Source organism: Clostridium kluyveri (assembly GCF_001902295.1).
GTDB classification, from domain to species: domain Bacteria; phylum Bacillota; class Clostridia; order Clostridiales; family Clostridiaceae; genus Clostridium_B; species Clostridium_B kluyveri_B.
The window spans coordinates 3,747,113-3,799,795 of sequence record NZ_CP018335.1; the positions used below are offsets into that span (position 1 = coordinate 3,747,113).

85 protein-coding genes (2 of these 85 only partly in view) are annotated in these 52,683 nt (G+C 32.3%); 14 read left to right on the forward strand and 71 right to left on the reverse strand.

Features of this window, described 5'->3' with window-relative positions; all coding sequences use genetic code 11:
* The 22 genes from BS101_RS18130 to BS101_RS18195 all read right to left on the reverse strand — a co-directional run.
* Positions 1–431 carry the beginning of an ATP-binding protein gene (locus BS101_RS18130; protein ID WP_073540095.1) on the reverse strand. Its footprint begins 439 nt before the window's first position, so 431 of the gene's 870 nt are visible here — the first part of the coding sequence; its start codon is at positions 429–431; its stop codon lies beyond the left edge, outside the window.
* Positions 361–1,179 (reverse strand): hypothetical protein, encoded by an 819-nt coding sequence (locus tag BS101_RS18135; RefSeq protein ID WP_073540096.1) that lies wholly within the window; start codon positions 1,177–1,179, stop codon positions 361–363. Before BS101_RS18135 ends, BS101_RS18130 begins: the two co-directional genes overlap by 71 nt.
* A 13-nt stretch (positions 1,180–1,192) precedes the next feature.
* Positions 1,193–1,387, reverse strand: coding sequence for a hypothetical protein (locus BS101_RS24445; protein ID WP_347472791.1), 195 nt, complete (start codon positions 1,385–1,387; stop codon positions 1,193–1,195).
* 26 nt (positions 1,388–1,413) lie between these two features.
* Entirely contained in the window at positions 1,414–1,539 is a 126-nt protein-coding gene (locus tag BS101_RS24450) for a hypothetical protein (protein WP_347472792.1), read from the reverse strand.
* 131 nt (positions 1,540–1,670) lie between these two features.
* Positions 1,671–1,916, reverse strand: a complete 246-nt coding sequence (locus BS101_RS24455) for an MBL fold metallo-hydrolase (RefSeq protein WP_347472793.1) — start codon at positions 1,914–1,916, stop codon at positions 1,671–1,673.
* Positions 1,916–2,476, reverse strand: a complete 561-nt coding sequence (locus BS101_RS24300) for a recombinase RecT (protein WP_278335247.1) — start codon at positions 2,474–2,476, stop codon at positions 1,916–1,918. Before BS101_RS24300 ends, BS101_RS24455 begins: the two co-directional genes overlap by 1 nt.
* Positions 2,460–2,846 (reverse strand): recombinase RecT, encoded by a 387-nt coding sequence (locus BS101_RS24305; protein ID WP_278335248.1) that lies wholly within the window; start codon positions 2,844–2,846, stop codon positions 2,460–2,462. Before BS101_RS24305 ends, BS101_RS24300 begins: the two co-directional genes overlap by 17 nt.
* A 26-nt stretch (positions 2,847–2,872) precedes the next feature.
* Positions 2,873–4,861: an AAA family ATPase gene (locus BS101_RS18150; protein WP_073540097.1), complete on the reverse strand. Its 1,989-nt coding sequence runs from the start codon at positions 4,859–4,861 to the stop codon at positions 2,873–2,875.
* A gap of 10 nt (positions 4,862–4,871) precedes the next feature.
* Positions 4,872–5,141, reverse strand: coding sequence for a hypothetical protein (locus BS101_RS18155; RefSeq protein WP_156875979.1), 270 nt, complete (start codon positions 5,139–5,141; stop codon positions 4,872–4,874).
* A 92-nt stretch (positions 5,142–5,233) separates the two neighbouring features.
* Complete coding sequence (locus BS101_RS18160) at positions 5,234–5,503, reverse strand: hypothetical protein (RefSeq protein ID WP_073537052.1); 270 nt, start codon at positions 5,501–5,503, stop codon at positions 5,234–5,236.
* A 3-nt stretch (positions 5,504–5,506) separates the two neighbouring features.
* Positions 5,507–5,656 carry a hypothetical protein gene (locus tag BS101_RS22955; protein ID WP_156875978.1) on the reverse strand — a complete coding sequence of 50 codons (150 nt, stop codon included), beginning with the start codon at positions 5,654–5,656 and terminating at the stop codon, positions 5,507–5,509.
* Positions 5,653–5,823, reverse strand: coding sequence for a hypothetical protein (locus BS101_RS22960; protein WP_156875977.1), 171 nt, complete (start codon positions 5,821–5,823; stop codon positions 5,653–5,655). Before BS101_RS22960 ends, BS101_RS22955 begins: the two co-directional genes overlap by 4 nt.
* Before the next feature lie 14 nt (positions 5,824–5,837).
* Complete coding sequence (locus BS101_RS22965) at positions 5,838–5,987, reverse strand: hypothetical protein (RefSeq protein WP_156876083.1); 150 nt, start codon at positions 5,985–5,987, stop codon at positions 5,838–5,840.
* A gap of 15 nt (positions 5,988–6,002) precedes the next feature.
* A complete protein-coding gene (locus BS101_RS18165) occupies positions 6,003–6,182 on the reverse strand; it encodes a hypothetical protein (RefSeq protein ID WP_073540098.1) in 180 nt (59 codons plus the stop codon).
* Positions 6,179–6,706, reverse strand: a complete 528-nt coding sequence (locus BS101_RS18170) for a hypothetical protein (protein WP_073540099.1) — start codon at positions 6,704–6,706, stop codon at positions 6,179–6,181. Before BS101_RS18170 ends, BS101_RS18165 begins: the two co-directional genes overlap by 4 nt.
* 27 nt (positions 6,707–6,733) lie before the next feature.
* Positions 6,734–6,943, reverse strand: a complete 210-nt coding sequence (locus tag BS101_RS22970) for a hypothetical protein (RefSeq protein ID WP_156876084.1) — start codon at positions 6,941–6,943, stop codon at positions 6,734–6,736.
* Positions 6,944–7,174, reverse strand: coding sequence for a Lar family restriction alleviation protein (locus BS101_RS22975; RefSeq protein ID WP_156876085.1), 231 nt, complete (start codon positions 7,172–7,174; stop codon positions 6,944–6,946).
* The gene (locus tag BS101_RS18180; RefSeq protein ID WP_073540100.1) at positions 7,158–7,388 is read right to left on the reverse strand and encodes a hypothetical protein; all 231 of its coding nucleotides are present in this window, start codon (positions 7,386–7,388) and stop codon (positions 7,158–7,160) included. The genes BS101_RS22975 and BS101_RS18180 overlap by 17 nt, the downstream gene beginning before the upstream one ends.
* Entirely contained in the window at positions 7,366–7,566 is a 201-nt protein-coding gene (locus BS101_RS18185) for a hypothetical protein (RefSeq protein WP_073540101.1), read from the reverse strand. Before BS101_RS18185 ends, BS101_RS18180 begins: the two co-directional genes overlap by 23 nt.
* Positions 7,563–7,733: a hypothetical protein gene (locus BS101_RS23480; RefSeq protein WP_198039511.1), complete on the reverse strand. Its 171-nt coding sequence runs from the start codon at positions 7,731–7,733 to the stop codon at positions 7,563–7,565. Before BS101_RS23480 ends, BS101_RS18185 begins: the two co-directional genes overlap by 4 nt.
* Before the next feature lie 11 nt (positions 7,734–7,744).
* Positions 7,745–8,260 (reverse strand): helix-turn-helix domain-containing protein, encoded by a 516-nt coding sequence (locus BS101_RS18190; RefSeq protein WP_073540102.1) that lies wholly within the window; start codon positions 8,258–8,260, stop codon positions 7,745–7,747.
* Between the two features lie 113 nt (positions 8,261–8,373).
* Complete coding sequence (locus BS101_RS18195) at positions 8,374–8,604, reverse strand: helix-turn-helix transcriptional regulator (RefSeq protein ID WP_073540103.1); 231 nt, start codon at positions 8,602–8,604, stop codon at positions 8,374–8,376.
* 165 nt (positions 8,605–8,769) lie between these two features.
* Here BS101_RS18195 and BS101_RS18200 point away from each other — a divergent pair, with 165 nt between their 5' ends.
* Both BS101_RS18200 and BS101_RS18205 read left to right on the forward strand, forming a co-directional pair.
* Positions 8,770–9,075, forward strand: coding sequence for a helix-turn-helix domain-containing protein (locus tag BS101_RS18200; protein ID WP_073540104.1), 306 nt, complete (start codon positions 8,770–8,772; stop codon positions 9,073–9,075).
* Positions 9,076–9,097: 22 nt separating this feature from the next.
* Entirely contained in the window at positions 9,098–9,376 is a 279-nt protein-coding gene (locus tag BS101_RS18205) for a hypothetical protein (RefSeq protein WP_073540105.1), read from the forward strand.
* A 17-nt stretch (positions 9,377–9,393) separates the two neighbouring features.
* On the opposite strand, the gene BS101_RS18210 is transcribed toward BS101_RS18205, so the two are convergent.
* A complete protein-coding gene (locus BS101_RS18210) occupies positions 9,394–9,669 on the reverse strand; it encodes a helix-turn-helix transcriptional regulator (protein ID WP_347472794.1) in 276 nt (91 codons plus the stop codon).
* 151 nt (positions 9,670–9,820) lie between these two features.
* Here BS101_RS18210 and BS101_RS18215 point away from each other — a divergent pair, with 151 nt between their 5' ends.
* From BS101_RS18215 to BS101_RS18225, 3 genes are read left to right on the forward strand one after another with little or no spacing between them, the layout of a single operon-like run.
* Complete coding sequence (locus BS101_RS18215; RefSeq protein WP_073540107.1) at positions 9,821–10,246, forward strand: helix-turn-helix domain-containing protein; 426 nt, start codon at positions 9,821–9,823, stop codon at positions 10,244–10,246.
* 8 nt (positions 10,247–10,254) lie between these two features.
* The gene (locus tag BS101_RS18220) at positions 10,255–10,710 is read left to right on the forward strand and encodes an ImmA/IrrE family metallo-endopeptidase (protein ID WP_073540108.1); all 456 of its coding nucleotides are present in this window, start codon (positions 10,255–10,257) and stop codon (positions 10,708–10,710) included.
* Between the two features lie 6 nt (positions 10,711–10,716).
* A complete protein-coding gene (locus BS101_RS18225; protein ID WP_073540109.1) occupies positions 10,717–11,787 on the forward strand; it encodes a type I restriction endonuclease in 1,071 nt (356 codons plus the stop codon).
* 95 nt (positions 11,788–11,882) lie between these two features.
* On the opposite strand, the gene BS101_RS18230 is transcribed toward BS101_RS18225, so the two are convergent.
* Together BS101_RS18230 and BS101_RS18235 are read right to left on the reverse strand one after the other, a co-directional pair.
* The gene (locus tag BS101_RS18230; protein ID WP_073540110.1) at positions 11,883–12,683 is read right to left on the reverse strand and encodes a YhfC family intramembrane metalloprotease; all 801 of its coding nucleotides are present in this window, start codon (positions 12,681–12,683) and stop codon (positions 11,883–11,885) included.
* A gap of 80 nt (positions 12,684–12,763) precedes the next feature.
* Positions 12,764–13,726 (reverse strand): thermonuclease family protein, encoded by a 963-nt coding sequence (locus BS101_RS18235; RefSeq protein ID WP_156876086.1) that lies wholly within the window; start codon positions 13,724–13,726, stop codon positions 12,764–12,766.
* A gap of 294 nt (positions 13,727–14,020) precedes the next feature.
* On the opposite strand from BS101_RS18235, the gene BS101_RS18240 reads away from it, so the two are divergent.
* The 3 genes from BS101_RS18240 to BS101_RS18250 all read left to right on the forward strand — a co-directional run bounded on the left by BS101_RS18240 (position 14,021) and on the right by BS101_RS18250 (position 15,915).
* The gene (locus BS101_RS18240) at positions 14,021–14,164 is read left to right on the forward strand and encodes a cyclic lactone autoinducer peptide (RefSeq protein ID WP_073540112.1); all 144 of its coding nucleotides are present in this window, start codon (positions 14,021–14,023) and stop codon (positions 14,162–14,164) included.
* 106 nt (positions 14,165–14,270) lie between these two features.
* Entirely contained in the window at positions 14,271–15,587 is a 1,317-nt protein-coding gene (locus BS101_RS18245; protein ID WP_073540113.1) for a sensor histidine kinase, read from the forward strand.
* A gap of 139 nt (positions 15,588–15,726) precedes the next feature.
* A complete protein-coding gene (locus BS101_RS18250) occupies positions 15,727–15,915 on the forward strand; it encodes a hypothetical protein (RefSeq protein WP_242951329.1) in 189 nt (62 codons plus the stop codon).
* A gap of 190 nt (positions 15,916–16,105) precedes the next feature.
* Here the strand turns inward: BS101_RS18250 and BS101_RS23485 are convergent, their stop codons facing one another.
* Positions 16,106–16,267: a hypothetical protein gene (locus tag BS101_RS23485; protein ID WP_198039512.1), complete on the reverse strand. Its 162-nt coding sequence runs from the start codon at positions 16,265–16,267 to the stop codon at positions 16,106–16,108.
* Between the two features lie 137 nt (positions 16,268–16,404).
* On the opposite strand from BS101_RS23485, the gene BS101_RS18260 reads away from it, so the two are divergent.
* Entirely contained in the window at positions 16,405–18,384 is a 1,980-nt protein-coding gene (locus tag BS101_RS18260; RefSeq protein ID WP_198039513.1) for a recombinase family protein, read from the forward strand.
* Positions 18,385–18,506: 122 nt separating this feature from the next.
* The gene (locus BS101_RS23490) at positions 18,507–18,701 is read left to right on the forward strand and encodes a hypothetical protein (protein WP_198039631.1); all 195 of its coding nucleotides are present in this window, start codon (positions 18,507–18,509) and stop codon (positions 18,699–18,701) included.
* Positions 18,702–18,836: 135 nt separating this feature from the next.
* Here BS101_RS23490 and BS101_RS22980 read toward each other — a convergent pair whose 3' ends face one another.
* Positions 18,837–19,013, reverse strand: coding sequence for a hypothetical protein (locus BS101_RS22980; RefSeq protein ID WP_156876087.1), 177 nt, complete (start codon positions 19,011–19,013; stop codon positions 18,837–18,839).
* Between the two features lie 26 nt (positions 19,014–19,039).
* Positions 19,040–20,104 (reverse strand): hypothetical protein, encoded by a 1,065-nt coding sequence (locus BS101_RS18270; RefSeq protein WP_073540115.1) that lies wholly within the window; start codon positions 20,102–20,104, stop codon positions 19,040–19,042.
* A 394-nt stretch (positions 20,105–20,498) separates the two neighbouring features.
* Between BS101_RS18270 and BS101_RS18275 the strand changes: the two genes are divergently transcribed.
* Both BS101_RS18275 and BS101_RS18280 read left to right on the forward strand, forming a co-directional pair.
* Positions 20,499–20,765, forward strand: a complete 267-nt coding sequence (locus BS101_RS18275; protein ID WP_073540116.1) for a hypothetical protein — start codon at positions 20,499–20,501, stop codon at positions 20,763–20,765.
* Between the two features lie 185 nt (positions 20,766–20,950).
* Positions 20,951–21,652 carry a YjgB family protein gene (locus BS101_RS18280; protein ID WP_073540117.1) on the forward strand — a complete coding sequence of 234 codons (702 nt, stop codon included), beginning with the start codon at positions 20,951–20,953 and terminating at the stop codon, positions 21,650–21,652.
* A 120-nt stretch (positions 21,653–21,772) separates the two neighbouring features.
* Here the strand turns inward: BS101_RS18280 and BS101_RS18285 are convergent, their stop codons facing one another.
* The 34 genes from BS101_RS18285 to BS101_RS18440 all read right to left on the reverse strand — a co-directional run bounded on the left by BS101_RS18285 (position 21,773) and on the right by BS101_RS18440 (position 47,936).
* On the reverse strand, positions 21,773–22,207 hold the full coding sequence (locus tag BS101_RS18285) for a hypothetical protein (protein WP_073540118.1): 435 nt from the start codon (positions 22,205–22,207) through the stop codon (positions 21,773–21,775).
* Positions 22,208–22,256: 49 nt separating this feature from the next.
* A complete protein-coding gene (locus BS101_RS18290; protein ID WP_073540119.1) occupies positions 22,257–23,078 on the reverse strand; it encodes a peptidoglycan recognition protein family protein in 822 nt (273 codons plus the stop codon).
* 12 nt (positions 23,079–23,090) lie between these two features.
* Positions 23,091–23,345 (reverse strand): hemolysin XhlA family protein, encoded by a 255-nt coding sequence (locus BS101_RS18295; RefSeq protein ID WP_073540120.1) that lies wholly within the window; start codon positions 23,343–23,345, stop codon positions 23,091–23,093.
* An 87-nt stretch (positions 23,346–23,432) separates the two neighbouring features.
* Positions 23,433–24,260, reverse strand: coding sequence for a hypothetical protein (locus tag BS101_RS18300; RefSeq protein ID WP_073540121.1), 828 nt, complete (start codon positions 24,258–24,260; stop codon positions 23,433–23,435).
* A 67-nt stretch (positions 24,261–24,327) separates the two neighbouring features.
* Entirely contained in the window at positions 24,328–24,501 is a 174-nt protein-coding gene (locus BS101_RS22985; RefSeq protein WP_156876088.1) for a hypothetical protein, read from the reverse strand.
* Between the two features lie 334 nt (positions 24,502–24,835).
* Positions 24,836–24,973, reverse strand: coding sequence for an XkdX family protein (locus BS101_RS18305; RefSeq protein WP_083585767.1), 138 nt, complete (start codon positions 24,971–24,973; stop codon positions 24,836–24,838).
* A gap of 1 nt (position 24,974) precedes the next feature.
* The gene (locus BS101_RS18310; RefSeq protein ID WP_073540122.1) at positions 24,975–25,337 is read right to left on the reverse strand and encodes a hypothetical protein; all 363 of its coding nucleotides are present in this window, start codon (positions 25,335–25,337) and stop codon (positions 24,975–24,977) included.
* 10 nt (positions 25,338–25,347) lie between these two features.
* Positions 25,348–28,773, reverse strand: a complete 3,426-nt coding sequence (locus tag BS101_RS24025; protein WP_073540123.1) for a hypothetical protein — start codon at positions 28,771–28,773, stop codon at positions 25,348–25,350.
* Between the two features lie 15 nt (positions 28,774–28,788).
* On the reverse strand, positions 28,789–29,334 hold the full coding sequence (locus BS101_RS18320) for a putative phage tail protein (RefSeq protein WP_073540124.1): 546 nt from the start codon (positions 29,332–29,334) through the stop codon (positions 28,789–28,791).
* Positions 29,327–30,412 (reverse strand): baseplate J/gp47 family protein, encoded by a 1,086-nt coding sequence (locus BS101_RS18325; RefSeq protein ID WP_073540125.1) that lies wholly within the window; start codon positions 30,410–30,412, stop codon positions 29,327–29,329. Before BS101_RS18325 ends, BS101_RS18320 begins: the two co-directional genes overlap by 8 nt.
* On the reverse strand, positions 30,405–30,845 hold the full coding sequence (locus BS101_RS18330) for a DUF2634 domain-containing protein (RefSeq protein WP_242951330.1): 441 nt from the start codon (positions 30,843–30,845) through the stop codon (positions 30,405–30,407). Before BS101_RS18330 ends, BS101_RS18325 begins: the two co-directional genes overlap by 8 nt.
* Positions 30,842–31,213 (reverse strand): DUF2577 domain-containing protein, encoded by a 372-nt coding sequence (locus BS101_RS18335; RefSeq protein WP_073540127.1) that lies wholly within the window; start codon positions 31,211–31,213, stop codon positions 30,842–30,844. Before BS101_RS18335 ends, BS101_RS18330 begins: the two co-directional genes overlap by 4 nt.
* Positions 31,210–32,220: an XkdQ/YqbQ family protein gene (locus BS101_RS18340; RefSeq protein ID WP_156876089.1), complete on the reverse strand. Its 1,011-nt coding sequence runs from the start codon at positions 32,218–32,220 to the stop codon at positions 31,210–31,212. The genes BS101_RS18335 and BS101_RS18340 overlap by 4 nt, the downstream gene beginning before the upstream one ends.
* The gene (locus tag BS101_RS18345; protein WP_242951331.1) at positions 32,217–32,633 is read right to left on the reverse strand and encodes a hypothetical protein; all 417 of its coding nucleotides are present in this window, start codon (positions 32,631–32,633) and stop codon (positions 32,217–32,219) included. Before BS101_RS18345 ends, BS101_RS18340 begins: the two co-directional genes overlap by 4 nt.
* A 13-nt stretch (positions 32,634–32,646) precedes the next feature.
* A complete protein-coding gene (locus BS101_RS18350) occupies positions 32,647–35,931 on the reverse strand; it encodes a transglycosylase SLT domain-containing protein (protein WP_073540129.1) in 3,285 nt (1,094 codons plus the stop codon).
* A 144-nt stretch (positions 35,932–36,075) separates the two neighbouring features.
* Positions 36,076–36,285 carry a hypothetical protein gene (locus tag BS101_RS18355; RefSeq protein ID WP_073540130.1) on the reverse strand — a complete coding sequence of 70 codons (210 nt, stop codon included), beginning with the start codon at positions 36,283–36,285 and terminating at the stop codon, positions 36,076–36,078.
* Between the two features lie 95 nt (positions 36,286–36,380).
* Positions 36,381–36,557 (reverse strand): hypothetical protein, encoded by a 177-nt coding sequence (locus BS101_RS22995; protein WP_156876090.1) that lies wholly within the window; start codon positions 36,555–36,557, stop codon positions 36,381–36,383.
* 5 nt (positions 36,558–36,562) lie between these two features.
* Positions 36,563–36,937 carry a phage tail assembly chaperone gene (locus tag BS101_RS18360; protein ID WP_073540131.1) on the reverse strand — a complete coding sequence of 125 codons (375 nt, stop codon included), beginning with the start codon at positions 36,935–36,937 and terminating at the stop codon, positions 36,563–36,565.
* 96 nt (positions 36,938–37,033) lie between these two features.
* Positions 37,034–37,495, reverse strand: a complete 462-nt coding sequence (locus BS101_RS18365) for a phage tail tube protein (protein ID WP_073540132.1) — start codon at positions 37,493–37,495, stop codon at positions 37,034–37,036.
* Positions 37,496–37,507: 12 nt separating this feature from the next.
* Positions 37,508–38,593, reverse strand: a complete 1,086-nt coding sequence (locus BS101_RS18370) for a phage tail sheath subtilisin-like domain-containing protein (protein WP_073540133.1) — start codon at positions 38,591–38,593, stop codon at positions 37,508–37,510.
* A gap of 7 nt (positions 38,594–38,600) precedes the next feature.
* Entirely contained in the window at positions 38,601–39,041 is a 441-nt protein-coding gene (locus BS101_RS18375; RefSeq protein ID WP_073540134.1) for a phage tail terminator family protein, read from the reverse strand.
* Positions 39,038–39,490, reverse strand: a complete 453-nt coding sequence (locus tag BS101_RS18380) for an HK97 gp10 family phage protein (protein WP_073540135.1) — start codon at positions 39,488–39,490, stop codon at positions 39,038–39,040. The genes BS101_RS18375 and BS101_RS18380 overlap by 4 nt, the downstream gene beginning before the upstream one ends.
* A complete protein-coding gene (locus tag BS101_RS18385) occupies positions 39,490–39,840 on the reverse strand; it encodes a hypothetical protein (RefSeq protein ID WP_073540136.1) in 351 nt (116 codons plus the stop codon). Before BS101_RS18385 ends, BS101_RS18380 begins: the two co-directional genes overlap by 1 nt.
* On the reverse strand, positions 39,837–40,163 hold the full coding sequence (locus BS101_RS18390; RefSeq protein WP_073540137.1) for a phage head-tail connector protein: 327 nt from the start codon (positions 40,161–40,163) through the stop codon (positions 39,837–39,839). Before BS101_RS18390 ends, BS101_RS18385 begins: the two co-directional genes overlap by 4 nt.
* An 11-nt stretch (positions 40,164–40,174) precedes the next feature.
* Positions 40,175–40,420 carry a hypothetical protein gene (locus tag BS101_RS18395; protein ID WP_073540138.1) on the reverse strand — a complete coding sequence of 82 codons (246 nt, stop codon included), beginning with the start codon at positions 40,418–40,420 and terminating at the stop codon, positions 40,175–40,177.
* A 10-nt stretch (positions 40,421–40,430) separates the two neighbouring features.
* Positions 40,431–41,363 carry a hypothetical protein gene (locus tag BS101_RS18400; RefSeq protein WP_073540139.1) on the reverse strand — a complete coding sequence of 311 codons (933 nt, stop codon included), beginning with the start codon at positions 41,361–41,363 and terminating at the stop codon, positions 40,431–40,433.
* A 26-nt stretch (positions 41,364–41,389) separates the two neighbouring features.
* Positions 41,390–42,007: a phage scaffolding protein gene (locus BS101_RS18405; protein WP_073540140.1), complete on the reverse strand. Its 618-nt coding sequence runs from the start codon at positions 42,005–42,007 to the stop codon at positions 41,390–41,392.
* A 107-nt stretch (positions 42,008–42,114) separates the two neighbouring features.
* Complete coding sequence (locus tag BS101_RS18410; RefSeq protein WP_242951332.1) at positions 42,115–42,444, reverse strand: helix-turn-helix domain-containing protein; 330 nt, start codon at positions 42,442–42,444, stop codon at positions 42,115–42,117.
* 22 nt (positions 42,445–42,466) lie between these two features.
* Positions 42,467–42,814, reverse strand: coding sequence for a hypothetical protein (locus BS101_RS18415; RefSeq protein ID WP_073540141.1), 348 nt, complete (start codon positions 42,812–42,814; stop codon positions 42,467–42,469).
* A 64-nt stretch (positions 42,815–42,878) separates the two neighbouring features.
* Complete coding sequence (locus BS101_RS18420; RefSeq protein ID WP_073540142.1) at positions 42,879–43,079, reverse strand: hypothetical protein; 201 nt, start codon at positions 43,077–43,079, stop codon at positions 42,879–42,881.
* Positions 43,076–44,638: a polymorphic toxin type 50 domain-containing protein gene (locus BS101_RS18425; protein WP_073540143.1), complete on the reverse strand. Its 1,563-nt coding sequence runs from the start codon at positions 44,636–44,638 to the stop codon at positions 43,076–43,078. Before BS101_RS18425 ends, BS101_RS18420 begins: the two co-directional genes overlap by 4 nt.
* Positions 44,631–46,004 carry a phage portal protein gene (locus BS101_RS18430; protein WP_083585768.1) on the reverse strand — a complete coding sequence of 458 codons (1,374 nt, stop codon included), beginning with the start codon at positions 46,002–46,004 and terminating at the stop codon, positions 44,631–44,633. The genes BS101_RS18425 and BS101_RS18430 overlap by 8 nt, the downstream gene beginning before the upstream one ends.
* A 14-nt stretch (positions 46,005–46,018) precedes the next feature.
* On the reverse strand, positions 46,019–47,422 hold the full coding sequence (terL, locus tag BS101_RS18435) for a phage terminase large subunit (protein ID WP_073541414.1): 1,404 nt from the start codon (positions 47,420–47,422) through the stop codon (positions 46,019–46,021).
* Positions 47,415–47,936: a transposase gene (locus BS101_RS18440; protein WP_073540144.1), complete on the reverse strand. Its 522-nt coding sequence runs from the start codon at positions 47,934–47,936 to the stop codon at positions 47,415–47,417. Before BS101_RS18440 ends, terL begins: the two co-directional genes overlap by 8 nt.
* Before the next feature lie 149 nt (positions 47,937–48,085).
* On the opposite strand from BS101_RS18440, the gene BS101_RS18445 reads away from it, so the two are divergent.
* Positions 48,086–48,421: a YmaF family protein gene (locus tag BS101_RS18445; RefSeq protein ID WP_073540084.1), complete on the forward strand. Its 336-nt coding sequence runs from the start codon at positions 48,086–48,088 to the stop codon at positions 48,419–48,421.
* 55 nt (positions 48,422–48,476) lie between these two features.
* Here the strand turns inward: BS101_RS18445 and BS101_RS23495 are convergent, their stop codons facing one another.
* Complete coding sequence (locus BS101_RS23495; protein WP_198039509.1) at positions 48,477–48,638, reverse strand: hypothetical protein; 162 nt, start codon at positions 48,636–48,638, stop codon at positions 48,477–48,479.
* A gap of 51 nt (positions 48,639–48,689) precedes the next feature.
* Between BS101_RS23495 and BS101_RS18450 the strand changes: the two genes are divergently transcribed.
* Positions 48,690–48,878, forward strand: a complete 189-nt coding sequence (locus BS101_RS18450) for a hypothetical protein (protein WP_073540085.1) — start codon at positions 48,690–48,692, stop codon at positions 48,876–48,878.
* Between the two features lie 120 nt (positions 48,879–48,998).
* On the opposite strand, the gene BS101_RS18455 is transcribed toward BS101_RS18450, so the two are convergent.
* The 8 genes from BS101_RS18455 to BS101_RS18485 all read right to left on the reverse strand — a co-directional run.
* A complete protein-coding gene (locus BS101_RS18455) occupies positions 48,999–49,445 on the reverse strand; it encodes a helix-turn-helix domain-containing protein (protein ID WP_242951326.1) in 447 nt (148 codons plus the stop codon).
* Between the two features lie 120 nt (positions 49,446–49,565).
* Positions 49,566–50,033 (reverse strand): transcriptional regulator, encoded by a 468-nt coding sequence (locus tag BS101_RS18460; RefSeq protein WP_073540086.1) that lies wholly within the window; start codon positions 50,031–50,033, stop codon positions 49,566–49,568.
* A 77-nt stretch (positions 50,034–50,110) separates the two neighbouring features.
* Entirely contained in the window at positions 50,111–50,707 is a 597-nt protein-coding gene (locus BS101_RS18465) for a hypothetical protein (RefSeq protein ID WP_073540087.1), read from the reverse strand.
* On the reverse strand, positions 50,692–50,934 hold the full coding sequence (locus BS101_RS18470) for a hypothetical protein (protein ID WP_073540088.1): 243 nt from the start codon (positions 50,932–50,934) through the stop codon (positions 50,692–50,694). Before BS101_RS18470 ends, BS101_RS18465 begins: the two co-directional genes overlap by 16 nt.
* 10 nt (positions 50,935–50,944) lie before the next feature.
* Positions 50,945–51,130: a hypothetical protein gene (locus tag BS101_RS18475; protein WP_073540089.1), complete on the reverse strand. Its 186-nt coding sequence runs from the start codon at positions 51,128–51,130 to the stop codon at positions 50,945–50,947.
* Positions 51,131–51,334, reverse strand: a complete 204-nt coding sequence (locus BS101_RS18480; RefSeq protein ID WP_073540090.1) for a hypothetical protein — start codon at positions 51,332–51,334, stop codon at positions 51,131–51,133.
* Positions 51,335–51,356: 22 nt separating this feature from the next.
* Positions 51,357–51,518, reverse strand: a complete 162-nt coding sequence (locus BS101_RS23000) for a hypothetical protein (RefSeq protein ID WP_156876080.1) — start codon at positions 51,516–51,518, stop codon at positions 51,357–51,359.
* 331 nt (positions 51,519–51,849) lie between these two features.
* Positions 51,850–52,683, reverse strand: partial view of a DNA cytosine methyltransferase gene (locus BS101_RS18485; RefSeq protein ID WP_347472797.1) — the 3' portion only. Its footprint extends 141 nt past the window's final position; the window shows 834 of its 975 coding nt (coding positions 142–975); its start codon lies beyond the right edge, outside the window; its stop codon occupies positions 51,850–51,852.

A 52,683-nucleotide genomic window follows, 5' to 3' on the forward strand; every position in this document is an offset into this window, starting at 1 on the left:
CCCGATAAAAATGTTTTTCCGTTACCTGGCTTTCCGTAAATAAGCAGGCCTACGTTTTCTTTCAAGGCTTTTTCTTTGAAACATTTCACATACTTTATTCCTAGTTCATACATGCTCTCATTGCCCAAAGTATGGTCCCAGCTTTCAAAGGTGAACTCCCTAAACTCCCTGGTCATTAAGCTGTTATTAAATATTCTCTCAAGCCTAATCTGCTTTTCTCTGGCTTGAGATATACGCTCGTTTTCTTCAAAGGCTTCTTTTTTACACTTACACATCCTTGGGACTATATAATTTCTCCCCATTAGCCTGACCACTTTTCCTGTAGGTTCACCACAAACAGGACAATTGTCTAGTTCTGTTTCAGAAGTGGAAACCAATCCCGGAGCTGTCGATCCCCTTTTCTGTATTTTCTTGTTTTGGGTCTCTATCATGACTTTTACCCCCATTCTTGATATTTTCACGTTTCCATAAATCTTTTATAATGCCTATGCAGTAGCAAAAAGAGTTTATTTTATCATTCTCAGTATCTGGCTTGAATCTATCAAAGGCTTGATCTATACCTCTTAGAACTGTATTGAGGGACAGCACCTCATTACAAATCTTCTGGGCGGCTTCTAGTTCACGAGGTTTTAAATTCAGATCCAGCTTTCCTGATTTTTGGCAAAAATATTTTAATGCTATTTCCCATGGCTCTTTTTCAGTAGTAGTAATATTATTATCTTTATTATCATTATTGTTTGTCTCTGTTTGTAATCCATTATCATTCTGTTTGTAATCTGTTTGTAATCCATTATCGTTCTGGTTATCGGCGGAACTCGTTGATATATCTTCATTTAAACCGTTCTGATTTTGGTACTCTTCATAATTCACTACTGTAATCATAGTTTTTCTTTTATCAGTTGATAATTTTATCATTTCTTCGGTAGCAAGGAGCTTTAAAAACCTTCTAGTTTTTTCTGTACCCCACCCCCATCTTTCCATTAATTTTTTTTGTGACGTTATAAAACTTCCTCTTTTTACATTTATTAATTCACTACCAAGTAAAGTTTTCTTATCCTTATGGTTGGCTGACAGGAGAAGGTCAATCCAAGCCTGGCCTTTAGAAAAAGGCTTCTCTTGCCATAACCAACTGTATTGAATTTTTCTGTGTACACTTATCCATCCTTTGCCTTCTCCCATAATCCAATACTCCTTAAAATAAATCTATCTTCAAACCTTTATCCGCAATATAGGTAGGCTTTCCTGTAAGCCTCTCTATCTCTTCTTGAAACTGTGCAGCATTACTATTGCTATCACTAAGATGTAAAAGCACAATATCTTTAACCTGACTTAAATCAGTGACCTTTAAAAATTCTTTTACATTATTCAGGCTGAAATGAGATTTCAAAAGCCTGTTTCTAAGTACGGGATGTATTAATCCTTTTCAAAGTTTTCATTTACAATATCCATACTGTAGTTGCACTCAATCATAATGTGATTAAGTCCTGTAAAGTTATACTGGCAGTAGTAACTATCTGTAACAAAGAGCAGCTTACCCATATCACTATGTTGTATAAGGAAACCTAAAGGCTCTACTGCATCATGTTCAGCTTCAAAAGGGAGTACAGTAAAATTTCCTATAGAAACCTGATTTTCAGATTTAATTACTTGTGCTCTATAATCCCCAGCATCTACTGCCTTAATGTTCCACTGCTGCTGTAAACATCTATTCCGTTACTGATAAGCTCCTTTATGGCCTTGGAATGATCTTTATGTTCATGTGTGACCAAGCATCCTGCCACATCAATTAAGTTGAAATTCAGTCCCTTTATGATAGTTTTATAGGGCAGTCCACACTCAAGTATCAAAGTTTCATCTCTATTCTGGAGTAGATAGCAGTTACCTGCCGATCCACTCCCTAAAACTGTAAATTTCATTAGAATCCTGGTCCTTCTATTTCAGTCTGTTCTGTTGAACTTGGAGTTTGCTTTTCTTCCACCTTCTCAGGCTCCACATCAATTATCTTCTGATTTTCTGTTTTTTCCTCAGAAGCCTTTATATCTATAGACTTCTTATTTGCCTTATCCTTTATCTCTTCCTTAACCTCATATTCAACATTACCTACCATGCTCTCCTCATCATAGGTCTTGTCCGTATTGTTAAAAGCTTCAATCAAAAGGTCACTGTCGTCAGAAGTATTTGCATACATCTTGCAAGCCCTGTTTATCACCGATTTCTTTGCCATTTCATCTGCAAAATTATTATGGGCTGTAGATTTTCCACTTTTATAGGCAATACCCTGTCCCCATGCTTTTTTAATCTGGTCGATATTCATTACCTCTGCATGAATGGGACCATTCTCTCCTATTACTACTGCAAAGGCACCCTTTATTTTATTTGTATCTATATTTTCAAACTTGGGATTGAATTTACTAATTTTCAAAGTTGCTGTATCCAGGTCATAGGTCTGCTCAAATTCATCACCTCGTAAATGCAATAAGCTTTAATATCTTAACACCTCTTAATCTCTTTGTTACTGCTACAGTTCCCATGTAACTACGCATTAATTGCAACTGGTTTCCGTAAACTACAAAATAGCATTGTTTTTTAGCTGGTGTCAGTCCCTGCAGGCACATATCATAAAGAGAACCTATAATTGAATTTTTGGTACATACCTCAAGCGCAGGTTTATGATCCTTACTTTGTACTTCTTGAAGTTGCAGCCATGCACTGTTTAAGGCATTGGCAACTGAATAATTAGGAGGAAATGCTATATCATTATTTTTTCTAAGCTCCCCTATTTTTTCCGTTATCTGATTTAAGGCATCTTCTTTGGCTAATGTTATTGCAGTACTTTTATTTTCCATTTTTATCACCTTCCCTTATTCTCAATTTAACTTGCAAGCTGCTTTTCTTCTGCAAGTTCACCATTTTCAATTCTTAAAGATTTATCTTTACTGCTTACAACTAGATTCACTACTTGACTCTCTACATCTATAAGTTTTGTGGTGCTTTCCCTGTTATCTATAAATATTGGTGCATTAATTCCGCAGTGCTGAGACAAGGTGTTTATAATATCTATACCGGCATTAATCCTTGCGCCTGAATTTAAGTTCGTAGAAAATGGAACTCCATCTACAAGGGGTTCACAGCCCTCTTCAATCCCTCCATTAACCAGTGTTTTAAAGAACCTAAACTTAACATATTTGAATTTGGAATTGATACTTGTTTCCATAAGTTCAACCTTGGTTTTTATGAATTCATCACACAAAAACTCTTGTTTCTCTAAATTAGCAATCTGCTGACTTAGCTCTTTTTCCTTGTTTAAAAGTTCCTCAATCCTGGCATTTGTTCTATCATTCATTTCCCTGTATCCCAGCTTGTAGTTGACCTCCTCAAGTTCTTTTTCTATACTTTCTTTTCTCTCTTTGAGTTCTCTTATCTGGGCATCTGATTCTACTGGTTTTGACAGTTCCGTTTCAAATTCTTCCACCTGCCTCAATATATCCTGGTATTCCTTATTACTATCAAGGTCTATATTAATTTTGAAATTGTCCATTTCAGATTGAAGTTTATCTTTTTCATTATTGAGCTTTTCCAGAGAATCCCTAGCATTTTTCAGGGCAGTTTCATTATTCAATACTCTCTCTTTATACTTTTCAAGTTCATTAGATTTTTCTAAACCTTGAGCTTTTATACTTTTCAAGATTTTGGACTTATTCTGTTTAAAGTTCCCCTCCATCTCTTGCCTGTGGCTTTCAATATCCTCCTCGTCAAAAGGACGGTGGCAGGTAGGACATATACGTGCATCTTCTGGAAGTTCAAAAACTTTTGCATCTTCCTCATACCACTTGTCCCTTAAATTCTTAACTTCTACTTCTAAGTTGCTGGCTATTTTAAGGTTGTTGTTTTTCTCCATTTCAAGGGATTTAATATCAAACTTGAGTTCAGCTATTTCCCCATTCAAGCTGCTTATATCCTGGGCTATTTTATCTCTTCCACTTTCGGCCTTTTCAACTTCCTCATGTTCAATATCTTTTAATTTGGATTTAAGTCCATAAAGTTTATCTTTCTTCATAAATAGTTCATCATCAAGTTTTGTCTTATCAAGGAGCTGCTCCTCCACACTTTTCATTCCTGCAACTATTCCACGTTTTCTAAACTCCAAGGCTTTAAAGTCAATATCTTCTTTTCTTATACTTTTTCTAAGTTCGTCAACTCTAGGAGGTATTGACTCCTTGTCCTTGATCAATTTCTTTCTTGATGCATTTATGCTTTTTTTAAGTTCATCTATATCCTTGTTTACAAGAAGTTCTTCCAGAGGTTTCAATTTTCCCTTTGAATCAATAACATTCTGATCTGTAATTTCACCTATCATTCCCATGAGTATATTTTTTCTTTCCTGCCATGTCATTTTAGTTGAGAAATGCATTGGATTTGTCAGGAGCTTAAATATATCCTCCTGGATGATTTCATTTATTTTCTTCTTATACTCTTTCTCTTTCTTGGGTACATCATCAATATAGTAAGAAGCAGTGGCACCCTGAAACTCTGATTCAGTTTTTCCCTTTGGTTTAACCCACTTTTCTTTCAAGAGTTTCCTTAACAACATGTTCACACCATTTATCTCAAGTACTGCTTCCACTTCCGTATCAACCCTATGAACTACTTTATTGTCCCCATCAAGTGGTTGTACATCAAATTTGCTTATGTCCTGGCTGTCTTTGTTAAACAAAAGCCATGTAAAGGCATCAAATATCGTAGTCTTTCCTGTGGCATTGTCACCGTAGATGTTGGTTATGTTTGAAAAATCTATTGTTAAGTCCTTGATACCTTTGAAATTCTTAAGAGTCAGTTTTTCTAAAACTATTGTTTTACTCATGTTCTACCTCCTAATCACAATAAGTCCTATTACAATGTGGACAACCTGTTATAAGTTCTTTACCGGCCTTTTCAGTGGATATCCCTGTTTTAAAATCAGCCTTTTCTAAATCAACTCTTATTCCATCACCAAATTCATCACGCTTCCAGCCAATTTGTTCGTAGATATTTTGATTACAACACCAGCATTTTCCTGAACTTGGTGCAAAATGTGGATAGTCTTTATCTTCACATAATTTTGCTTGAGCCTCTATAGATTCATTAATATCAAATTTTGCCATTTTAATTCCTCCCATATTTGATTTTTCCCCCATTCTGCGGTAGAATGGGGATAACGAAGTTTTAATTTTGTGCCCTTTGGCGAGGGCTTTTTTTATTTCTCTGGCATTTCAAAAATATAATACTCATAATTGTATTGTTCTTCTGGTTGATTAATAAACATTCTATTATGTTCTATCAATTCAACATGTTTTTGTATTGCATCCAATACCTTAACTGCTTTTTCTTCGCTCTCATACTTTCCAATACAAATACCCGATTTTGGGATTTGGCCTGGCAATTCACTAACGAAAATTCTAGTATCACAAATATCCAGCATCCCAACATTTACAAGTCTTTTCCTGTTCTGGCTTCTAATCCACATATTCTATCCCTCCATAAATATTTTTACTTCCTCATCCGTCAGTGCATCAATATCTTTAAAAGTCTCTCCAGATAACGGATCGTAAAGTTCCCCGTTGTTATCCAGTTCGCACTCTCTAAGTTTCTTTACTGTAAGTGCATCCATGTTACTCACCTTCTTTCCTTATAATCTGGACAGTCGATTGGGCTTCCTAATGCTGCTGATATATCCCCTTCCCAAAATTCACTTTCTATGTCACAGTAGCATAAGTCTGCTGGGTAATTTTTATAATAGTCATATTCCAGGTTGTCCTTTAAATGGTTACAGGTGTTACAATTCACTTTCTTTCCACCTCCTAACCCTTCTTAATCTCCAACTGCTTGTACACATCCTCCTGACACTTAACCTTTTCCACGCAAATTTCCGCAAGTTGAATACCTTCTCTTAAAAGTTCCCTAAGCTTCTTGTTTTCCTTTTGCAACTTCACAAACTTCTTATCTCGCATCTATTGGCCTCCCCTTCAAGCACTCATCAGCACTTTTAAACTTCTTTTCGCAATAGTAAACATCTGCTGTAAACTTGTCTTTTTACCGAACTTCATTCGGTTTTCCCTTATATCATCTGTAGTAATTTGCATTATTTCTCTAAACTCTGTGTCTGTTACTTTAACGCCAGCGTTCTGAAACAATTGTTTTATCATAACTGAACCTGCTTTCTTGCCCTACTTTTAGCAAATATTAAGTCTAGACTTTTTTGCCTCTTTTCCTTAGTCATTAACCCAATTTCACTTGGAGTCATTATTGGCTTAGTTGAAGCATCTTCTAAGTTCCATTTATATTTTGTCACTCTGTCATAAAATGCATGGTCAGATATTCCATTTGCCCGAGCTGTTTCAAGATATTTTTTTGGAAGCTTTCTATTCTTTGAATAAGCTCTTGATACTGTTATCCTTTTATCTTCAATAGGCTCTGTTGCAGCTTTATACATATCCCATCCTAATTTATTAACGCGTGTTCTTAAAGTGCTAATGCATACACCATTTCTTTTAGCAAGTTCTAAAATCTCTTTGGGATATTCTTTTCTAGTAAGTGGCGGTGTTGTCACAGCTTTTTCTTTATCCCACCCTCTGTACCTTATCCTTTTATCTAAAGTCTTTTTAGTTATGCCAATCTTAGCTGCCTCTTCATATTCTTCAGGAGTTATATAAAAATCATAGACTTGCATTCATTTTCCTCCTATCCTTCACCATATCTAATACCACTCGCAATTCTTAGTAATATGCAACCACATACCATCCTTTAAAGTTACTTTCAGATAATCCTTTACTCTTTGTATTTTCACTGGTGCGTGTTCCTTCGGATACTCCCATGCATCATAAAATCTTTTGCAGAACCTTTTGAAAAGCTCCTTGTCTGCATCATTTAATTTGCTAAATCCTTTTACCTCGGTAGCATCAAACATTTACTTTCCTCCTTCTTTTCTAACTGCTCGTCTGTTCCACAACTCCCATAAATATCCCTTTTCCTGTACCCAACCGGGGTCAATATTTGCTATACAGTTCAAACATACAACTTTCCAACGCAACCCAAATTCAGTTTTATACGAAATAAATACAATCTCTTTACTGCCACAAAACGGGCAAGGCTGAAGAGTGTGTTCTGGTGGTTTATATACTTCAACAATATCTTCCATTTATGTTTCGCCTCCTCCTTCTCCTGCATGGTCGTTCCATACTCTCCAATTCTTTCGAATATTCATCTAAGGGTAGACTCCCTAAATTATCAGTATAGTAATCAATGTTTTCATGCGGGTAACATAGTTCTTGAATAATGCTTTGAGCCAATTCTCTGCGTGTTACCTGTGTTCCTGCAAATACACCTATTTTAATTTTTCTTGGGTTGGTCATGCTCAATCTCACTCCATCCCCAGTCTAAATAGTCGCAAACCATGTCAAATACAGCTTTTGTAATTTCTTCCTCAGTTGCATTTTCACTTAATCCTAACTCCTTTAATGTGTATTCTTCATCATCTAGACTTGCTACAGAAGAACTTACACCTATCTTGATTTTTCTTGAGTTGGTCATTTTGTTACCTGCCTTTCTTTGCTTCCCTGCCTCCTATCAAATTCAGATATCAAGTATCCAAGCTCCTCATGCGTTAATTCCTCGGATACAGCATCTGCAAGAAGTATAGAAAACTTTTTAACAAGTTCTGTCCTGTCCTTCGGTAGTGATACAACTGCTGAATACATATAAGTACCTCCTATCTTTTGATGTATTTTCTACTAATGAGCTTTTCTTTCTGAACTTTAAACATTTCCTGAATGTTTAAATTAAATTCCTTACACATGACTGCTATATAGATTGCACTTGCGTTATATACATCTATGGTTTCTTGAATACTTTCAACTATGTTTTGAACATCTTCCATAATGCATGTTTTGGGATTCTTAGAAGTTTTAACTAAAGATATGGCCTGTACTGCTTCGTCAAGTTCTTCCATTGCTTTTTCTCTTACTGCTGCCCTATGTAAGTCAGCAGCTTCTCCATCTAGCCAATTAATATTAAATACATCTCCCGTTACTTCACTAACAGCTTGAAAATATATAAAGGGATTGTCCAACTCCTTACATATAATTCTTAAATTATCTTTTGTAAGATTTCTTCTGCCTGTTTCTATTGCTGAAATTGTCTTGTCTGATAAAAAACTTAATTGTCCTAATTCCTGCTGTGTCATTCCTTTCTCTTCCCTGGCTTCCTTTATCGCAGTTCCTATCATTCTTTATGTCACCTCCCTTCGCTGTGGAATCTTTGATAGATATTTTTTAAAATGTAGATTTTGGTATATTTATATCTACCTTGAAATTTGGTATATTTAATTAAATGAGTTGGCTATACTACTTCTTTTTGAGTTGGTTCTGTTTCATCCAACCCCAGCAACTTACTTACTGATACTTCTAAGGCTTGGGATATTTTTAGCAATATATTTGTGGATGGATTCTCCCTATCCCCAGTTTCCAATAATGCTATATATGCAGGGGTTACTTCTGCTTTTTCTGCCAGCTCTCTTTGCGATAAATTTTTTTGTGCTCTATATTTTTTAATATTATTTTTTAGGTTCATTTTTAAATGCACCTCCTAACTTTAATTACATTATACTTACTTTAAGTTAGCATGTCAATATAAATATTTACTAAAAGTTAGCATTTATATTAATTACATTGTTTAAAAGGATAAAAATTAATAAAATAAACTTAAGTGTGCTAACTATTAGAAAGCAGGTATATTATGAATGATGTAACTTTTGTCGCTAAAAGAATAACTGAATTAAGATTAAGTAAAAATATCTCTAGTAGAAAATTAAGCCTTGATTTAGGTTTATCAAACTCATATATAACTCAAATTGAAAATGGAAATAAATTACCATCTTTAGATAATCTATTTAAAATATGCAACTATTTTGGAATAAGTATTAGTGATTTCTTCAATTCATCTTCTATTACTCCTGAAATAAGAAATCTACTTGATACTATTCGTGACCTTACTCCAGAGCAATTAGAATTATTATCTAAGTTCATACAATCCCTAAAATAAATTCTGAAAGGATATGATATAAATGTCTTCTACCGAAAAACTATTGCAACAAATACTTGACTCTCAGAATAAGACCAATGAACGTCTTGATAAACTTGAAGCTCAAACATCTGAAAACACTCAAATACTCAAAGCTCTTGAGCATAATTCACAAGAACATAAAGCTTTACTTGATCAACTCAACCACAGGGTTGCATCAGTTGAGGGTAAAGTTGATGCCATATCAAAAGATTTAACTATGGTAGAAGCTGTTGCTGGCAAGAACATGACCGACATAGCTTTTCTTAAGGGTATTAGGTAGATGGATCTCCGCATCCATCACACGACCTCCTTTTGAGTTTCCTTTGTTATCTGTTTGGCAACTTTATCATCAAAAAAAATATTATTAAAGAAGATAAAAGCAGGATCTTTTTTAAAAATTTTGCTAATCTTATACATCTCACTCTCCGAAAAATCGGCATACCCATTTTCTTTCCTGTTATACGTAGACTCTGATATGCCAATTTTCCTAGCTATATCAGACTGCTTTAAATTATTTTCCACTCTTAACCCTTTTAATTTAAAGTTAGCCTTTCTCTTTTCCAATACTTTCACCTCATTTCTTTTTGTTATCCATATGGTAACTTTATTGTATTATACATTTGGCAACTTGTCAATAACTTTTAATAAGAAATATTTTATTTTTGGCAACTTAGATTTTATTTTTGGCAACTACATGCTATTATAATTTTAAAGAGGTGTTATTATGGCAACTTTTAATCAAAGAATGAAAGAACTTAGAGCAGAAAAAAATATAACATTAGAAGAATTAGCAAAAGTTTTAAATACAACTAAATCTACTTTATCGAGGTATGAAAATAATTTGAGAACTCCAAATGCAGATTTTATAAACCAATTGGCCAAATATTTTAACGTATCCTTAGATTATCTTCTGGGTAATACCGATAAAAAAGAACCAGAAATCAATATTCCAAAGGAATATACAGATAAATACAAAATTACTTCTCGTGATAAAAAGCAATATTTAGAACATATGAAAAAAGCAAATGAAGCTTTCTTTATGAATGATGAATTTGACGAAGAGGATAAAAAAGAAATATTAGATACAATGGCAGAAATATTTTGGAAGGCTAAAGCAATGAATAAAAGAAAACCTAAAGAAGGTAAGTAGGTGGTCTGATGATAAATATTCATGCAAGAGTTAAACACTTAATTCAAAAATACGGCACAAGAGATCCTGAAAAACTTGCAAGGGAATTAAAAATAACAATAATTAAAAGACCTTTTAAAAAAACTATGGGATTTTTTAAAAAAGACTTAGGTAAAAAATTTGTAATAGTAAACTCAAATCTAGATGAATTCATACAAAGATTAGTATTAGCACACGAATTAGGACACGCCTTACTACATTCTAGTAATCAAACCTCATACATACATGAATACACACTCTTCCCTAGAGGTAGAGTTGAAATAGAAGCTAATAAATTCGCAGCAGAACTTTTAATTGATGAAGCTGAAATTGACAAATGCTATTTAGAAAACATGTGCACAAGCCAAGTCGCATCATATTTTGGAGTCCCTAAAAAACTAGTTGAATATAAATTTGATAAATATATAATACACAGGGAAGGATAGATTTAAATGGAAATCAAAGAAAAAATACAAGCATTATCAGATAGAGCTGAAATGTTAGTAACTCAGATTAAAACAGAAGAGGCAACCAAGCAGTCATTAATATTACCATTTTTTCAAATGTTAGGATATGATGTATTCAATCCTCTTGAATTTTGTCCTGAATTTGACGCTGATTATGGTGTGAAAAAAGGGGAAAAAGTTGATTATGCAATTCTCATAAACGGAATTCCTACAATTCTTGTAGAGGCAAAAGACTGCAATGATAATCTTGATAAACATGGTTCTCAACTTTTTAGATATTATACCACATCATCAGCCAAATTCGGAATTTTAACTAATGGTATAAAATATAGATTTTACGCAGATTTAGATGAACCAAATAAAATGGATGAAAAACCATTCTTTGAAATTAATTTATTTGATTTAAAAGATAGCTCCATTGAATACTTAAAACGATTTTCTAAAGATGAACTTGATGTAGATGCAATCATTAATTCTGCATCTGATTTAAAATATACAAGCCTTATAAAGGATTTTCTAAAAAAACAAATAGAGAAACCATCCGAAGATTTTGCTAATTATATATTAGGAGAAATATATGAAGGCAGAAGAACATCTTCCATTATAGAAAAATTTATTCCCATAGTAAAAAAATCACTTAACCAATTTATTAATGAAACTATGAGTGATAAATTTAGGGAAACATTGAAAGGAACAGATTCAGAAGTTACTAATACATCAAAAGAAGAGATTGCTGTTACAGAGGATGTTGCTGAAGATAAGCACAAAATTCTCACTACAGTAGAAGAACTCGAAGCATACGCAATAATAAAATCGATTCTCCGAAACAACGTTGATTTATCACATATTACATACAAAGATACCGAATCATATTTTGGAATCTTATTTGATAATAATACAAGAAAATGGATTTGTAGATTATATATTAACGTAAAAAAAATACTGACATTACCTAATGAAGATAAAACTCATACAAAATATGAATTAAATTCTTTAGATGATTTATACTCATATTCAGATAAATTAATTGAGGTGTTAAATAGATATATTAATTAAAATTAGAGATTCAGATAAATAAAGGAGCCTTTTATATGGCTCCTTTAATCTTATAAATTATACAATATCCTTGTTCTTTAGTTATTCATGCCGTTTTAATACACCTTTTCAGAAGAAGTTTTGTCAAATGAAACCTTTGATTTAATGATGAAAATTAAAGATATAATAGCGACTACTAAAACTATACCCTCTATTAAAAATATACTTTTGATCTTTCCTGCTTGATACAAAGCAGCAGGAAAATCAATTATAGCATGGATTATTATAGCATATAAAAGATATATTTTCTTCCCTTTTTTAATTCCATATAACACCACAAGAGATAGAGCTATATGTAATGGCAGTACCAGCATTCTTTCTATACCTATAAACCCAAACATATAATATGGAGTGTTCTCTAAGCTATTTTTTATTGATGCTAACATACTAACAGGAATCTTAGCACTAAGAACTTTTTCAAAAGTACCAGAGTTTATTAAATTTGAATATACTATATTTTGTATACCTGCAACTCCACCTATTAATATAGCCTCTATTCCACCATGGCCTATACCATAGGCAATTCCATCTTTCCATTCTCTTTGATCTTTAAGTAAAAACTTAAAACCAATATATCTACCCACTTCTTCAAATATTCCTGCTGCAAGTCCTCCATAAATCATAAATAGCCATGGATTCTTTAATAATGCTACGGTGTTAGGGTTCTTTGTTAATACAAAATAATGTAATGCTTTTTCTAAAACCTGAGAAAATATTATAAATATTAATACTCCTATAAATACACATTTTATTGATATTTTATACTTTTTATAAAAGTAAGCTACTAACACTAAAGGTAACCCAACTGAAATAATTAGAGATATAATTAAGAACATAATTGATGTATTACTTACCATGAAATTCCTCCTTTCATATATAGAGATCTACTAATATTAATAAATTATACTCTATTTTTTACATTTTAAAAACTCATCCTTTATTGTGGTGGATTACATACTTTACAAGGTTCATAGCCTTCTGCTTTTGCTTCTGATAAGAATACAGCCGTAGAACTGTTTTTTATTGTTCTGCAACCAGCATTATGGTACTTGTGACCTGTGGGTGTTATATATACTGTTGTTCCCTGATTATCTGACGAAGCACTTTGCTGTACAGTGCTTTGCTGTGTTGCAGAACTATTGCTTTGATCCGAACTACTATTTCCAGCACTACTGCTATCACTAATTTGACTGGTACTAGATGTGCTTGTCCCAATATCGCTTCCGGCACTGCTATTATTTACTTGAGCTATGGTATCCCCCTTTGTAGTTCCATTTATATTTATTGCCCATAATCCCCTGCTGCTATCTCTAGCATTTGCACAGAAATTCTTAAAATATTCGGCATATTTTACATTAGGTTGTACAGTCATCTGCTGAGCATATCCATTGTAAGCTAATATAGCATTAAACATCTTATTTCTAATTTCATCATCCGTTATTTCATCATCCGTTATTTCAGTAGGCGGCTGAATCCATACATACCTTAAAAGTCTGCCATAAGTATCTGTATCCCCTGTATCTTTCTCAAGATATACGGTTTTTCCTACTAATTGTGACTTGGTATAGTTAGAGGCTTCTTCTCCATATTCTTCATGTTGTGTTGTACTTTCTGGAGTATTCACCCCTATTAATCTGACCTTTTGATATTGACCATCTTTTGTTGTTACTCCGATTGTATCTCCATCTATTCCTTTAGTTACACTAACTGTTTCTAATTGTATTGGAGATTTAGAAGTATCCGCAGTCGTGTTCTTGGTAGATGTAGTTTTAGATGCGCTTTGCTGTGTTGAGGTACTACTATTGGAGCTAGTTTTGGTATCATCCGAACATCCTGCTACTGAAGTTAAAAACGTAAAAATTACAATTACAAAAAGAAGTTTATTAACAAGTCTTTTCATTTTGATTTATCCCCCTTATTTTCCTTTAATAAACTTTCACACTAGGTATTTCTACGTATATTTCTAAAATCCTCCTAAAAGTGATAAAAAATCTAATTATTTAGGACATAATATTTATACAAAAGATACATTATTAAACTATAAGAATTTATAAAATTCTTATAAAAATCTATCAAACTTTCAAGAAATAAAACTTAATTTTCTTAAATTTTATTTCTTTTGTAAAATATAGCAGGAAAATTGAATATCTTGTAGAATTTATACATTAAAACGTTTTAAGGAGGTATATGGCAAATGAAATTCTCCAAAGAAAGGCTATTAAGGAAAAGTATGAAAATAGTAGGTTCGTTGTTTCTATTTCTAGCAACAATAGTTATAGTTCCAACATCAATAGGTGTTGGCCATCAGCCAAAATGTCCTGATGAATTTCTAAGATAATCAATTAATTTTTTATAAATGTTGTAGTTAAAATTTCTATAAAAACGTAAGAATATTAACCTACAGCATTTATAAAATATCTTAAAAAAACAAAGGAGGAATTCATATGTACTTGATTGCAAGAGAAATAATACTGGATATTATTGAAGCATTACTTCTTTTAGGAATTTTTCAAGCATTATATAATAAAAAGAAATTTATAATACAGCATAAGATTAGATCAGTATTATTTTGTATACTATATGTTTTTATAGCTTATTGTATTACATTCAATGTAACATTAACTTATCACTCTTTAATTCTTATAATTTTATATATTTTATTACTTTCTTACATTACAAAAATAAGAATTTTTGATTCTACAATTATAGTTTGCTTGCTTTTTACAATAGTTTTCAGTACAGAATTTCTTATTGAAATAATTGAACTATTTATATTAAAAGTAAATTTAAATCAACTAGTTTCAAATTCTACATATTTATCGAGCATTATTTTAATTTCAAAGTTATTACAAATTTTTATTGTAGCAATGATTTTAAAATTTAACTCATATTTTACTAAACTTAAATTATTTGAAAAAGAAGGGGCTATTTTCGCCAACTTAATAATTGAATTAGGTGTATTTTCTACATTCATATTTTGTGTTAACTTTGGTATTTTCCATATAAAAAATATCGAAACCTATAATATTATTATTTTTATAATTTATTTTATATTTTTAGTGGCAAAATTCAGAAGCTTAAAAGAAAGACAGCTGGCCGTAAATATAAATATCAATTATAAAATCCAAGAGCAGCAAATTAAAAATATGGAGGAAATAATAAGTATCATAAGGCAAGAAAAACATGATTTTGCCAACCATATAAATGTTATACAAGGACTGTGTTTATTAAACAAGCCTGATACCGTAGAGAAGATAGATAGTTATGTACGAAAAATTTCAGGTACAATACATTCCTCTTTTAGGTATTTGGATACAGGAAATGATTACATAGATGGTATGTTATCCATAAAAAATAACTATGCAATGAAAAACAATATTGATTTTAAAGTTATAATTGATGAACCTTTCAGCTCAATAAAAATTAGAGAAGACGAATTGATAAGTATTATGAGTAATCTTATAGACAATGCATTTGAAGCATTCACTAAATCAGATGTTGGAAATAAAGAAATATCCATCACCACTTTTAAGGAAGACACAAACTTTTGTATTGAGATAGCCGACAATGGGGATGTTATCCCTGAAAATATAATAGAAAAAATTTTCAATAGAGGTTTTTCTACAAAAGTTAAACAAAATGATCTTCATGGATTCGGATTGTATATTATTAAACAATTAGTTGAAAAAAATAATGGGACTATATCCGTAGAAAGTATTCCAGGAAAAACTAAGTTTGTGATAAAGTTTAGAATGGATTAAATAGATAAAGCTCTTACATAGAAAAGTAACTAAAATATGGTATAATATTTACCAAGAGAATAAAAATGTTTTTAGTTAGTCACCTTCCGGAATTTATCTCTTACAAAGAGGTCGTTGCGGTTAATAGACAGCAGAGGAGGTGGCAAATTTGAGTGAAACTATCATTGCATTAGGATTTATATGTGTCACATCACTTGGCTTAACAGCTATGGTGATTATAGGAACATATTTAAAAGATAGACTTGAAATCAAAGGTAAGTCTTCAGTTCACAAGTTAACTGAAAATGAAATTTCTATAACTGCTGAAGATAAAAACTCAAAAAACTAAAAATGCACCTTTCCTACAAAGTGCATTTTTAAACGCTAAAAATAGTTAACTTTAAAAACCGTAACGGCTTCTTTTAAATATATTATACCACAATTATATTAAATTTAAACTTGTTTAACCTTAATTTTAAAATCAAATTATAAGATGTTTATGTAGCTATAGTTAATCATTTTATCCTCTTTTAAGTAATTTATTTAGTATTTTTAATATTTTCTCTCCTATCAAATTCAGAGATTAAATATCCAAGCTCCTCATATGTCAGTTCTTCTGTCACTGCATCTGCAAGAAGTTCTGCATATCTTTTTTTCAGTTCTTCTTTATTCTTTGGAATTGAGATAATAACTGAATACATTCAAACAACTCCTGTATTAAAGACATATCCATCTTATGTTATGTTAGACTTACTAATATTGTTACTTCACACTAAATAATTTTAAGTTTGTAAAAAATGATATAATAAAATAAATGCTACAAAGGGGGTTAAAAGTAATGCTAAAGGTAGCTATATACAGCAGAAAATCAAAGTTTACCGGCAAGGGGGATTCTGTAGAAAATCAAATAGAAATGTGTAAACAGTATATTATAAATCATTTAGAGGGAGATGTTGATTTTTTAATTTATGAAGATGAAGGCTTTAGTGGCAGCACAATAAACAGGCCTCAATTTAAAAAACTAATTCAAGACATAAAACTTAAAAAAATAAATTATTTAGTATGTTACAGATTGGATCGTATCAGCAGAAATGTATCTGATTTTTCCTCTACTTTAGAATTATTGCAAAATTACAATGTAAGTTTTATAAGTATAAAGGAGCAGTTTGACACTTCTACACCTATGGGAAAGGCTATGATATATATTGCCAGTGTCTTTGCACAGTTAGAAAGAGAGACGATCGCAGAACGTGTAAAAGATAATATGCTTGAGTTAGCTAAGAATGGTAGATGGACCGGAGGGAAAATACCCTTAGGATTTACTTCTAAAAGAAAAAAATACAGAGATAAATCTGGTTTAGAAAGAGAATTTTCTATTCTTGAAATAAATAAGGAAGAAATGGACTTTGTTAAATTTTTATATGAAAAATATTTAGAAGTTGGTAGCCTCCATAAGTTAGAAGTATATATGACTGAAAATCAAATAAAATCAAAAAATAATATTTTATTTGAAAAATCTACTTTAAAAATCATCCTCCAGAATCCTATATATGTAAAAGCTAATGCGGCAGTAATTGGATATTTGGAATCGAATGGATGGAATATTTATGGTGAAGCAGATAATATTCATTCTCTACTCACATATAATAAAACTAGACAAGTAATAAGAAATGGTAAGCGTACTAAATCCCTAAATCCCGAAAGTGAACGCTTTGCTTCTGTAAGCAATATAACGGGAGCACTGGAGCCTGAACTATGGTTAAAGGTTCAAAATCAATTTGATAGAAATAAAGATACTTTCCCTAGATTAGGTAAAACCCATAATGCTTTATTAACTGGTAAATTAAAATGTGGCCGGTGTAAAGAATATATGTTAGTACAACATGGCAGAGTTTCTAAACTTACCGGAGAAAAACTCTTTTATTATGTATGCTCATTAAAACGAAAATCACACAAGAAATTTTGTGATAATAAAAATGCTAAAGCTGCAGAGCTTGAAAGTTTAGTATTGTTAAGTTTAAAAAAGCTAGGCAATGAACAAAAACAATTTATGGACAGATTGAAAGAAAATTATAATTCTAAATTAAAAGATGATAGCAAAAGCGAAAAAATGTTACTAGATAAAGCTTTAACCGAAAAGAAAAATCAAATCGACAATCTACTAAATATGCTTTCAAAAAGTAAGGATATAGAAGATGTAATGATTGATAAAATTAAATCTATAAAAAATGAATGCATAGAAATCGAAAAGAGGCTAACTGTTCTTGATGATGAAAGTAAAAAGGATAAAGTAGAAAAAATCAACTTAGATCTAATAGAAAATATATTATGTGATTGTGCAGTAATAGATGAGCTCCCACGTGTCAAACAAAAGCAAATTATTAATACATTGATAGATGTTATATACTGGTACGGAGACAAAAACAACAACGGAAAAGTATTTATAAAATTTATAGGCTCTGATAAAGATGATTTTGAAGAAATTGAATTGCCTGATATAGATTTTTCCAATACTATGTTGCAGTTTTGTTCACCTAGCACATGCAGTATGAACAAAACTGCAACATATAGAAATGTATTTAAAGATATTGAAAACTCTACCTCTACAGTATATTATACACTTCCTGAAAGAACAATTGCACAAAAAATTTATAAATTAAGAATGATCAAAGGATATACCCAACGTGAATTTGCTAAAGTTTGTTCTATAGGCTATTCTTCTTTATGTAAATATGAAATAGGGAAATCAAAACCTAAGCGTGTTAATTTGGAGAAGATATGCCAAACTTTTAATATGTCTATTGATTATTTTTTATAAAGTGTAAAAGAAAGAAAGGGGTATTACTAAGCCCCTCTTCACCACATTGACCTTACTTTCCCCAGCAATTTCTCCCCTGTGTCTATTATCTGGTATAATGGAATAAAAGGAGGCGTGGTTGCATGGCAATGTCTAATAGAGAATTATTTGCTTTAATGTACAATAAAGTATTTGAAATTGCTAATAACTATAAGTCTGATTGTATATATGATGAGAAAGTTAAGGAAGAAGTAGCAAGACAGTTCGGTAAGAAAAAACTGATTGGTTCTATCATACTTGGAAAAAGATTTGAGGGTTGTGGCTCTCTTTTGTTTTAAATATAGTAAGTTGGTTATAATGGTTAATGTCATAAGAATACTTTAAAGTCTTGCTCATTATTGTTCTAATTGGTGAAAGCCCTGGGTTTGGTCCTGGGGCTTTCTACAATTAGAACATAATGAAACCGTTAATTCTTAAGATAGCTTATTAAGTACTTCTGAATTTAATACATTTAATCTATTTTGAAGATTTCTTTTATATGCGTTAGAAACTGGAGGTAAAACAAACTTTAAAAATCTATAGACTAATAAATCCAATCTAGCAATTTTTATTTTAATTAATAGTCTAGTTGTTTCATATGAATTAAGCATACTTTCACCTCCTTAGACTTTAATAATTATTTTTCATTAAATGATTTATCGTTATCTTGAATTTTGTATAAATTACCAGTTAAGAAAAATTCATCTGGTAATTTGCTATTTTTTAACTCAGGTATACCTATCTTTTCTCCATTTAGAATTATTGAAGGATTGTTCTTAAATAGTTCACTATTTAATTTTTCTAAATCCTGTAGTTTATTCTGTAATTCAGGATCATTTAATTCTAACTTTAATTCAGCTGTTTCTTTTATTAATTTAATATATTCTCCTCGAACTTTTATATCTCCTTGTATTTTTTCTTGTCGTGCTTTCCAACTAAACTGTTCTTTGTATACTTCATAAGAAAACTTTATGACTCCACCAACAATTGCCACCGCCGAAATATTCCCTATTAATGAGGCCAACACAGTTCCTGACTCAATCCTATTATATTTAAGCGGATATTCCTCATTTGAAATACCTGTAATTAAACATATTATATTATACATATTTTCTATAATTTTTAATGATTCTAACGTAGCATTAAATTTATTATCTTCATTTAATAATCTTATAGAAAAGTTACTTGGTTCAGTACCTACATTAAGCGATTCCCTAATCGACTTTATATTATTTATTTCTATTATAATTTTATTATAATAATGAATCATAGAATCTATGGTATTTATAATATTTGCATAATCTTGAGATGAATTAACATTAATACTTCTGAAATCATGAATCTTTAAATAATTTTCTTTCATATTATTTATAAATTTATCTATTTTTAATATGTTATACACATTATTACCATTTTCATTGATTTTTTCTAATGCGATCCACATATTCATAAAATCAATTTGCATTAATTTTTGTCTAAAATTTCTATAATGACTATCTGTATTATTTTTCAAAGTTCTGATATTATTTATTTCAGGAGTTCCATTTCCAGATATATTAGATTTTAATATAACGTTCATTGATGAATTATACCAATCTTGATGTGATTTTTTACACGTTTTTAATTTATTTATTATATCATTCATTTTTTGTATTTCTTTTTCCATATATTCCACATAGTCCGCAATATCATTATAATTCAATATAGTTCACTCCTATTATAATATTGTATTCTTAATTTAAATGTCCTATAATAGGAGTATAAATAAGAATACATTTTGTTTTAAGAAACCATTAAGATTGGTAGTCGTCATGGTTTCTTTTTTATTGTATAGCTTTTTACCAAAAAGGACAAGTCTTGACAATAAAAATAAGACCTGCCAGAAAATCCAGCAGGCTTAAAATTATTAAAGTGTCTTTTAGCTCCAATAGGTACCTATAGTTGTAAAACACTACAAAGATAATTAAATAATAAAAAACAACGAACAAATTAAATGTATTCCTACTCCCTTTAATCTTATTGAATAAACGTAATTATATAGAGAAGAGTATTTTCTCTATATAATTACGAGATGAAAATGTGAGGATGATCTAAGAATGAACTTTGAAGAATTTATTAATAAGATTAAAAGAGCAAAACAACCCGAGGTAATAACTTTCAATAACAAACAGAAGATTATAATACATAATTATGATATATTAAAGAATGATTTAAAATATATGGACAACTCTCAGTTATATAGGTATGAATTAGTTAGAAATGCTGGATTTAACCATAGTTTAGCTTTAGAATATGCACTACAAAAATACAGATTATTAGAAAGTTGTTTAAACGAGTCCAATCAAGCACCCTTTACATATTAGTCAAAAATATAGTGGCCTGTTAAGACCACTAATAGGGGTAATACTAGCAGCCTTGTCATGTACTGAAAAGCAAATGTAATTTTTTGTTAATCTTATATAATCGTAGACTAAAAATATGAGTTTACTATATAATAAAGGTAAGAACAAGAAAATTCTTAGCCTTATTATATGAGGAGGATTACCATATGACTCCATTTAAGAAATGTATATCTACTAAGAGCATAATTATATTTAGTATGTTGGTAACTTTAATGACAGGATGCTCTAGCACATCTAATTCAGCAAACAACTCTTCTAATAATGCTGAAAAAGTCATTGACAGTACTAAACAAAATTCTAATACTGGAGATTCTAAATCTTCTACTAATAAACCATCTAATAGTTCTCACAATAATTCATCTAACGTAGAAGATTCTTCCGAAGTATTTTTACCAAACATCATGCAGTTAGCTAAGCAGGGAAAGGTTATCAACTGTGAATTCGCTGATAAGATAAATGTTATTGAAGATGTCGAGGAAAAATGGGGAGAACCTGATAAAACCGATTGGGTTCCTGCAGCTAAGGGAAATTATGCTACGTATTCAGAGCACAATATAGTTTTTGGATTTAATAAAGGCTCTCGAATATTTGAAGTGAGATCCTTTGACAGTGGAATAAAGAAAATAACTTTATCTAAGGTAAAAGAGGTATTTGGAACTCCGGCATATGATGTTAAATCCAATGGTGAAGAAATAATTGGCTATGTAGCAACAAAAGAGTTTAAAATATTATTTGTATTTCCCCAGTCCGAAAGCAATAACAAAGATCCTTTACTAGATCATTATTCAGTTCTTTATCCTCAAGGAACTGTTAACTCAATGGCAGATGATCCAGGAAGGCAATGGTAAATCAGGAATAAGGACTGGTAAGTGGGTCTAACACCAGCAGTTGTGTTATGAATAACTACTATACTCATAAATTATCTTTATATGGTACATGATAAGGCTGCTGGTGTTACCACTAATAGATTAATTCTGTGCTGCTTCAGGGATAGTATTTTCTGCTGCTTTATCCTCTGCAACTGCTGTATTTGTTACATTGGTAACTTGTATAGGTGTCAATATTTCTTGTCCTATTTTGATAGCACTATTGCATACCTCTTTATTTATGGCATCCAGTTCATTCTGTGTAAGTCCTGGTATTATTTCAAGCAGCCTTTTCTCCATTTCTGATCTTTTGGCATCTCCTGCCTTAACTAAATCTTTAAATTCATCTTCCAGCACATAGTACAACCCCTTAGCAACACTAAGAGCACGATTGTAATTGTCTGCTCCTTTTTTCGCTGCAAGAGCTTGTTTCTGTACCTCTATTGCATCTGCAACTTTCTTTAACACAAAAGTACCTATAATCCCAAACACCCCTATAATAAACTGTACTCCCATGCTTAATATCTGTTCTTTCATCTCTCATTCCTCCATAATTTATAATTTAAAAAGAGAGCCTTTCAGCTCCCTAATTATTCAAAAATATACTCCATGTCTCTGGCCTCAAAACCCCATCCGTTGACCTCTCCCAGTTCTTCTGGAGTTCAGTTACTGCTTGGAAAGTTGGTTCGTCATACAACATTTGAGTATAGGAATTTTCTTTTAGATAGCCATATTGTTCTAGTTTCTGTTGAAGCCATAAAACTACATTGGACTTGTGGCCTTTAACAATAATATCCTGTATTCCTTTCAATGCTGCCATAGTAGCCGGACCTGCTATTCCATCTACAGCTAACCCTGCATTATAATCAATATTCAAGTTGTATTGAAGGGCTTTAATTTGCTCTATAAGTGTATTTGGTTTTACTGGTTCATTTGTACCACTTGCTAATCTTGCCTTAAAATCATTCCACTTAGCCCAGTTATTAGCACTCATATTATGTGGACAGTCTTTCCTGCTTGCATCATAATGTCTTACTACATTATTAATAGAAACACTATATTTACTCATTAAACTTCTTACAAGCTCCAGAGTATTATTTATGGTTGTATCGGAAATATACCCACCAGAATTGCACATTTCAATACCTATGGAATTATGATTTCCTATGCCATATTTGTCGTGGCCATCCCCGCAGTGCCATGCTGCTTGATTTTCCTCCACAACCTGATATATGGAAGTATCATCCACAAAATAATGTGCAGAAGCCTGTCTATCCCCTCCATTGAAATAAGTAGCATTTGCCAGAGCTGTATCCTTATAATTTCCTGTGTCATGCATAACTATAAACTTAATGTCATTCCCTGCTGAATGGTTGTAAGGTGATATTTTTCTTGTGATTGGTAACATATTACCTGCCTCCTATTTTTTTAATAAAATTCCTATAACAAAAATAGAGACTGTGACAAATATGCCAAGTCCCCATTTAATTGTTGATATGAAATCATCCATCTTTTTTATTAAATTCCTAATTTCCGTTCTATTCTCAGTCTCGTTTCGTTCAAGCTCATCCAATCTATCAGAGTGGTTATCTAACCTCTTATCATGCGTTCCTAGTTTTTCTTTTATTTGTTCATGCTTCTCTTCACACAATTTCCCATCATAGCATTCACTCATATAGCACCTCCTGTAAGTATTTTTAAATACTAAAAAAGAGCCCTGGATTTCTCCAAAACTCTATAGGCTCAATAGAATCTGCTTAATTCATCTTTTGATATCATAATATTCTATAGTTTTATCATTTATCCTAGTTGCAATACTTATCCTATTAAACTCAACTTCATTTTCTGATATAGTTTTCAATTCTATATTTTCTACTGAAACTATTTTTAATTTTTTATCAACTGCTTCTGGTTTCACTGCTAAGTTTTTATTTCTATTTAACGCAACAGATGGATATTCGTATGCCTCACATCCCGGCATATCGAAAAAATTTTTCGCGAGCATATTAGAAATTCTATATAAATATTCTATACCTTTACCAACATCTCTAGTGAACTCTGTATAGAAAAATTGATCTATTATTGTACTATTTATTTTCCCTTGTTCATTTAAAGACGTATCATTTGGATTTGTTCCTCCACCAATAACATATGCTAATAGCTTTAACCCTTCACGTACTTCATAACAAATAGCAGTGTATTTGCCTCCCACTTTTGCCTTTACCTCATAAAAAGGAGTTATTTGGTCATTTGAGACATATAACATACTTTCTCCAACGTCATTTAACCTACCCATTTTAGTAACAAGGTGTTTGGGTTTATAACTAAGTTCATTTATATTTTCATAGTTTTTTCCAAAATATTCTCTTACCCTATAAAATTTAGAACCAGATATATAAGAACGGCTACCCACATTACAACACGGTATTGTTTCTAAGGTTAGATTAAACAATTTTTTATTTGATATTCTCTTTAAATCTATTTTTTTATATCTTTCCAGCATAGATAATATTTCCATAGTAGGAATAGTGTTTAATGGATTATGTTTTTTTCTAAATTCTAAAATTAAATTTTCTATATGATCTTTCATATTAACTCCCTAGAATTATAATTTAATATTATAGTTCTACTAATTCTACAAAATATTAAAAAATCCTCTATTCTTCCTCAATATAATATCTATTACCATTCCATTCATCACTTTTCTTTATGTCTTTAATTCTATTAAATATCATAAATTCTCCACTATCGGTAAAACCACTATTAATATATATTTCTTCATCTTCTAAATTCATTTCTTTTATTAACTTAATTATTTCTCCACCTGTCATATCATCACTTCCCAATTATATTTTATCTATAAATGAATCTTACTAAAAGATATAAAAACAAAAACCTCCCCTATAGTTATTTTTAAACACTAAAAAAGAGCCTTAAATTCTTCTAAAGCTCTTATACTTTTTCCGTTGTCAAATTCATATATTTTTCACCTCTACGTTGCTTTAATATTTACGTAACATTAAGATTTTTGGATATAAAAAAGACTTAAATTAATAAGCATTTACGTCGCATAAGTTTTCAATTACAACCTAATAGTACCATATTTTCCAGCCAAAATAAAAAAAGCTATCCCTAGCTCCTGTTTTGCCTTGTAGTTTATAAAGACTATGCTATATAGTCCTGCCCTGTAATTTCTTTAAATTGGTCTGCTGTTAAGTCCCCGATCTGCACTGCTATTTTTAAATCGTCTATAATCAATGCTCCAGTCTTATAAAACATATTATAAAAGTCATAGCTTAACACTTTATTCGCCTCCTAAATTCAATGATTTAAGCGCATCTAAAATAGCCCTTACCAAATCTGCATTCTTATTATCATTAGTAAAGGCTATATTGAAATTAAAGAGTGTTTTTGCAAGCATTGTTGCCTGTTCATCCGCTGTTATAGGTATAGGTGTAAGTTCATCAAACACCACTGCTTTTGTTGCAACATCTACATGATATTTAATTACTCTACTAAATTCATCCTTATAAGCTCCATATTCTAAGTCTATATAAGTAATTCCATTCCAGACAGGTCTTTCTTCTGTAGCATCTGTCTGTTCTCCTGTGTCTAAGATTACTTTCCCTGTCTGATTATCATATACTATACGTCTTCCTAAATTCATTTTTATCCTCCTATGCTATTGTAAGTGGACTTACTAAGTCTGTTGATACTTTGATGTTTTTTATATAGGCATTATAATCTTCATTATAAGACTTTATAAGAAATTCAAATACATCTCCTTGACTACAAGTTACATCTATAGTTTCCGTTGTCCATGAAGTCGAATTGTATGAATTGCTAGTTACAAGACTACCGTTTTTATCTACTTCATATCCCAGGGATGCGCTGCCACCACAGCGTAGATCAAATGATATTCGTATTTTCCCTTTTATGTTTGTAGTTATTGTTTTACCGACTTTTACTCTTGTATATGAAGTAGTATTATATTGCTGTGAATCCAAAAATAATACATTAGAATCTCCTGCTGTTAATTCGTATGGCTTTAATGTACCTATTTTCCCGAACATGCCAACATCTTCTCTTATATTTTCAGGCTTTAAATTTGCATCGCCCTTAACTATACCACTACCATTATGGTAACCATTAGAAATAGTCTGGTCTGTTGTTCCTGGTGTTAATGTTACAACTCCCCTATTTGGCATAGTTCCTGTAGTTTTAACGCCATTTATATAAACAGTCTTAGTAGATAATACATCTCCTGCTACCCCGGTAGCATCTGCTGTATCTACGACTGAAGTTTTTCCCGCCACTCCAAATATATTAGCTTCCGCCTTTATATTTGCACTAACTAAATCTGCATCCCCTTTTATAGTAATCGGACCATCATAAATTCCTGCTGCTTTCACAATATCAGAAGTTCCCGGCGTAACTGTTTGTGGTCCTGTTGCTTGTACTGCTAAACCTCCAGTTATTGCAGCGCCATTCACAAAACCTTTTTTTCCACTTCTGACGGTATTTGTTGCTATAGGATTTGTAGATTCTGTTGTTTCTATTACAGTAGATTTCCCGGCAACATTAAAGATACTAGCATTTGCTTTTATATTCGCACTTATCAAGGCGGCATCCCCTAAAATTGTTTGTACTCCATCTAAATATTGTCCAGAAGCAATTGTTTGATTACTTGTTCCAGGTGTATATGTCTGAGCAGATTTTGAAGGAATTGTTCCAGTTATTTGTCCAGCATCTACAGTCGCAGTTTTTCCACTTAATAAATCTCCTGCTACCGCATTTCCACCACCTCCTTTACCCTGTAAGATAAAAGAATCCGAACTACTTTCGTAGACTAAGTTGGCTGGTAAATTTGCCCTTACATTTGTGACATCATTTCCAAAATAGTCTTTTACTGCTTTTGCACCAGTACCCCCTACATTTACAGTAATAGCTCCAGTGCTTGCAGCATTAAATTTTACTACTAATAATTGTCCATCTTGTAAAGTGAACCCTGTTGGAGCTGTTAAGGTATAAGCATTACCCGAATTGGTAGTTGTACCTAAACTTAAAATTTTATTATCTGAATAAGTCTTATTATCTTCAACAGAAGGTTTCCAATCTGTTATCATTGTACCAGTTTCCACTTGGGCATTTGCTACATAAAAAGTTACTGTACTTCCACTGGTGTCCCAACTAAAAATTGATAATATATTATTTGCTCCAGGATTTTTATTTTGAATAAAATAATATCTCGTCCATTCTGTAGTAAGAGTTATAGTTTGTCGATTATTATCCAAGCCAAAAGCTATCGTCAAAGGGGCATCTGCTTTTAACCACGCAGAATAGACATAAGTTCCTGCGTCATTTTTAATAGCACTAGGAGATCTATTATAAATACCGCCGCCTTGAACGGAAGTAACTATTTTACAACACTTACTGAATTTTTCATCTGAAATTATAGATAATGTTGCAGTATTATTTTTAGTCCATGAATTTAATCCATTATCAAAACTTCCATTAGATAATAAATTTATTCCTCCTTGTTCTTCGCGCGTGATGACTTTTTCATTGTTATACACTAGATTAGGCAATTTATTTACTGTAGTATCAAATTCTAAAGAATCATATATCTCTTGATTTAACACTGTAGATGTATCTGTAGCATAATAATCTAAACCAAATATATTAAAATTTGAAGATCCCATAAATTCTATAGTGGATGAAGGTGCTGCCATAAAATAAAATTCAACTCCACCATATTTTTTCCCATTATACGTGAAAGTGCATGGACGTAAATTTACTATATTATTCCCCAATCCTAAACCAAAATAACTCATATTGGAGGTATTATATTTTTTTTCAGCTCCTACATATAAAGAATTTATTTCTGCCCCCAGTGTTCCATTATATCTATGAAAACTGATTATTCCTGAACTATAAGAATCCAAATTCGGATTATCATTAGTAACTTCACATAATGCTATAACGGATTTTCTATAACTCGTAAGTTGAAGCTGTCCTGTCAAAATAACTCTTTTTGTTTTAGTATCAGGATCAAAATTACCATCATGCCATAATTTTCTCCAAGGCTGCCAAGTTGTAAAATTTGTATCTGTGCCTCCCCCTTTAGCCCCTTGCCTCATGTAATATTCATTGTTAGAATATCCTGTGATAATTTGGAATGCAGTATCAACTCCTCGGGATACAATTAATTGTCCGTAACCAACATTTGAATTTGGGGGTAAATTAGTATAATTAGGTGACGTAGCATCAAGTCTATAAAAACCAGATGTAACGACTGTATTTAGGTCTGTTCCAGAAGGTAATACAATATATTTACTCACCGCATCTGTTACTCCGTACCCTGCTAATGTAGTTGGTTTACCAGATGCTATCTTTGACCAATCAAGGTTAGGTATATCCGAAGCACTTAAATTAGTTGCAGAAATAACCCTGCCTTTTGCATCTATAGTAAGTTTAGTATAAGTTCCTGCTGTCGCTCCACTGTTAGCTAGTACCACAGTTATACTCTTATTGGCAGAACCATCAAAAGGAGTAGAACCTGTGGCATCTCCTATTAATGATATAGTTCTCGCTGTAGCCAATTTATTTGCCGTAGACGCATTACCTCCATCAGCTGGCATAGAAGTTGGAAAATCCGTTATCTGTGATTTTGTATGAGTATGGACCTTTGGTGCCTGAGCATTTACACCACTTGCATCTAAGGTAGCTACCCCATTATTAGTTCCCATTTCAGTTCTTTTTACCTGTGCATCATTTGTTACATTTCCCAGTCCTACATCACTCTTTGTAGTTCCATGAGGATTGGTACCACTTCCAGGATGAGTGTAAACTGTTTTTTCTGTTCCATTTATTTTTATGTTTCCATTAGTACTAGACTGCTCTACTTTATTTGCTCCTGTACTTATGCCATCAAGCTTTACTTTATCTTCTTTAGCCATTCTTCCATCTTGTGTAGAAGATGCTTTTTTTACTATTTCCAGATCAACAGCAGCATTATCATCCACAAAATCCTGCCTCTTGGGATATTCATTTCCCTGCCATTGGTTTAATCCTATATTTGGTGTTTTGTTAGCACTAGGCATTTTTCATTCACTCCCCTATCCTTTATAAGCTTCTAATTCATCCCATGTTAAGTCTAATGCATCCCATTGATCGAAAGTTTTATTATAGTTATCAAATTCATTCCAAATTATATATCTGAAAATATAATCCAACAGTAGATATGCAGGCTTTATATCATTAACTGCATTTTTTAAATCCTGAATGTTAGAAGGTACCCCATAAACATTGACAAAAGCAATATGAATAATACCATCAAAAGTAACTTCCACATCACCATTTGTAAAAGAATCACATACAAGTTTTATAAGTGCAGCATTTAATTTTCCTGTACCTCTGGACTTGGATTTTATTACACTTCTTCTATAATCTAAAGCTTTTGTATAATCCGTAATTATACCCAGTTCTCTTTCATATATATCTAAGGCCCAGGTTGCAGTATCTATATTTAATTGAGCCTTTATATTATCAATATTGCCGTACATATTGTTAAATTCAGTATCTTCGCTGTTTAATACTCCCCTAAATATCTTAGTATCTGCAGGTATTGGGGGTAAATAATTTTTCAATGCAGTATTACTCATTTATTGCCACCGTCCCCAATATTGGAGTTTCACATAAAGTTTTTGTTAATGATATTGGAATGTTTGTTGTTCCTCCATTTACAGTTAAATTGGAATAGTCCAGCACTCCTTTACTATCAAGTATTGCCACACCAATTTTAGCATAAGAAACTACAGCATTATCTATAAATGCCAGTGATTTTAAATATTCAGTTATACTTGCCTCAACATTAGCAAGTCTTTGTTCATCAGTATAATTTGTGTCTTTCACGATTGCAAAACTTACATTTATAGTTTTAGCTGCAGCTTCTTCAACTGTTGTATAGCAAAATGCCGGTGCTTTTCCATATCCCAGTCCCCAACTCTCTCCTAGTGGGTCCATGTAATTTTGTACTTCATTCACTAAATCTGCACCAGGGACTTGTTTATTGGCATCTATAATAACTAATTTTATAGTGTTATTTCCATTCCAGGTGGGAAAAACTTTAGCGTCACCTACACCGGGATATTCTTTAACCAGATTTTGAAAATAAGCTATATTGCTTCCCGTATCTGGATTTTGTAATTTTTCATAATATCTTTCAAGTAAATGGGCATCACTTTCAGCATCAAAACCTCCCTGAGCTGCCAGAGGATTTGTAACACCGATTACACCACTTATAGCCACAGGCATAACGGTTATTTGGTTGGCCGGAATATTTCCACTACCTCCCGGTATTACAGCTTGTATTTCAATTGTTCCACTGCCGGTTATAGTTTTGGATTCCAGTGATTTAAACTGTACTGCATTAGGGGTTTGAAATAAATCCCCTTCAGCTATAGTTGCAGTTCCTGTTATATTTAAAATTCCTGCTGCATATTTGGCGGGATTTCTGGTTTGACCTGTCCTCTGTTTTATTCTTAACTCCAATTCATCATCACTAAGTTTGCTTAAATCAAACTTGTCAACTATACTATCTAATTCAGTGGAGACTTTTACAAATTCTTTGCTTGCAGCAACTACACTGTCATATACAAGATAACCTTCTGTTTTATCTACACTGTCAGATATATTCCCTAACATTCTGGTTTTTATAGTTTCTTCTGATTCACTATACATCCATATCCACCTCCCCCTGATCTGTAAGAGCTGTAAAGCTAACGGTTAAAGTATCTCCATCATATGCAGTAGTGAAATTCTGCATACCTGTTATATGATGATTTAAACTTATGCATTCCCATACAATTCTCCTGGCTTCACTTTCAATTAATCCACTGCTAAACCCCTGACCTATCAAACTATCTAAATCATGACCATAATTATCAGAGTAAATACTATAGTTCATCTTTACAGTGTTCAGTGCTTTCCATATCCATATCTTAAGAGCTTCTTTACCTTCCACTATTACAAACTTACCATCTTTAAGAAGGAAATCATCATTTTCAAAGTCCCAGGCATATTCTTTTGGAGTTGTAACTGTACTTGAAGAATTTTCAATACTTTGATTTATTACATTATCTATATTTACATCAAATTGTGGTAATATACTCATAAGCTTACCACCTTGCATAATACAATATATTTTTGTCCATCAGGGGTAGCTAGACAGGCTACCATATCGTCTTTTTTAAGACCCTCTATAAAGTTTAATTCTGCATCAGGTATTCCTATAGATGTTATGCTACCATCTGTTGTAGATCCTGTAGCACTTGTGGAAGGTATCTTTATCCTCCTTTTATAGTTAGCCAGTAAAAAATCTGATACTAGGAGATTTTTTTTAGTAAGTGGCGTATCATTTATTTGAATTGTCAAAGGGTCAGAACTTATTACCTTTCCAATATCAATAGAAGGAGGATTATAAGCTGCCCCCTGACTTCTCATTTTCAAAAGTATATCATTATATGGATTCTTTATATTCATGCTGCCGCATCCACCTCCACCAGTTTCATTTTAGTTTGAAAGTTTAAAGTTAAATCCATAGTGTATTTACCGGTTCCAACCTCCCATGTATGTGTATCTGCATCAATACACATTACAGTATCCAATAAATTATAGATATATGGTATTTGAACCTTAACTCCCCATCCAGTTGTACATCTAGTATCACCAATAAGATTTACAAAAACAGTTTCATCCACACCATGCAGCATATTTGTTGCTGTTGTGATTGGGGCATTATCATCATCTGGAGCAGAATATACATCTTGAAGTATTCCGTAAGCTTTTATCCAATCTCTTTGCCATGCAGTACCTACATATTCACCTTTGCTGTTATAGACATTTACCTTATTTATCATATTGCTTATGGAATCGGAATAAGTTGTTTTTCCTAGATTTAGACTAGGTTTTATAACAAAATTATCAATCGCAACACCCATGTTCATTATTTCTAAAACATCTCTATTCATAAATGGATAAAAGTTATACCTGCCACCGTTAAAGTGCCATACCTTTGTATAGGCCATCATTATAGTATCGTAGAATGTTTTCTCCATTGCTAGTAAATCTATTTTTAACCCTGTAACTCCAATATCTCCACAAAATACTCCTGCTTCCCCGCAAACTACCCTTGTTATTTCTTCAGGTGTTATATTGGTAAAATTGTGGCTGCTCTTGGACTTTGCAAGGTATATCATACAGTCAAAAGCCACAAATTTAAGTTCCTGGGTATCAGAATCTATTTCCCTGTCAAATACATGTCCCCTGAAAATCTCTTTTTCATCCTCTACCATCCAGATTAAAGTCCCTGGACCTATCTGTACATTAGGCTGGTTTTTATCCCATATGCTGTAGGCCATAGTAACTTCAAGTTTTCTTGCTATGGAATCCTTATCACCACTCCATACAATGGTTTTACAGAAGTTAGTTATTTTTGTGTGTATAAGCCCTCGACTGGAGCTGTTATAAAGAGAATATAAATTAATCATTTCAGCACCCCATATTCTTTTAAGGTCAGAATAAAAGAAATATCCCCTGTTCCGTCGTTTTCCTTAAAATTAAAAGATTCAATAGAACAGAGAATATTTACTATAGTTCCTGTTATTATATATCTTACAGGTTTGCCACTGTCTATCATTTTTTTAATTGTAACCACGCAATCTTCAGGACTTGGAAAATCACTGTAAGTACAAAAACTGTATTTCTGGTTAGGAAAAAAGCTTTCTATAGGGGCTATTTCAGTTAGTTTGGGCTTTCCCAGAAAATTTACCTCTCCCCTTCCTTCCACTAAAAAAGAGCTGTTATTATTAGCCCAGGTTATATCATAGTTTGCTGGTGGAACAGGGAGCCTTAAAGAAGTACCATTGTCCTGCTTTAACCAAAATTCCATATTCTTTTTCACTATACCTCAACTCCTATATATTCATTTCAGCTATAGTAAGTTTTTTAACCAAAGCTGTAGCTATCTTGTCTATATCTGCTTCTTCCCTAACAACTATTTTATCTGCCAGTTTCTCTATTATAATTTTTATACCGGATTTTTTATCCCCATTTACTAAAGCTTCTGCCTGTTCCAATAAATATTTTGAGCGTGAGTTGTCTTTCTTTAAAGGTATTGCCATCTCTGGATAATCACCCTCACCAAAAATTGAAGGTTGAGTTGCTATACCACCCTGGGCATAACCTACATAGTTACCACCATAAAGATTAGGAATGTTATTTACGTTTCCATAACGTGATTTAATATAATCTATCGCACTCGCAGCATTGGCAATCGGATTCATTATATTATTTAACCCCGAAACCATATGTTCTCTAAATGTGCTTCCTAACATTTGTAAGAGTCCAGTAGCATGTTCTCCTCCAACACTTATTGAATTCCATGCTGTAGGATTTCCACCAGATTCTCTTTTCACTAGTTGTAATAATCCTGGAAGCCAACTCATAGGTGTACCTGTTATTCCAAGAGCAGCAGTTAACCATTCTGTAACATTCCCGCCCATGGCACTTCCAGCCATAGAAGTGATATCTCCAATCCAGTTTTTAATGAACTTTTGAATGTCTATAGAGGATATACCCTTTATAACTCCTTGAGGAATGAATTGTGACAACTTATACATAACTAAACTAGGGCTATGAATCCCAAAACCCGTTTTGAATTCTTCAATGACCTTGTCTGTAAGTGCTTTAACTATACTTGTTAAATTACCCACATTCGACTGTATACCTGCCCCAAGTTCCTGAACAATTCCCTGGCCATAAGTCAAACTTTGGTTTTTTAAATCTGTATAAATATTTTTAACCCCTGTACTCATATTAGTAGTAGGGGTTGTTACAGATTTTATGTTATTTTGGATGCCTGTTCCATAAGTTTTCATCATATCTACTGCATAAGTATCAAAATCACTTAAAGGTCCTTTGTCTGGTACACTGAAATGGATTAATTCTTTTATTTTAGAAGCCATTAAAGTCGTTGCGTCTGTTACAGATTTAGTATTCTGTCTTATTCCTTTTGCCATACTTTCTGGAATATCCTCTCCCCATTTAGTTATATTTGAGGTATTCATATTAGGTATTGAAGCTTGAACTTGCATATTTTTCATCATATTATTAGATTCTCTATTACTATGAATTTTAGTACCTGCGGGAAGCTCCATTAATTCAGGACCATTTTCATTTACCCACGTAGGTCCCCCTCTCCAATAAGTAGTCCCAAGAGCATTATTACCCGGAATAGGTCCTACTTTCCAGTCAGTCATAGTTACAGTAGTTGTTTTTCCGTTTTCATCCTTTGTGGTAACTTTATTACTTTTATCTTTATCAAGCCATTTTGTAAGCCAATCGTAAGCCTTTTTAATAGCATCAGCTATACCATTAAATAAATCTATAATCCAGCCTAAAATTGGAGCTATAAAATCATATACACCTTTTATTATAGGAGAAAGTTCTGCAATTACATCTAAAGCTTTTCCAACAACTTTTGCTATTATATCAAAAGCAACACTAAAAACTTTTTGAATTCCTGGCATAGCTTCTTTAATTTTTCCCCATAAATCCTGAACTATTGGGATAATATTCACTTTTATTACATTCCAGAAATGTTCAAGATGAGGTTTTATGCTATTAAAGGACTTTATAAAAGAATTTGCTATAGGAGGTAAATATTTATTTACTACCCCAGCTATAGCTGTTACTGCAGGAATTACATACTGTTGAGCAATACCACCTAAGAATTTAAAAGCAGGTAAAACCACTGTTTGAACTATTTTAGATAAAGATTTAAATGCCGGTTCTCCCACAGATTTTATTATTTTAGATATAGTATTAAAAGTAGGAGTTAAGACGGTTCCTATCTTCCCACCTATCTTTATAATATTTTCGCCAAACTTAGTAAAACCATCTGCATTTTTATCTAATAAATTGGCAAGAGGTGTAAGGATTTTATTGATAACAGGTAAAAAAGCCTTGCCAAAATTTGCTCCTATTGTTTCTAAATTTCCTGTTACGGTACTCCACTTACCAGCAGTGGAATTACTTAATTCACTTGCTCCTCCTGCAAATACTTTTCCTATATTTCCCTCGGAACTTGTTTGCTGTTTAAAATAACTTTCAACTCCCCCAGCATTATTTATATCATCCTGACTTATTTTGAAACCAAACTCTTTCATTCTTTCAGTTTCGCCAGTTTTTAAATCAGCCAAAGCTTCCATAGCATCCATTACACTTTTTCCAGGATTAAGTGCTGCCATATTCTCACTCAATTTCACTAAATCCATGCCTGCTTTAGTATCTCCTGAAGTTATATTCACAGCTCTACGCCCTGCTGCTATAACTTCACTAGTTCCAAAAGGCGTAATGTTAGCTTCTGTCCTAAGTTGGGATATATAAGAATCCGTCATTTTCTGAACATCTGCTTGACTAGAACTTTGGTTATTGTAGCCTATAAAATGCTTCATAGCTATTTGTTCTTGTTCTAAGTCTGAAGCTGCACCTATAGTAGCTTTTCCTGCCGCATTTGTTGCCATTGTGGCTGCTAAAGTTTTTAGACTAAATAGATTATTCTTAATCTTAGATATCACCGAAGAAGTTTCATCTTTAGCCTTAATGGCTATTGTGACAGGTAATTTTGCTAAACTGAGCAATTCACTTTTGGCCTTAGATACAACTCCTACTGTTTTATTTACTGCATTAATAGATAATAAAGTAGATTTTATAGTAGCCATATCACCTTTAACTTTAGAAATAACTTCTTTAGTCTTATTGGTGGCGTTGATTGGAATATTTAATGGATGTGTTACTATTTCTTTAATGTTATTTTTTAATTCACCTATTTTACTGTTAGCTAAAGCAGTATCCATATCTATTCTTTTTCCTGATACCATATCAATAACTTCAGCTGTAGAATTAACTGAATTTTTTACTTCATTAATCTTATCAATGGCATTATCAGTATTTATACTTACCTTCTTTTTAGACATAAGGTCTATAACATTGTTAGCAGATGTAACGCTCTCCTTAACATTCTTAATTTCATTAATGGCACTGGTTGTATCTACATCTATATTTTTCCCTGTCATCATATCAATTACATTATTGGCAACTTTCGCACTTTCCGTAAGCTTATTAACAGCTTCTATAGGTGAAACTATTTGAGAACTCATAGTATCTTCTAATACAATTCTAGCTCTTATCTCTGCCAAATCCTCACCCCATTTCTAGATATAATAAAAGTGCCTAACAATAAAAGCAGCCGTATCTTCCAAATAAAAAAGAACCACATGAGTGATTCTCTCTTAAATATGCCACCTTAACTTGAATAAAGTTAGAGATCTTTAGTACCAATATTAAATCTTCCACTTATGTCCACAATTAATACAAACGGCAAGAGTTTCGGTTTTAACCTTGCCCTTTCTCTTACCTATAATCAACCAAAGGCCTAAAGTACATATTATTAAGCAAAGCCTTCCTATTGCCCATAAACAACCCGTGCCCTTCACCCTTGAATCGCCTTGCACTACTTGAATATTATCAGAACCACATTTAGAGCATATCATGACAATTTCCCCCTTAATTCATAATTTGTCAATAATATTGTAACAAAATGTATATGTTCTTGTCCAATTTTATGACAAAATTCCTTATAGAGGGATTATATGATAACTGCTGGGAAAACAGGAATTTTATTATTTAACATTTGCCTTCTTTCCTCACTCTTTTCTTCTATTTCGTAATCATAGAAAGCTCTTAATACAGTCTTATCGCCCTCAGAAGCATTCCAAAACTCAGACGGTAAAGTGATGTGTTTAGTTTTCCATAACTCATACATAAGAGTTACTTCTCCACCTGAGTTGATGAGTTTTTTATTTCTTTTATTGCATCAGTTCCGAAACCACTCAAGTTAGTTATAACTTTGACTAAAGAAGTAATTTCTCCTGGTAAAAATATTGTATTTACTGCTTCTGTTGCTGTTACCACGCCATAATATTCTATTACCTGTTGATTAGTAAAATCGGGATCTTTAACCCCTTTTATAACCATATCCTCGTTAGCTGTCTTGGTGTTCTCCAATTCTTTAAATTCATCTGCAGTCAACGCCTGACAAGTAACAGTAAAAGGTTCACCTAAAATATCACTCAATCTTTTTATTTCAACTTCTTGCTCAGGTCTTACTAACTTACTCTTATCTACCTTTAATAGTAAATTCATTTTATTACTTATGTTTTATTCCTCCTAATAATTAATTTTGTTTTTTATATTCTGAAGCAATAAAAAACAACCATAAATCTAACTGTATGGTTGTTTTTATGCTGAAGTTATTATGCTTGGGTCGATAGTATCCAGTGGTTCAAAATCTTCAAAAGTAAAAGGGATTGACTCAGACCCCAACTTCCCAGATCCCCAATCAGCAAGTGTTAATTCATCAAATTTTACTCCTGACATCTTAACTCTTTCAGTACCACCATTGCCCGGGTCACTTACCTTACTGATCATAGTAAACACCGTTTCAATTCCATTTTTTAGATTAGTAGCCATAAGCAACATCATTCTAGAACTAACTTTATTTAAAGTTATGGTACCACTACCATCCCAACCAACGGTTTTATACTTTTTTGAATTTGTGCCACACATAGGTACTTCTACTTTGTTTACTTTACACTTGGCCTGAAGAGCTGTAGCTTCTGCAACTTGTGAATCATCCAAGAACACACTGCCATAGTTACCATATATGGTTTTCTCTTCATTGTAATTTCCTGCATTTGTCATACTTTACACCTCCTACGCCGCAATATTTAAATCAACATCTTCCATGCTGTCTAATATAGTTGTAGCAGCACCTATAAACACCTTATCATCTGTATTAGCTTCCTTGATTTCCTGTGTTGTCATATCATCTACACCCCTACCATCAGTGGTCGTATATCCTTGGGCTTTCAAGTAAGCTTTCTGTGCTTCCACATCAATATAAACGCTACTGGAACCTTTGTCCAAAAGACCCGATAGCTCCAACTGTTCAAAATAGCCACCTATAGCACTCATGAGTAAAATCTTATGGTCATAATCATTAGGTACTTTACCTATATAGCTATCTGATATAGTTTTCTTTACATCTCCATGCATAAGGTCCATAATATCTACTATTTTAATTTTCTTGAACTTCTTCCCTTTATCCTTAGTAGTAGTTACCAGACTATTTACAGCTCTTACAACCTTAACTTTTTCGCCATCATTCATTAGAATGAATTTTCCCGCATCAACAGCAGTATCCATTTCAGTTTTAGTTAAATGGTCACAGTCATCCAACTCACTTAAAGGTGCATAAGTAGCACTAATAGTAAGTGGTGTTCCTGCTATTAACCCTGCTGCTCTGGAACAGTACTCTTTTGCTGTATAAGTTTTGTCCCCTTCTTTGTTGCTGTTATTAGCATAATTAATTACTCCCTCATGGTCAGATGGACAATTCGGAAGTATCGCCTTAACTTTTTTATCTATATTATCTCTTAAGCCTTTAATCCATGTAGCAAAAGGTGTAACATCTGCATCTGCTATTTCAGGAAAAGCAAAATAGTCCCATCTAATAGTTTCTAGATAGTGCTGTGCTTCTGTATAATCTGTAGTATCTTCTGCTATTACATAAGCTATAACCTGTTTAGGTGGATTTACATAACCCATAAAAGCTAGGGTTATTTGATTTTTATTGGCATCCGTGAGTGTATCGGGAATATCTGATACAATACTCATTACTATTGGATTGGTAGATGGGACTGTATCTTTTAAAAGTAAAGCTACTATGCCCCGATCACCACGTTCAATAGTACTTGTTGCCAACTCTTTAAATACTATATTAATGCTTGGTGCTCCCATCAATTTTTCACTCCTTTATATTAAGGTTAATTTCTCCCATAAGCTGGGTGTTTTCATTATCTTTATTAATCACATCTCTAATTGAAACCAGGTAATCCAAATTTATTTGAAAGTGAAGTACAAAATCCACTATTTCGTATTCTGTTTTTTGAATATTAATAAACCTGTCTTTAACTTGTATACCTATTATAAAGCTGTTTTCAAGTTTATCCTGCATATCGTATAATTCATCATTACATTCTTCTCTAGGGAAGAAATGAATATCCACAACCAAAGTAGGGTTTTTAGTAAAGAAGCTTGACCTAGTTGTATTTATAGGAATTAATTGCACAAAAAAAGCAGGTGCCTCAAACCCCTGTCTTACCTGTTCATCATATACAATATTCTGTTGAAACTCCTTGCTAAGTTTTAAAGCTACTGCATCTTTTACATCCTTTATACTAATCATAGGCCGTGCTCCCTGATTACATTATCAAGCCAGTTTGACAAATACCCCGGAAGTTCTTTATTTAATTCCTCTATACTTATTTTAAGCATGTGTTTACCTGGGACAAAATCAATGGTACCACGCTTTTTATAAGTATCTGGATGATCAGTTTTACCAAGTCTTGTCCTATGTCCATATTCAACATGGCTTGCATAATCAAGGATATTGAACACTTCTATATAGTATCCGTTGCCCTCTTTAACTAAGTTTCCTATATGCCATTTTTTTCTTAAGTCTCCGCCAGTATGCCCATCCTTATAAACTCCAACTGGAGTTCTCTTTTTAACTTTTGCTAAAAGTCTATTTGCAAGCTTGTATATTTCCTTTTCAAGTTCTTCAGGAAACTTAATCTCTGCAAGTTCCATCAAAGCATTTTTGAATTCATCCAATCCTTCTATATGAAACCCCATTATGATTTCTCCTTTCTTAAAAGAGGTACCTCTAAATGACTTGCATAATAAAAAGGCTCTCCTGCTTCATATTTTCTCTTAGTACCATTTTCGAATGTAACCTCTACATCATCACCTGAAGCTATAGGAGTATCAGGCGCACAGAATAGTATTGAATTGTACTGAATATTATTTGTAGTATCAGTTTGATTTACATTTGCTACATCCTTTTTAGATATAGCACAACTGATATTCTCCACTTTTATTCCTGGCTTAAATGCTGTAGCCCCATTAGGTTTTGTATATGGGACCTGTCCTGATATAGTTACTTTATCAAAGTAAGTAAGTGCCAATATTTCTGCTTCCGTCATATGAATCTAACCTTTCTAAAAGAATTTAATTCTTTTTTATCCTGATCTGTTAAGTTTACCAATTCAGTTTGAGTTTTTTGTCCTGTATATTCAAATCGAGTATCTCCTCTTTGAATCGACTTAATATTGTTAGTTGTATCCGGGGCTTTTAAAATTAATACAACCTTGTTTTCTATAAAAGGTATGATTTCTTCTGGCAGACTAGATAAATTACAATATTTTAAAACCTTTTTAGTTATAGCATCAGTATAATAATTTATTAATGCATCTTTAGATGTATCTTCTGAAGCAATGCCTAAAAGCATTTTTATATTTTCTAGCATAAAATCACATCCTATTCAATTTCATGTTCTTTAATCTTTTCCAGAATACCACTAATGCTAGTTGATTTACCTACATCTATCGCTTTTTCTTTTGCATAATCCCTTAACTCTTCAATAGTCATTTCTTCTAAAGGTTTAACATTTCCTGACTCTTCTTTTTTACTTACTAATAACTCAAAACCACTGCTAAGCAAGTCGTCACGTGCAGTTTCCGATAAAACTACACGCTCTATATTAGATTTTTTTAATCTGTACATATCAATCCTCCTATGACTTCGCTTGCTTTATATTTGCATAAATTGAATTAATTTTATTGTCCAAAACCCAAAGGTCGTGGTATCTTCTATAATCCATAGACCACGCATTAGCAGCCTGATTTGTATTTGGATCGAATATTCTCATTATGTCCTGTTTAGTGATTGCTAATGGAACATCTCTAGGTGCTATAATAAAGTTTACATCCTTTGCTGTAGTCCCTTTGGTATATCCTCCAATCTTTTGACCTTCTGTTACTCCATCATATAAAGTAATTGACGAATACAATCTATTTGAGGGTGTAGAAATAATAGGACAAATATCTACAGCTGGAACTTTAGTGTCAATACCTCCCTGTGAAAAGGTTACAGATGCAATCTTATTAGACATTGCTATTTCCAATTCATTAACTACATCATAGTTTGCGTGGATAATTAGTTGCCCATTATACCCATTTTCTCTTATTACCTTTATACCAAGCTTAAGTTCTGCTAAAATAGTTGCTGCTGCTGGAGTATATCCATATTTAACATTAGTATCATCAGCCACAGACATGGCTTTAGTTGCCAGTGAAGATAATCTATAAGCATCAATTTCAGGTATCACCTTGGTTCTTTGAAATTCTCCCATTATATTACCTGCAGTTAATACAAATCCTGTTTCATCAACATCCATGGCATCAATAGAGAATTTTCTCCCTCTATCTTGAGTCATTTCATAAGTTTTATATTCAAATTTAACGTCTCCACCTGCATAACCACCGGCTGATCCTCTTTCATAATCTCCTAATCCATCTACAGTTAATTGTGGTATTTTAACTTCTTTACCGCCATTATATTTTACTTTACCGGCGTTTGAATCCATCCATCCTGTTAACATCTCATGCACAGCCGCCTTATCTAATTCACTTTGAAATATGGTGGCATATTGTATTACATTAGCCATTCTTTTTACCTCCTAAAATTTTATTTCTAAATCGTTCCTGCTATAGCACTTGCTATTTGTGCTGCTACTTCCTGACCTCCCTCACTTCCACCTTTGGGCTGATACACATATGTGTTCTGATTTTGTTGATTATCTGGATTGGTATTTTCATCTGCAAACACTCCTGGATTATTTTCTTTAAACTGTTTTATATAATCATCTGCTCCTAAAAACTTGCCATCAGATAACTTAAGTTCTTGGCCAACAAACTCTTTTAAGAAAGCATTTTTTGTAAAGTCATTAGCGAATTTAAGACTATTTATATAGTCTTTAGCTGAAAATTCATACTCTTGGGTTTTCATTTTTTTCTCAAGCTCTGTTTTTTGATTTTCTGCCTCTGTTTGGAAACTTTCATACTTAGTTTTCCATTCTTCTGCTGAATTTTTAATACCTTCTATATCCATTTCTTTAAACTTTTCAATCTGAGAGTTTGCTTCATCTAAAGTCTGTTTATTAGCTTCAAGCTCAATTTCCAAGCCTTTAATTTTTTCTGTCACTTTTTCAGTTTCTTTCTTTTGCTTTTCAACATCCTTGCCATTTTCACCCATAACTTTATCTATGACTGAATCCTCTAATCCTAACTCTTTTAAAAATTCTCTTTTCATATCCTATTCCTCCAATACATTACGTTTTTTACGAATTTAACATTTTCAATACTGATACTTATTTCTTTTACGCCTAATAACTTTTAAAAAGGCAAAAATAAAAAGCCTTACTCCGAAGACTTATAATTTTTAGATTCCAATTTTATAATAAAATCATTTCTCTTATTCAATTCTTCTATTAATTTATTTGTTGGTACTAATGATAAATCCATATCATTGAAAGATTCAGGATTTCTCAAAGATTCACCAATCAATTCATAAACCGGAACATCAAGAGCTTTTGCTATTTCGTTTAAAGTGTCTATGTTAGGTTCTCTTTTATTATTTTCATACCTGGTTATAGTAACTGGTATAACTCCAATTTTTTGAGCTAATTGTTTTTGAGTTAAGTTTTTAGATTTCCGATACTTTTTAATGTTTTTTCCAACACTCAACATACTATTCCTCCTAGAAACTACATTATGACATTTTGAGGATCGCCCCATTTAATCTTTCAACTAATTTTTCAGTTATCTTGTCAATATCAATATTATCTTCTTTAACTAAAGTATCATTTACAATAATTTGTTTTCTTCTAATAAGCTCATTGGTTAATTCTTCATTATCATACTCTTTAAGTCCTTTATCTCTTATAAAATATACATCACCAGTTACTTTTACTTTATTTGGCTTTAATTCTAACTCTACAACTGGTATTGTTGATGGAGTTTTTTCCACTTTTATTTTTGTTAAGTAGCCAGTTATATCTTTACCATCCACAATTACCCTATTGTCTTCAGAAGATATACCTAAATTTATTTCTACCATATTACTTAAACCTCCTAAATTCAAACATAATAAAGCACCTACTATTTTAATTTAGTAAGTGCCTCTAAGATATCTCTATGCTCTTTATTTCATTTGCAGTAAACCCAACTAAATCATTAGAGCCTTCAGGTTTTATTGCTATTTCTTCTACCCCATCTTCGCTGTCTATTTCCGGGGTATATGTCTCTACATAGCCATTGAATTCCTTATTGTCTACATCTATTATTCTTACTGTTTTATTGAAATATTCCTTTAATGGTTTCACTTTTTATCAACTCCTTTTAGTGTAGGAACAACATGCGTACCTGATTTACTATAATGGATATAAAATCTATTTGTTTTTGATTCATCTCCAGTTTTATTATTTAGATTTACACCTATATTTTTATTGATTTGTACCAATTCTTTATTTTTAATATTACCCTTTCTATCGAATTCAAAGGTACCTGTACCAGCATATTTATTCACAAGCTTCTGTATTTCTTCTTTAGGAATAGTTAAATAGCTTCTACCTTCTATATAGTTATTGTGTTCCTTGATATGTTTACCCTGCTTACCTTCTTCAATATCTAATTTTTGAGTACCATTTTTAATATTACTTTTGACAGTATAAATTTTCTTCAATTGACTGTATTCATTACTATTATTATACTTCAATTCCTGGAACTTATCAAAGGATTTAGGAGCATCTTTACCTAGAACGCTCTTGTATTCCTTATATTGCTTCTTATCACTGGATAGATTATTTACTTTCTTTTCTGCAAGCTCTTCTTCGGGATTATCCTTAACATATTTATCATACCAATCCCTATAAGTCATATCTCCCGGCACATAATAAGTTTTACCACCAGCTCCCCTTGCAGCTCTTTCGCCTTTTTCATCCTCAAAATATGGAATAGTGGTAGACCTACAACGTACATGCAACGGTGGGTAATTTACACCTACAACCGCATCATCAATATCAAACACTTTACCATCTTCATGCCTGCACAATTCACTAGTTCTGGTATCTAATGTAGCAAGATACTGATATTGTTCCATTCCTGTAGCTTTATATCCCTTTAGAGTAGTTTGACCTGCTATATAGGAAGTTTCTGTTTCAACCAATGTACAGGCATTTTTATAACTTACATTCATTTTATCAGCTACGGCCTTGGATGTAGTTCTAACATCTTTACCTTGAATAAACTTCTGTGTAAGTTCCTGTTTAATAGTGTCTACAAGCTTATCTTTTTGCTTCCATATCCTATTTGAATAATTATCTCCACTCCAGGGATAAGATATTATATCTTCAACGGTTTTAGAATCTAATTTACTAAAGCTGTGTCCTATTCCCCTACCTACCTGAACATCATATATAGTCTGATAATAGACATCTTCTGCTACATCTTTCAGAAGTCCTGTAATCTGTGTATGCTCTTTTTCATACAGCTTGGCAAGTTCTATTTGAATATTTAACATCAACCCTTCAAACCTGTTTATCCTACTTTTCATAGCTAAAGTGTTAAGTTCCAAAAGTAGCTCCTTAAATCCACTGTCTTCACTATCCCCTAAATCCTGTAAAGCTTTCAATTCTTCTATATATTCATCAATTGATTTTCTCCACCAATTATACTCTTTTCCTGTCAATTGCTTCACTGCATCAATATAAGTCATATTGTTATCTTTGGCAAATCTCATATAGAAGTCAGCTATGTTTTTCCTTATCTCGGCCAAGGCTTTTTCATAATGGTCCTTTAGTTCATTGTTTAAATCCTCTCCTTTTTTATACTGTGATTTTAATTTATCCTCTGCCCTCTTTTCCCAGTACTCAATATTATTCATTTGTAACACCGTCTAGATTATTTTCTAAAGGAAATTTACCATAAACCCTCTCATCCTCTTTATTTTCTTCTTGAAGCATCTTTTCAGCTTCATCAGGATCTTCCACCCAAGGATGATTTCTTAGTATTAGGGCTTTAGGTATTATGCCTGAACTCATCTGTGCTATTTGTGCATTTTCTAAATCATTGGATATCATATTTCTTGTATAGGTTTGTTGAATTTTTTTATATTCATTTATATTCAAAAACTTAAGTATAGCTCTTATAAATTTATTAAAGCCTGCTCTAAATTCAGTTTCCAACAATCCACTTTTAAGTTCCAATTTTCTATAAAAGAACTTGAGTGCTACTCCAGATGCATTGCCTACACCTTCAACATCTTGCTGCAACCCTTGTCCAAACTCATATATCTCTTTTCTCAATATATCAATTATTATTTTTCTTGCCTCAACAGGTATCTCTATTTGAAGAGTTTTAACTCCACCACCAGAGCCATCACTTTCAGTCTTTATTGCCTTATACCTTTTTAAATCACTTAAAAATTCTCCTAAATCTTCTCCACCATAATTCTCTAGTATATAAATAATCTGCTGGATATCTTCTAAATCATTTGCATAACCACTTTTGACTTTATCATAAAGATCAATTTGCTTTTTATATCTACTTAAATCGCTTTGTTTTATGGAATTATTCGCAAATTCAATAAACGGAACTTCACCCAAAGAGTGAACTATTTTTTCCTCTTCTATTATAGAACCAGAAAAAGAGGACCCTTGAAATTTATATCTATCCATGGTTTCATTGGTCCAATACTCTATATAAGTAAATGCTTCATCTTCAACTTTATACTCTACTGGTTCCATACAAGTATATGTTCTTATTACAGTTTCTAAAATTCTTTCAAGTCCATTTGAATATATTGGTACTACTTCTTCAGTATTCACTTTCTCATATTTAAAAATCTTATTACTTGAATCTGTTTCATCTACCCAATAATGTAACCATGCCAAACCGCAGTTTGATGATTCTATGGCTAAATTTTTTATTTTTCTCCCAAAATCATCATCTAGTATTTCATTAACCTTATCATTTATATCTTTGTTATCATCTATATCAAATAATACTGGGTAGGTAAACATATACGCTACTTTTTCATCAACTAATATTTGATGAAAGTTATGGCTTATTCTATTATCTGCATTCCTTAAAGGGTCTTTACTTTCTAAATTTTTAGGTACAACACCGCACTGTTCTATATCAGTTTTATTTTCATAATAGCTTTTTGTTTTTAATATATCTGCTTTTACAGGTTGGTAATTAAGCAATTTTCTTTTTATTTTCTCTAATTTCAGATTTTCTATAGCCATAATTTCACCTTTCTTTATTTAAATACTTCCATTCTCTTTTTATTTATATTTTCTGCTATCCCAGTTGTAGCATCTGGAGCATCATCATGTTTATTTTTACCTTCTCGCTGGTAAGTTGTCATTGCCTTATAATAATCCGGCCATCTGTCTTTCCAGTTCACAGGATAATAAATATGATCCATTACCCAAGTTGAATTGGATATTATCCTAGCAACCTTATTTTTACTCTGGTGAAACCATTTTATTTTTGTTCTATTACTACTGTATTTATCTCTTAGGATTCTTTCAACGGATCTTGCAAACCCTCGACCACCATTATTGCTTTCAATATCGGCTAGATTTACTTTATTTTCATAAAGTATTTTAGCTGTTCCTGATTCTGTTATCTCCATAGGATCTTTTGTATAATACACATCAAGCACATAAGCTTCTTTCTGATATTCCCCATATACAATACAACATAAATAGTCACTACCTTCATCTGCAGTATCAATATAAGCTTTTATTCTTGTGAATAATGAATTGCCTTTATCATCCCTAGGTATATCTGTATAAGTTTTAAAACTGCTATACAGTTTTCCCTTAACATCTATAGGAATCTGCTGATAGTTAGCACTAGCAATATCTTCACCCATGGCTCTTATTTTAGAATTGTAACTCTTTAGAGAAAGTATTTCATCACAAAGCATATTTTTATTATCCTGCAAAGCTTTCATACTAACATGCTTTATCTTTTTACCTTCTTCAAGAAAATGTTTTAATGCCTTTCCTGCTAAATCTCCAGTGGCCCATCTGGTCATTATGATTATTATTTTGCCGCCTTCTTCAAGCCTTGAAAGCATTGTATTAGTAAACCAATCCCAGTGCTTCTCCAGAACATTCTCATTGTATGCCTCCTCTGAATTTTTGATTAAATCATCTATAATCATGAGAGAACATCCAAACCCAGTGGCTGTACCTGTAGGAGATGTTGCCAGGTAATTATTGTAGCCACCTTCAAGTGACCATAAATTCATAGCTCCATCACCTTGTTTGATACTTACACCTGGAAATATATCTGAATATACTATTTTGTCTTTATCTGCCTTTTCTTCGGATATGCCATTTCTTACAGCCTTTGAAAATGTTGTTGAAAGAGTTTCATTATATGATCCTGTCATCACCTTTTCCTTTTGATTTTTACCAAACACCCACTCTACAAAATTTGAAGCAGTCCTTGACTTTCCATGTCTAGGTGGAAGATTGAGTATAAGTACTTCATCATCAGATTCATAAAAGTTTTGGAAATCAGCACATAGTTCTACAAGATATTTTCTGTTCTTCTTATAAAAATCAGGAGCTATTAAATTACAAAAATAAAAGAACTCACGCCTTGCGAGTTCTATCTTTGCACCCAGTGCTATCTGTTTTTTATCCATCTTTATCATCAAGAGCAGCTAATTTCTTGAGTTCCTCTGTTGTTAAATCTTTGTATGGATTATTTACTGAAACCTCCCCACTATGCTCAACATCTCTCTTATCTCTCCACTCCTTGGGCTTCCTATTTTTAAGCCAGAATATCTGTGCTGTAGTATCCGGTGCAACTTCCTTTTTAACTGTCTTTGTAACTACCATTTTATAGATAGGGAATCCATGAATATCAGTAATTACCTTGCCATATTCATCTTTTTGTAAAATTCTTTCTTGGGTAACTTCATCATATTTATATCCTAGTGCTCTCTTTAAAAGTGCATTCTCAACTTCAAAATCAATTACTTCTTTGCCCTTTTTTAGGGACTCCAAAAACTCCGGATATTTCTTTTTATAATCATTCAATGTACTTTCGCTTATACCTAAATTTTTAGCTATTTGGACTTCAGTGAGTCCTTCCCTGGCCCAACCTTCAACTAATATCAGTTTATCTTTTACAGTATCCCATTTTGATTTTCCCATCTCTACATTGTCACCACCTGCCTCATTCGTTTTGTTTGGGGGATGAAGAAAGAGCTTTATTATAGTTTCATCCCTCTACTAAATTTCATTAATTATAAGTATCATAATAAATTCGTCAACCATACTATAATGCTAAGGAGGTAAGACTTATGTCTTGTTGTAATAAAGTTCAAACACATGACCATGAATTTTTAGGAAGCACTATGTTAGCTGAATTAGAGGAAGATCCTCATAATCATAGATTTGCTGGAGTATCTGGTCCGGCGCTTAGAGTTACACGCGGACATGTTCATGTAGTTAAAGCAAGAACAGATTTTTATGAAAACCATTTTCATGAATTCGAAGCAACCTCAGGACTTCAAATAGATGTTGGAAATGGAAGACATGTTCATTTTGTACGAGCAATAACTACAGAAAACGATGGCCACACTCATAATTTAATTTTTGCTACACTTATTGAAAACCCTATTTCAGAAGAAGCCTAATCTTAAAAAGTAGAGCTGCTAAATATTCATGCAGCTCTGCTGTATTTTAATTATTCTACCTCATCCTCCTAACAGCACCCTTAACTCTCCTGTAACACTCATGCCGCATTAATTTTTCAATATCAGAAAAGGAGAGGTATTCGCCTCTCCTTGGTTTATCTTTATTTAGTTTTTTATTTTGGTTAAGCTTTTCTTTCAGGATTTCTCTTATCTTCATACCTCTCACCTTCTTTATGTTATGATTAAATAAAAAGGAGATTTCTCATCTATGAAAATTCTAAAGTACATATTTCTATGGGTTATAAGTTTTATTGCATTTATGTATGGTTCATCTATTCTTGATGTAATATTTAATAATGATTCTGATTCAAGCACAATATTGATTACTTTATATGCATTAGGAGCAACTATAATAATTTGTACATACCTAATAATAAATTCTATAAAAGAAAAATAAGCACTCTAAATGACGAGTGCCTACCTTTGACATACACATATATAGTTTTATTTTATTTACGGTTTCCCGCATTGGCAGCCCTATTTAACCCTGGAGCTAGAGGTATATTCATGGGGAATATTAAAATTTAACTTTATTTTCATTTGCCAATCTTCTCGGAGTGTCCCATGTAACTACAGGAGCAACCTCTTTATTTATTACTATATCCCCGTCAGGATTCGTTTTATATATAGACCTATTCTTTTCTACAAACGCACTATCACTTATATATTTATTTGCTTCATAGTTAACTGCCTTTACCACCTCTCGCCTACATGTTAAGGCAACCCTATGTTTATATTTTAAATTACTAAAGTTTCTTTGGATGCATTTTTCTACAGTATCTTTTTTAACATTTAATTTTCTAGCAATCTCAGGGGCTGTTAACCCATCTAAATACAAAATCTTAACTTCTTCTTTATTTAACACAGCTCTCAAATCATCAGCTCCTAAAAAAGAATATAGTTCACCCAAACCATAAAAGTGGACATGTTTTATTTTTACCAAATTCAACTCTTTGAATTTCATTTATATTATATACTATTTCTCAATGTATTTTGTCCCAACTTTGTCCTATTTTTGTTTCAAATTTGTCTCATTTTTGTCTCAAGATTTTTTACGATTAAAAAAGGCAACAGCATTATTTTTTCAGCTATTGCCATATACCCCTTCCCACTTCACGATATCCTCCAGTATATCCTCTCGCCACCTGTAGGCAGTACTTCTTACACCACCATACATTTCATTTGCTATCCATCCAACGCTTTTATTTAGCTTGTACTTATAAATAATGAATTGCATAATTTCTTCTGATAGTGGAGGGACTGTCAGAACTTTCTTCAACGGAGCTGTATTTCTCTTTAACCACCTTATCCTGGACATATTCTTACGGAATTTTCTATTTACATATTTTAGTTCATTCTTAAGCTCCTTAATTTCCTTTTCATCTTCATTTTCTATCACGCTTTCACTTGAGTGCTTTATATCCCACTGAATACTTTCCTCCTGATCTTGAAGGTCTTTGCATTCCAGTTCCAAAGCTTCCATTTCCTTAAGATCTCTAAAATAGCCATACAGCTTACCTTCTGTCCTTTTAAATGTTTCTTTGTCCAACATACAGTTCCCTCCCATGTACTTATTTAAGCTAAACTTTTATTTGTCTCATATTCTGCATTTTACTATGAAATCGTCAATTATTTAGCCAACTGCTCTATATCCCTTCTTAATTCCATGGAATTATATATCATATTCACGTATTTCTTTATCCTAAGTTTTGGCATATTAATACTTTTCCTCTTTCCTTCTATATCCATATCAATTTCTTTTATTCGTTCTTTAAGGAATTTAATTTTATTAGAAATCCGTTCTTTCTCTAAATTCCTGACGTTTATATAAGAAACTATGGCCTTTTCACTTTCCTGTAAATCTTCCTTTAATGAATTTATTTCTTCCAGCAGCTCTTTGACAATTCCTCTGTTTATTTTTTCAGGAAAACCATAGTCAATTTTAATAAGAGTGATGATTACCGATTCATCCTGTCTCAAAACAAGGAGTATATCATCCTTTACATAGAATCTTTTGATAGTTCCATCTCCACCAAGCCGGTCTTCCGTTAAAAACTCTGAATAGTTAAATATCTTATTTATATCTCGTATTATCCTGTCATTATTCGTTAACACGTAATTTTCTATATCAAAACTATTAGTTATTCCCTTAACTCTTTCCACATATCTCTCCTTGCAATGGTTGGTTACATCAACATGCTTAAGTTCTGTTAGCACTGCTTCCATGGAATCCCTCCTTTAATAAGTTTTAAAAATCGTCTTAATAAACCTTCTCTTTCCAAAAGCATTATATTGATAATAACTGTATTGTATATATCCATTTTTTTAACTATAGCATCTCTTAACCCTGATACATTGTATATATCCTTAGCTTTACAGCTTACTTCCACATCTGCAACTCCCCACTCTTTATCTTCAGTAAAGATAAAGCATGAAACCAAATATTTATTCATACCACCCCTCCTATTCCCTTAATTTTAATGCCTTTTCCCTATCATATTCTTCTTTCAAATAAAGCCCTGGTTCCGTATATACTTTATCTCCTAGTATCTTATCCACTTGAGATATCGCAGCTCTATCCGTTTTGGCTTCAATAATTACTTCCTGTTCAACTTTTTTATCATCTTTGTATACTAATATATACTCCATTTATTCTCCTAACCTTCTTCCACACATAGGACAATACTTTATCTTAAAATGTCCTTGTGCAAGTCTATGCCTAAATAATACTATTCTGGGTTTATCACCTTTCAATTGAAATATTACAGCTTCATTAGGTTGTGTTTTTTTACTGTCAGGGCTTTTGTTTATAAGAATGCTTTTTCCATATTCACCGTCACAATATTGGCACATAAGCTATTCCTCCTTAACTTATTTACCTCCCATGCCTGTCCCATTCTTTTTTAAAATTCTTATAACTCTTAGCACTTTCCTTCCTGCAATTCCTGACAACTATATAAATGCCTATTATCCCAACTATGCTAATTAAAGCCCATGTTCCTATAAACACATATCCTAATTTTATTAAATGTTCCATCTACTCACCTTCTTCAAATTTCTATGCATAATAAATCCAATTTTGCACATACTATCTTTGTGTTTCATTATGTAATTATGTTTTAATGTATGTGTAACATAATTAATCCTTATACCGGGGATGGATAATCCCCGGTGTTTAGTTTTACTTGAAATTACAACTAATCTATATTAAATTCCCATGTATAATAACTTATAACTTTACACATACTATTTATATATCCATTGAATAATTATCTTTTCAATGTTTATCTTTAACATATTAGTTCCTCATACCAGGGGCATATAAATCCCTGGTATTTAGTTTTATTGCAAAGTATTTGAGATACGAACTAACTTACATGTTCTTTTCTGCAACTTTCAGACATATTTGCCTGTGTTAATACTTTTGCCATTACCGGTACTACACTATTTCCTATTCTTGCAACCCTTTTACTTATTGGATACCTTTTACCAGTATAATCATGATCAATGATATAATTTTCCGGAAAACCTTGACCTAATTTTAATTCTTCAGGTTTTAACATCCTAAACCATATATCAATTAATTGATATTGCTCTCCTTTAATCACAACCGTTACAAGTCCAAATCTATCTTTAGTAACTATAGTACCTATAGGCCCACTCACCCTTTGCCCTATCCCATTTCCATAATACTTGATTAGAAAGGCCGAAATTAAACCGAAATGTCCAGGACTTGTTGTAATGGTGTGTATGGGTTCATTTACTGCCTGTCCAGTACCACTCTTATAAAATTTAGTGATAAATGCAGTAACTAATCCATATCGGTTGCTTGTGTCAATAGTCTTTATTGGTTCATTCAAGCTCTGACCTCTTACATATTCTTTTTTTGTTTCACCATGATATTGGATAAGGAATGATGATGCTATATCATCTGGTAAAAAGTAAGGGTTATCATCATTAATAATGAATTTTTCAATTCCTCTTGCAATTCGGTTAAGTGTTTTTTCCTTTAATGGCTTTTCCCTTGTAAATATGGAACTTCCTAAGTCATTCCAGTCAATACATTTTGATATTGGTTCCCACTTTTTAAGTCCATTTACACCAAGTTTATTATGTGTGGGTTCCGGCCAAATAATATTTTTTCCATCACGCCTAAATACTGCATACCATCTATTCCTTGTTGTTGGTGCCCCATAATCAGC

What these genes read in the sequence shown, in the direction of transcription:
- BS101_RS18135 (WP_073540096.1), bottom strand. Translation starts at nt 1,179, where the DNA reads ATGGGAGAAGGCAAAGGATGGATAAGTGTACACAGAAAAATTCAATAC.
- BS101_RS24450 (WP_347472792.1), bottom strand. Translation starts at nt 1,539, where the DNA reads ATGGGTAAGCTGCTCTTTGTTACAGATAGTTACTACTGCCAGTATAAC.
- BS101_RS24455 (WP_347472793.1), bottom strand. Translation starts at nt 1,916, where the DNA reads ATGAAATTTACAGTTTTAGGGAGTGGATCGGCAGGTAACTGCTATCTA.
- BS101_RS24305 (WP_278335248.1), bottom strand. Translation starts at nt 2,846, where the DNA reads ATGGAAAATAAAAGTACTGCAATAACATTAGCCAAAGAAGATGCCTTA.
- BS101_RS18150 (WP_073540097.1), bottom strand. Translation starts at nt 4,861, where the DNA reads ATGAGTAAAACAATAGTTTTAGAAAAACTGACTCTTAAGAATTTCAAA.
- BS101_RS18155 (WP_156875979.1), bottom strand. Translation starts at nt 5,141, where the DNA reads ATGGCAAAATTTGATATTAATGAATCTATAGAGGCTCAAGCAAAATTA.
- BS101_RS18160 (WP_073537052.1), bottom strand. Translation starts at nt 5,503, where the DNA reads ATGTGGATTAGAAGCCAGAACAGGAAAAGACTTGTAAATGTTGGGATG.
- BS101_RS22965 (WP_156876083.1), bottom strand. Translation starts at nt 5,987, where the DNA reads ATGCGAGATAAGAAGTTTGTGAAGTTGCAAAAGGAAAACAAGAAGCTT.
- BS101_RS18165 (WP_073540098.1), bottom strand. Translation starts at nt 6,182, where the DNA reads ATGATAAAACAATTGTTTCAGAACGCTGGCGTTAAAGTAACAGACACA.
- BS101_RS18170 (WP_073540099.1), bottom strand. Translation starts at nt 6,706, where the DNA reads ATGCAAGTCTATGATTTTTATATAACTCCTGAAGAATATGAAGAGGCA.
- BS101_RS22970 (WP_156876084.1), bottom strand. Translation starts at nt 6,943, where the DNA reads ATGTTTGATGCTACCGAGGTAAAAGGATTTAGCAAATTAAATGATGCA.
- BS101_RS22975 (WP_156876085.1), bottom strand. Translation starts at nt 7,174, where the DNA reads ATGGAAGATATTGTTGAAGTATATAAACCACCAGAACACACTCTTCAG.
- BS101_RS18180 (WP_073540100.1), bottom strand. Translation starts at nt 7,388, where the DNA reads ATGACCAACCCAAGAAAAATTAAAATAGGTGTATTTGCAGGAACACAG.
- BS101_RS18185 (WP_073540101.1), bottom strand. Translation starts at nt 7,566, where the DNA reads ATGACCAACTCAAGAAAAATCAAGATAGGTGTAAGTTCTTCTGTAGCA.
- BS101_RS23480 (WP_198039511.1), bottom strand. Translation starts at nt 7,733, where the DNA reads ATGTATTCAGCAGTTGTATCACTACCGAAGGACAGGACAGAACTTGTT.
- BS101_RS18190 (WP_073540102.1), bottom strand. Translation starts at nt 8,260, where the DNA reads ATGATAGGAACTGCGATAAAGGAAGCCAGGGAAGAGAAAGGAATGACA.
- BS101_RS18195 (WP_073540103.1), bottom strand. Translation starts at nt 8,604, where the DNA reads ATGAACCTAAAAAATAATATTAAAAAATATAGAGCACAAAAAAATTTA.
- BS101_RS18200 (WP_073540104.1), top strand. Translation starts at nt 8,770, where the DNA reads ATGAATGATGTAACTTTTGTCGCTAAAAGAATAACTGAATTAAGATTA.
- BS101_RS18205 (WP_073540105.1), top strand. Translation starts at nt 9,098, where the DNA reads ATGTCTTCTACCGAAAAACTATTGCAACAAATACTTGACTCTCAGAAT.
- BS101_RS18215 (WP_073540107.1), top strand. Translation starts at nt 9,821, where the DNA reads ATGGCAACTTTTAATCAAAGAATGAAAGAACTTAGAGCAGAAAAAAAT.
- BS101_RS18220 (WP_073540108.1), top strand. Translation starts at nt 10,255, where the DNA reads ATGATAAATATTCATGCAAGAGTTAAACACTTAATTCAAAAATACGGC.
- BS101_RS18225 (WP_073540109.1), top strand. Translation starts at nt 10,717, where the DNA reads ATGGAAATCAAAGAAAAAATACAAGCATTATCAGATAGAGCTGAAATG.
- BS101_RS18230 (WP_073540110.1), bottom strand. Translation starts at nt 12,683, where the DNA reads ATGGTAAGTAATACATCAATTATGTTCTTAATTATATCTCTAATTATT.
- BS101_RS18235 (WP_156876086.1), bottom strand. Translation starts at nt 13,726, where the DNA reads ATGAAAAGACTTGTTAATAAACTTCTTTTTGTAATTGTAATTTTTACG.
- BS101_RS18240 (WP_073540112.1), top strand. Translation starts at nt 14,021, where the DNA reads ATGAAATTCTCCAAAGAAAGGCTATTAAGGAAAAGTATGAAAATAGTA.
- BS101_RS18245 (WP_073540113.1), top strand. Translation starts at nt 14,271, where the DNA reads ATGTACTTGATTGCAAGAGAAATAATACTGGATATTATTGAAGCATTA.
- BS101_RS23485 (WP_198039512.1), bottom strand. Translation starts at nt 16,267, where the DNA reads ATGTATTCAGTTATTATCTCAATTCCAAAGAATAAAGAAGAACTGAAA.
- BS101_RS18260 (WP_198039513.1), top strand. Translation starts at nt 16,405, where the DNA reads ATGCTAAAGGTAGCTATATACAGCAGAAAATCAAAGTTTACCGGCAAG.
- BS101_RS23490 (WP_198039631.1), top strand. Translation starts at nt 18,507, where the DNA reads ATGGCAATGTCTAATAGAGAATTATTTGCTTTAATGTACAATAAAGTA.
- BS101_RS22980 (WP_156876087.1), bottom strand. Translation starts at nt 19,013, where the DNA reads ATGCTTAATTCATATGAAACAACTAGACTATTAATTAAAATAAAAATT.
- BS101_RS18275 (WP_073540116.1), top strand. Translation starts at nt 20,499, where the DNA reads ATGAACTTTGAAGAATTTATTAATAAGATTAAAAGAGCAAAACAACCC.
- BS101_RS18280 (WP_073540117.1), top strand. Translation starts at nt 20,951, where the DNA reads ATGACTCCATTTAAGAAATGTATATCTACTAAGAGCATAATTATATTT.
- BS101_RS18285 (WP_073540118.1), bottom strand. Translation starts at nt 22,207, where the DNA reads ATGAAAGAACAGATATTAAGCATGGGAGTACAGTTTATTATAGGGGTG.
- BS101_RS18290 (WP_073540119.1), bottom strand. Translation starts at nt 23,078, where the DNA reads ATGTTACCAATCACAAGAAAAATATCACCTTACAACCATTCAGCAGGG.
- BS101_RS18295 (WP_073540120.1), bottom strand. Translation starts at nt 23,345, where the DNA reads ATGAGTGAATGCTATGATGGGAAATTGTGTGAAGAGAAGCATGAACAA.
- BS101_RS18300 (WP_073540121.1), bottom strand. Translation starts at nt 24,260, where the DNA reads ATGAAAGATCATATAGAAAATTTAATTTTAGAATTTAGAAAAAAACAT.
- BS101_RS22985 (WP_156876088.1), bottom strand. Translation starts at nt 24,501, where the DNA reads ATGACAGGTGGAGAAATAATTAAGTTAATAAAAGAAATGAATTTAGAA.
- BS101_RS18310 (WP_073540122.1), bottom strand. Translation starts at nt 25,337, where the DNA reads ATGAATTTAGGAAGACGTATAGTATATGATAATCAGACAGGGAAAGTA.
- BS101_RS24025 (WP_073540123.1), bottom strand. Translation starts at nt 28,773, where the DNA reads ATGCCTAGTGCTAACAAAACACCAAATATAGGATTAAACCAATGGCAG.
- BS101_RS18320 (WP_073540124.1), bottom strand. Translation starts at nt 29,334, where the DNA reads ATGAGTAATACTGCATTGAAAAATTATTTACCCCCAATACCTGCAGAT.
- BS101_RS18325 (WP_073540125.1), bottom strand. Translation starts at nt 30,412, where the DNA reads ATGTATAGTGAATCAGAAGAAACTATAAAAACCAGAATGTTAGGGAAT.
- BS101_RS18330 (WP_242951330.1), bottom strand. Translation starts at nt 30,845, where the DNA reads ATGAGTATATTACCACAATTTGATGTAAATATAGATAATGTAATAAAT.
- BS101_RS18335 (WP_073540127.1), bottom strand. Translation starts at nt 31,213, where the DNA reads ATGAATATAAAGAATCCATATAATGATATACTTTTGAAAATGAGAAGT.
- BS101_RS18340 (WP_156876089.1), bottom strand. Translation starts at nt 32,220, where the DNA reads ATGATTAATTTATATTCTCTTTATAACAGCTCCAGTCGAGGGCTTATA.
- BS101_RS18355 (WP_073540130.1), bottom strand. Translation starts at nt 36,285, where the DNA reads ATGATATGCTCTAAATGTGGTTCTGATAATATTCAAGTAGTGCAAGGC.
- BS101_RS22995 (WP_156876090.1), bottom strand. Translation starts at nt 36,557, where the DNA reads ATGTATGAGTTATGGAAAACTAAACACATCACTTTACCGTCTGAGTTT.
- BS101_RS18360 (WP_073540131.1), bottom strand. Translation starts at nt 36,937, where the DNA reads ATGAATTTACTATTAAAGGTAGATAAGAGTAAGTTAGTAAGACCTGAG.
- BS101_RS18365 (WP_073540132.1), bottom strand. Translation starts at nt 37,495, where the DNA reads ATGACAAATGCAGGAAATTACAATGAAGAGAAAACCATATATGGTAAC.
- BS101_RS18370 (WP_073540133.1), bottom strand. Translation starts at nt 38,593, where the DNA reads ATGGGAGCACCAAGCATTAATATAGTATTTAAAGAGTTGGCAACAAGT.
- BS101_RS18375 (WP_073540134.1), bottom strand. Translation starts at nt 39,041, where the DNA reads ATGATTAGTATAAAGGATGTAAAAGATGCAGTAGCTTTAAAACTTAGC.
- BS101_RS18380 (WP_073540135.1), bottom strand. Translation starts at nt 39,490, where the DNA reads ATGGGGTTTCATATAGAAGGATTGGATGAATTCAAAAATGCTTTGATG.
- BS101_RS18385 (WP_073540136.1), bottom strand. Translation starts at nt 39,840, where the DNA reads ATGACGGAAGCAGAAATATTGGCACTTACTTACTTTGATAAAGTAACT.
- BS101_RS18390 (WP_073540137.1), bottom strand. Translation starts at nt 40,163, where the DNA reads ATGCTAGAAAATATAAAAATGCTTTTAGGCATTGCTTCAGAAGATACA.
- BS101_RS18395 (WP_073540138.1), bottom strand. Translation starts at nt 40,420, where the DNA reads ATGTACAGATTAAAAAAATCTAATATAGAGCGTGTAGTTTTATCGGAA.
- BS101_RS18400 (WP_073540139.1), bottom strand. Translation starts at nt 41,363, where the DNA reads ATGGCTAATGTAATACAATATGCCACCATATTTCAAAGTGAATTAGAT.
- BS101_RS18405 (WP_073540140.1), bottom strand. Translation starts at nt 42,007, where the DNA reads ATGAAAAGAGAATTTTTAAAAGAGTTAGGATTAGAGGATTCAGTCATA.
- BS101_RS18410 (WP_242951332.1), bottom strand. Translation starts at nt 42,444, where the DNA reads ATGTTGAGTGTTGGAAAAAACATTAAAAAGTATCGGAAATCTAAAAAC.
- BS101_RS18415 (WP_073540141.1), bottom strand. Translation starts at nt 42,814, where the DNA reads ATGGTAGAAATAAATTTAGGTATATCTTCTGAAGACAATAGGGTAATT.
- BS101_RS18425 (WP_073540143.1), bottom strand. Translation starts at nt 44,638, where the DNA reads ATGAATAATATTGAGTACTGGGAAAAGAGGGCAGAGGATAAATTAAAA.
- BS101_RS18430 (WP_083585768.1), bottom strand. Translation starts at nt 46,004, where the DNA reads ATGGCTATAGAAAATCTGAAATTAGAGAAAATAAAAAGAAAATTGCTT.
- terL (WP_073541414.1), bottom strand. Translation starts at nt 47,422, where the DNA reads ATGGATAAAAAACAGATAGCACTGGGTGCAAAGATAGAACTCGCAAGG.
- BS101_RS18440 (WP_073540144.1), bottom strand. Translation starts at nt 47,936, where the DNA reads ATGGGAAAATCAAAATGGGATACTGTAAAAGATAAACTGATATTAGTT.
- BS101_RS18445 (WP_073540084.1), top strand. Translation starts at nt 48,086, where the DNA reads ATGTCTTGTTGTAATAAAGTTCAAACACATGACCATGAATTTTTAGGA.
- BS101_RS23495 (WP_198039509.1), bottom strand. Translation starts at nt 48,638, where the DNA reads ATGAAGATAAGAGAAATCCTGAAAGAAAAGCTTAACCAAAATAAAAAA.
- BS101_RS18450 (WP_073540085.1), top strand. Translation starts at nt 48,690, where the DNA reads ATGAAAATTCTAAAGTACATATTTCTATGGGTTATAAGTTTTATTGCA.
- BS101_RS18455 (WP_242951326.1), bottom strand. Translation starts at nt 49,445, where the DNA reads ATGAAATTCAAAGAGTTGAATTTGGTAAAAATAAAACATGTCCACTTT.
- BS101_RS18460 (WP_073540086.1), bottom strand. Translation starts at nt 50,033, where the DNA reads ATGTTGGACAAAGAAACATTTAAAAGGACAGAAGGTAAGCTGTATGGC.
- BS101_RS18465 (WP_073540087.1), bottom strand. Translation starts at nt 50,707, where the DNA reads ATGGAAGCAGTGCTAACAGAACTTAAGCATGTTGATGTAACCAACCAT.
- BS101_RS18470 (WP_073540088.1), bottom strand. Translation starts at nt 50,934, where the DNA reads ATGAATAAATATTTGGTTTCATGCTTTATCTTTACTGAAGATAAAGAG.
- BS101_RS18475 (WP_073540089.1), bottom strand. Translation starts at nt 51,130, where the DNA reads ATGGAGTATATATTAGTATACAAAGATGATAAAAAAGTTGAACAGGAA.
- BS101_RS18480 (WP_073540090.1), bottom strand. Translation starts at nt 51,334, where the DNA reads ATGTGCCAATATTGTGACGGTGAATATGGAAAAAGCATTCTTATAAAC.
- BS101_RS23000 (WP_156876080.1), bottom strand. Translation starts at nt 51,518, where the DNA reads ATGGAACATTTAATAAAATTAGGATATGTGTTTATAGGAACATGGGCT.